The organism is Microcoleus sp. AT8-A3 (assembly GCF_036705675.1).
Taxonomy (GTDB): Bacteria; Cyanobacteriota; Cyanobacteriia; order Cyanobacteriales; family Microcoleaceae; genus Microcoleus.
Genome location: NZ_JAUBVD010000007.1, coordinates 21106 through 78776, shown reverse-complemented (window position 1 = coordinate 78776; position 57671 = coordinate 21106). Strand labels below are relative to the sequence as shown.

General features: G+C 46.2%; 28 protein-coding genes (1 of these 28 running past the window's edge). 17 read left to right on the top strand and 11 right to left on the bottom strand.

The features are described from left to right. Both QUB51_RS06155 and QUB51_RS06150 read right to left on the bottom strand, forming a co-directional pair. On the bottom strand, window positions 1-115 hold the 5' portion of the coding sequence (locus tag QUB51_RS06155) for an SH3 domain-containing protein (RefSeq protein WP_333052998.1). 845 nt of this gene lie to the left of the window's left edge; only the first 115 of its 960 coding nucleotides appear in the window; its start codon is at window positions 113-115; the stop codon falls past the left edge of the window. Window positions 116-291: 176 nt separating this feature from the next. Next, complete coding sequence (locus tag QUB51_RS06150) at window positions 292-546, bottom strand: hypothetical protein (protein ID WP_333052997.1); 255 nt, start codon at window positions 544-546, stop codon at window positions 292-294. 322 nt (window positions 547-868) lie between these two features. Here QUB51_RS06150 and QUB51_RS06145 point away from each other — a divergent pair, with 322 nt between their 5' ends. Continuing rightward, window positions 869-1750: a glycerol acyltransferase gene (locus tag QUB51_RS06145; RefSeq protein WP_333260122.1), complete on the top strand. Its 882-nt coding sequence runs from the start codon at window positions 869-871 to the stop codon at window positions 1748-1750. Here QUB51_RS06145 and QUB51_RS06140 read toward each other — a convergent pair. Next, window positions 1727-1945, bottom strand: coding sequence for a hypothetical protein (locus tag QUB51_RS06140; RefSeq protein ID WP_333260119.1), 219 nt, complete (start codon window positions 1943-1945; stop codon window positions 1727-1729). The genes QUB51_RS06145 and QUB51_RS06140 overlap by 24 nt on opposite strands. Window positions 1946-2321: 376 nt before the next feature. On the opposite strand from QUB51_RS06140, the gene QUB51_RS06135 reads away from it, so the two are divergent. Further along, window positions 2322-7616, top strand: a complete 5295-nt coding sequence (locus QUB51_RS06135) for a DUF4347 domain-containing protein (RefSeq protein ID WP_333260117.1) — start codon at window positions 2322-2324, stop codon at window positions 7614-7616. Between the two features lie 277 nt (window positions 7617-7893). On the opposite strand, the gene QUB51_RS06130 is transcribed toward QUB51_RS06135, so the two are convergent. After that, entirely contained in the window at window positions 7894-9270 is a 1377-nt protein-coding gene (locus tag QUB51_RS06130) for a 2-polyprenyl-6-methoxyphenol hydroxylase-like oxidoreductase (protein ID WP_333052993.1), read from the bottom strand. Between the two features lie 317 nt (window positions 9271-9587). Between QUB51_RS06130 and QUB51_RS06125 the strand changes: the two genes are divergently transcribed. From QUB51_RS06125 to QUB51_RS06110, 4 genes are all read left to right on the top strand, one after another. Further along, the gene (locus tag QUB51_RS06125; RefSeq protein ID WP_333260113.1) at window positions 9588-12689 is read left to right on the top strand and encodes an MFS transporter; all 3102 of its coding nucleotides are present in this window, start codon (window positions 9588-9590) and stop codon (window positions 12687-12689) included. A gap of 915 nt (window positions 12690-13604) precedes the next feature. Continuing rightward, a complete protein-coding gene (iscB, locus tag QUB51_RS06120) occupies window positions 13605-14882 on the top strand; it encodes an RNA-guided endonuclease IscB (protein ID WP_333052989.1) in 1278 nt (425 codons plus the stop codon). Window positions 14883-15159: 277 nt separating this feature from the next. Beyond that, the gene (locus tag QUB51_RS06115; protein WP_333260110.1) at window positions 15160-19950 is read left to right on the top strand and encodes a response regulator; all 4791 of its coding nucleotides are present in this window, start codon (window positions 15160-15162) and stop codon (window positions 19948-19950) included. A gap of 41 nt (window positions 19951-19991) precedes the next feature. After that, window positions 19992-20210 (top strand): hypothetical protein, encoded by a 219-nt coding sequence (locus tag QUB51_RS06110; RefSeq protein WP_333052985.1) that lies wholly within the window; start codon window positions 19992-19994, stop codon window positions 20208-20210. Window positions 20211-20392: 182 nt separating this feature from the next. Here the strand turns inward: QUB51_RS06110 and QUB51_RS06105 are convergent, their stop codons facing one another. Both QUB51_RS06105 and QUB51_RS06100 read right to left on the bottom strand, forming a co-directional pair. Beyond that, window positions 20393-21004, bottom strand: coding sequence for a Uma2 family endonuclease (locus QUB51_RS06105; protein ID WP_333232049.1), 612 nt, complete (start codon window positions 21002-21004; stop codon window positions 20393-20395). A 416-nt stretch (window positions 21005-21420) separates the two neighbouring features. Continuing rightward, window positions 21421-23082 carry a glycosyltransferase family 39 protein gene (locus tag QUB51_RS06100; RefSeq protein WP_333052981.1) on the bottom strand — a complete coding sequence of 554 codons (1662 nt, stop codon included), beginning with the start codon at window positions 23080-23082 and terminating at the stop codon, window positions 21421-21423. 74 nt (window positions 23083-23156) lie between these two features. Between QUB51_RS06100 and QUB51_RS06095 the strand changes: the two genes are divergently transcribed. From QUB51_RS06095 to QUB51_RS06080, 4 genes are all read left to right on the top strand, one after another. Then, window positions 23157-24644: a hypothetical protein gene (locus tag QUB51_RS06095; protein ID WP_333260107.1), complete on the top strand. Its 1488-nt coding sequence runs from the start codon at window positions 23157-23159 to the stop codon at window positions 24642-24644. Window positions 24645-25130: 486 nt separating this feature from the next. Continuing rightward, window positions 25131-25538: a hypothetical protein gene (locus QUB51_RS06090; protein ID WP_333260104.1), complete on the top strand. Its 408-nt coding sequence runs from the start codon at window positions 25131-25133 to the stop codon at window positions 25536-25538. A gap of 698 nt (window positions 25539-26236) precedes the next feature. After that, the gene (locus QUB51_RS06085) at window positions 26237-29707 is read left to right on the top strand and encodes a DUF4347 domain-containing protein (protein WP_333260101.1); all 3471 of its coding nucleotides are present in this window, start codon (window positions 26237-26239) and stop codon (window positions 29705-29707) included. 873 nt (window positions 29708-30580) lie between these two features. Then, the gene (locus QUB51_RS06080) at window positions 30581-33946 is read left to right on the top strand and encodes a DUF4347 domain-containing protein (RefSeq protein ID WP_333260098.1); all 3366 of its coding nucleotides are present in this window, start codon (window positions 30581-30583) and stop codon (window positions 33944-33946) included. Between the two features lie 249 nt (window positions 33947-34195). On the opposite strand, the gene QUB51_RS06075 is transcribed toward QUB51_RS06080, so the two are convergent. From QUB51_RS06075 to QUB51_RS06065, 3 genes are all read right to left on the bottom strand, one after another. Next, complete coding sequence (locus QUB51_RS06075; RefSeq protein ID WP_333232059.1) at window positions 34196-37948, bottom strand: WD40 domain-containing protein; 3753 nt, start codon at window positions 37946-37948, stop codon at window positions 34196-34198. Window positions 37949-37975: 27 nt separating this feature from the next. Next, a complete protein-coding gene (locus tag QUB51_RS06070) occupies window positions 37976-41602 on the bottom strand; it encodes an AAA-like domain-containing protein (protein WP_333260096.1) in 3627 nt (1208 codons plus the stop codon). Window positions 41603-41831: 229 nt separating this feature from the next. Continuing rightward, a complete protein-coding gene (locus QUB51_RS06065; RefSeq protein WP_333233980.1) occupies window positions 41832-43154 on the bottom strand; it encodes an AAA-like domain-containing protein in 1323 nt (440 codons plus the stop codon). A gap of 969 nt (window positions 43155-44123) precedes the next feature. On the opposite strand from QUB51_RS06065, the gene QUB51_RS06060 reads away from it, so the two are divergent. The 3 genes from QUB51_RS06060 (at window position 44124) to QUB51_RS06050 (ending at window position 50875) form a co-directional block, all read left to right on the top strand. Beyond that, window positions 44124-45692: an ATP-binding protein gene (locus QUB51_RS06060; protein WP_333052968.1), complete on the top strand. Its 1569-nt coding sequence runs from the start codon at window positions 44124-44126 to the stop codon at window positions 45690-45692. Window positions 45693-45782: 90 nt separating this feature from the next. Then, the gene (locus tag QUB51_RS06055; RefSeq protein WP_333052967.1) at window positions 45783-49463 is read left to right on the top strand and encodes a GAF domain-containing protein; all 3681 of its coding nucleotides are present in this window, start codon (window positions 45783-45785) and stop codon (window positions 49461-49463) included. Between the two features lie 194 nt (window positions 49464-49657). Beyond that, the gene (locus QUB51_RS06050; protein WP_333303833.1) at window positions 49658-50875 is read left to right on the top strand and encodes an adenylate/guanylate cyclase domain-containing protein; all 1218 of its coding nucleotides are present in this window, start codon (window positions 49658-49660) and stop codon (window positions 50873-50875) included. 49 nt (window positions 50876-50924) lie between these two features. On the opposite strand, the gene QUB51_RS06045 is transcribed toward QUB51_RS06050, so the two are convergent. Beyond that, window positions 50925-52205, bottom strand: a complete 1281-nt coding sequence (locus QUB51_RS06045) for a recombinase family protein (RefSeq protein WP_333260094.1) — start codon at window positions 52203-52205, stop codon at window positions 50925-50927. Between the two features lie 3 nt (window positions 52206-52208). Continuing rightward, the gene (locus tag QUB51_RS06040) at window positions 52209-52568 is read right to left on the bottom strand and encodes a VOC family protein (RefSeq protein ID WP_333052964.1); all 360 of its coding nucleotides are present in this window, start codon (window positions 52566-52568) and stop codon (window positions 52209-52211) included. A 165-nt stretch (window positions 52569-52733) separates the two neighbouring features. On the opposite strand from QUB51_RS06040, the gene QUB51_RS06035 reads away from it, so the two are divergent. The 4 genes from QUB51_RS06035 (at window position 52734) to QUB51_RS06020 (ending at window position 57480) form a co-directional block, all read left to right on the top strand. Further along, window positions 52734-54875 carry a SpoIIE family protein phosphatase gene (locus QUB51_RS06035; protein WP_333260091.1) on the top strand — a complete coding sequence of 714 codons (2142 nt, stop codon included), beginning with the start codon at window positions 52734-52736 and terminating at the stop codon, window positions 54873-54875. Window positions 54876-55184: 309 nt separating this feature from the next. Next, window positions 55185-56420, top strand: coding sequence for an adenylate/guanylate cyclase domain-containing protein (locus tag QUB51_RS06030; RefSeq protein WP_333052961.1), 1236 nt, complete (start codon window positions 55185-55187; stop codon window positions 56418-56420). Between the two features lie 31 nt (window positions 56421-56451). Continuing rightward, window positions 56452-57060 carry a DUF6272 family protein gene (locus QUB51_RS06025; protein ID WP_333052959.1) on the top strand — a complete coding sequence of 203 codons (609 nt, stop codon included), beginning with the start codon at window positions 56452-56454 and terminating at the stop codon, window positions 57058-57060. A gap of 66 nt (window positions 57061-57126) precedes the next feature. After that, the gene (locus QUB51_RS06020) at window positions 57127-57480 is read left to right on the top strand and encodes a slr1659 superfamily regulator (protein WP_333211039.1); all 354 of its coding nucleotides are present in this window, start codon (window positions 57127-57129) and stop codon (window positions 57478-57480) included. Window positions 57481-57671 lie beyond the last annotated feature (191 nt).

The following is a 57671-nucleotide window of genomic DNA, read 5'->3' as shown; positions in this document are numbered from 1 at the left end:
CAGTGGATGTTGATGGGGCGGCAACAACGATCGCATTTGCCTGCAAACTTCCGGTTGCGATCGCGATCGCGCCCAGCAATGCAGCGGGTTTATTCCAGCAATTCAAGTTTTTCATCCGTTCAAATCCTCACTTAACCACAATCATTATCTTAATTGCAGGTCAATATAGCAAAAAAATCGATTTGTCTTCCACAAAAAAGCTTTATGTAACTTTTTTTTACCGCAAGTCAAGTTTAATTTATATAATTTAATGTTTGGTGAGTTGAGCGAAGACACATAAAGCTGCTACGCCTATAAATTGCTCATTATGCCACAGTGGGGGAGGGGGAGAAGGTGGAAGTGTCCGAGTCTGGGAATGGCAGAGGGGAAAAGTAAACAGCGCCAATCGCTAGCATTGACCCGATGGCGGGCATCAACTTGATAAAATCTTCCAAAACGGAAACTTATCGGCTTGAGGCACAGTTGTGTTTTTGTGGCTAAAGCCGCCCCGCCATCAGCGACAGTTGCTGTAGCTGTTTCCAAACGGTTTTGTTCCTGTGGAGACAACCAGCACAAAACCTCCGAACAAAAGCAGCCCGCTCAAATCAGAAACCAAATTTTTGCGCCAATTCTGATTTAATTATATTGCTATAGCAACCGCGCTCGATGTTTATGATGTTTTCACTTGCTAAAACTAATGCGGTAGATTCCTTCGGAATGGGATCATATTAATGATAATAGGAAAAATCTTTTTTTCGCAGGGCGATCGGGATGATCGCACGCACCAGGAGAGGAAAATCCAAACTAATATCCTTCCTTCTTCCTTATTTCCCAAATAACTAAAGCCTTCTGTCTTCCAGATTTAAAGCTTTCTTCCTTCTGCTATATAATGACCAAAGCGTTAAATATTTCTCCAGTGACAAAAACTACTAACAAAAAAGACGGAAAATCCTCTAACTATCCCTTTGACGGTCTATCTTTAGACGATCGCAATCCCGAATTCATTCAGCTTTTGTTGCCAATCTGGGAATGGCTGTACCGCTACTATTTTCGCGTACAAAGCGACGGCTGGCACCACGTCCCGGCGAGCGGAAAAATGCTCGTTGTCGGTTCTCACAACGGGGGACTCGCTGCTCCAGATATGTTTATGTTCCTATACGAATGGTTCCGCAGGTACGGTACGGAACGCTTGGCCTACGGATTGATGCACCCCACGGTTTGGCAAGTTTCTCCTGATGTTGCTAGCATGGCGGTTCAGTGTGGAGCCCTCAAGGCGCATCCGAAAATGGCGATCGCAGCTTTACGCAAAAATGCCCCAGTTCTCGTCTATCCGGGCGGCGCCCAAGATGTTTTTCGTCCCCACCACTTGCGCGATCGAATCTACTTTGCGGGACGCAAGGGATTTATCAAATTAGCATTGCGAGAAGAAGTGCCAATTTTACCAATTATATCGCACGGTGCTCACGATACTTTGATAGTTTTGGCAGATTTGTACGAACAAGCAAAGCAATTGCATGAATTGGGAATGCCGTGGCTATTTGGCATCGATCCGGTGGTATTGCCGGTGTATTTGGGATTGCCTTGGGGATTGAGTATTGGGCCTTTGCCAAACCTACCTTTACCTGTGCAAATTCGGACTCGCGTGTGCGAACCGATTGTATTTGAGAGGTATGGTTCGGAGGCGGCGCGCGATCGCGATTATGTTGATGCTTGTTTCGATCGAGTTACCGCCCAAATGCAAGAACAATTAGATTGTTTGGCTGGCAATTGAGAATTGCACAAGTTCGATCGACCAAAAAACATTCTTACAGCCCAGAATCCCCGTAGAAAACTCCCCAACGCTTGGGTTGCGAGTGCAGCCAGAACTGATTTTGGTCAAAATTTCTGTGAGCATATTTTTTTGCCCAAAGCAATGACCGAGGTTATCATTATTTGCCGAGTTCGATCGGATCTCAATAACAGGCATCTTGCCTGTTCCACAGAGCGTGAATTTTCTTGTGGGATGGGCCGGAGATTCCGCCGGTGAAAGGCTTATTGACAACGATCGCAATCACCTCCACCTTATGCAATATATTTTAGCTATTGACATCTATCTTTAGATAGAATTACAATCTAACCGGACTCTTACGCAATTGGCACATTAAGATGCACGTAGTTGCGCTTCAGCAGTGGCAAGTAGGGCTGAAGCGCAACTACGTACCCAAGAATTAAATCCCCGTACAAAAACTATCAGGGAATCCACCATGAACAACCAAATAATTTTCGTAGACTCCTCTGTACAAGATTATCAAAGCCTCATTCACAACACCGATGCCGCTCAAATTTTCATTTAAAATGAAAATTTGAGCGGCATCGAACAAATTACTAACGCCTTAGCAAATCAAAAAGATATTGAATCTATACACATCCTTTCTCACGGCAACCAAGGCAGTTTAAAACTTGGTGCAGACGTACTCAATGAGAATGATATAGAAGCTTTCAACACTCAGCTAAAACAGTGGGGAAATGCTCTGACAGAGAACGGAGATATCCTACTTTATGGATGCGATGTAGCCACAGGAAAGATCGGCAAGAATTTTGTCAAACGATTGAGTGAAATAACAGGCGCAGATATTGCAGCTTCTGACAACTTGACGGGTTCTGCTGCTAAAGGCGGCGACTGGAAATTAGAAACAGCAACGGGAAATATAGAAGCCGTAGTGCCGTTTAATGGGGAGGCGATGAAAGCTTATGACGGTGTGTTGCTCAATTATAATGTCACGGTGGCAACCGATAATGGAACAGGGGGGACAGCAAATACCCTGAGTTGGGCTATTTTGCAGGCGAATAATTCGGTGGGGGTAGATGACACTATTACCCTCACCACCAATGTTAGGATGACGGGGACTCCGAATCAGCTAATTAACAGTAATATCGGGTTTATTGGTGGCGGTTTCACCGTCAGTGGCGATGTCAATAACAACGGTATTAATGACACTGGTGATGTTCGACCTTTCTTTATCCGGTCTGGAACCGTCAGTTTCTCCAACATGAGCATTACCGGAGGAAGGACACAAGGCGGAAATGGCAGCGGGATTGATAGCGGCGGTGGTGGCGGCGCGGCTGGCATGGGTGGCGCGTTATTTATCTATAACGGCAGTGTGACAATTGATAATGTGACTTTTACCAGTAACCAGGCGATCGGCGGGAATAGCGCCAATAATAATAGATTCTTAGCCGGCGGTGGCGGTCTTGGCGGTAACAGCGGTATTGGGGCGATAGGCGCTTTTGGCGGCAACGGCGGCGGCGGGTTTGGCGGCAACGGCAATAGTAACTTTACCGGCTCCTTCAACGGTGGAAATGGCGGTTCTGGCGGGGCTTTTGGCGGGAGCGGGGGAGCTGGCGGTAATGGCACGGTTGGCGGTAATGGCACTGGTGGCGGCGGTGGTGGCGGCGGTTTTAACACTACCAACGGAGGCAACGGTGCATTCGGTGGCGGCGGCGGTTCTGCTGGCGACCAAGCCTTTTTGAATGGTGGTTGGGGTGGCTTTGGTGGCGGTGGCGGTGCTGCTGCTAACTTCGGTGGCAGAGGTGGCTTTGGCGGTGGCGGCGGTGTGAGTATTAACACTAACAACCCAGGCGCAGGTGGCTTTGGCGGTGGCGCAGGTGGCGGGACTACAGACTATTCCGCCTTCCTGCCTGGTGGTGGCGGTGCCGGATTGGGTGGCGCGATTTTTGTCAGGGAAGGCAGTTTAACACTACAAAACACAACCTTCAACAACAACACCACGACAGGCGGCACGGGAGCGAATAATGGCCAAGCCCTGGCAGGCGCGATTTTTGTGCTGGATGCAGCAGCCCAAACCGCACAAACCACCCAAGGCAACACTCAGGGAATGCCAACAACTCCTCCCACTGTCAGTGTTGTTGGTTATCTCCGCACCACGGGCAATACTGCTGCTAATAACGCAAACACCACCCCAAATAACAACGATATCTACGGCAGCATCAACACTGCACCCGTCCCTAACAATACCCCTGTTACCCTCAATTCTGTCCTAGAAGAGGCACCCGCGCCGGTGGGTGCTGTCGGTACCCCAATTTCCAGCCTTGTGGCGATAGGTACAAACATCACCGATCCCGACACTGGGGCATTGACGGGCATCGCCCTCACTGCCACCGACACGACTAACGGCAGTTGGTTTTACACCACAGATGGCGGAATAACCTGGAACGCCTTGGGCGCAGTAACCAATACCAACGCCCGCTTACTGGCAGCAGATGCCAACACCCGTATCTACTTTCAACCAACAACCGCCAACTACAACGGCACTATCACCAACGCCCTCACCTTCCGTGCTTGGGATCAAGTCGTCGGTACTAATGGTGCCACCGCCAATACCAGCATCAACGTTGGTATCAGCACAGCTACCAACACCGCAGCCATCACCGTTACCCCCGTCAACGACATTCCCAGCTTCACCGCCACCAACCCCACCGTTAATGAAGATGCTGGGGCGCAAATAGTAACGGGTTGGGCAACCTTCAGCCCCGGCCCCGCCAACGAATCCACTCAAACCGCCACTTACACTGTTAGTAGCATCAGCAACTCTGCCTTATTTGCCACACCACCAGCAATAGATGCAAACGGCAACCTCACTTACACTCCCGCCGCCGATGCTTTCGGCACCTCCACCTTTGATGTAAAAGTACAAGATAGCGGCGGCACAGCTAACAGCGGTGTTGATACTTCCGCAGTACAAAACTTTACGATTACCGTTAACTCAGTCAATGACAAACCCAGCTTCAGTAACTTAGGCAACCAAACCCTAACAGCTTGGACAAATACGGCTCAAACTATTAGCAACTGGGCAAATACTATCAGCTTTGGTCCCGCTGATGAAGCTACTCAAACAGTTAGCAACTACACCATTACTAACAACGACAACACCTTATTTACTACTCAACCAAGTCTAGCAACCAATGGCACACTGACCTACACTCCCAGTGGCAAACCCGGCACAGCCACCGTTAGCGTGCAACTGCAAGATAGCGGTGGTACAGCAAATGGCGGTATTGACACTTCCAGCCCAGCCACATCATTTAATATCACCATTCCCGTACCGAAAGTTAACCTCACTGCCAGCACAACTACTGCCAGTGAAGCCGGGACAACAGCTATTACCTTTACCGCCACTGCTGAAGGTAATGTAGCCGGTGATCAAACACTTAATTTAGCATTAACAGGTACTGCTAGCCCTGCTGACTTTACTGGTGCTATTCCTACTCAAATCACCCTACTCGATGGCAGTAAGACGGGGCAAGTAACCATTACAGTTAATGATGATTTGATTGCTGAAGGTGCGGAAACAGCTACTTTAACAATTAGCAGCCCGTCATCCGGGATAGCATTAGGAACTACCACCAACCAAAGTGTGACGATTACTGACAATGATACTGCTAACATTACCATTACACCAACTACAGGATTAACCACAACCGAGGCTGGCGGGAAAGCTACATTTACAGTTCAACTTAATAGTCAACCCACGGCAGATGTGACTGTAGGTTTAACCAGCGATAACACCGCCGAAGGAACAGTTTCCCCAACTTCAGTCACTTTCACGAATGCTAATTGGAATGTTGCACAAACAGTCACCGCAACGGGAGTTGATGACAATCTAGTAGATGGGAATAAAACCTATAACATTGTCACCGCCGCCGCTACCAGTACGGACTCTAATTACAACGGATTTAATCCAGCCGATGTCGCGGTGACTAATACCGATAACGACGTAACTCCCTTACCAGAAATTCAAGTTTTAGACGGAACAACAGATATAGTAGATGGTACTGCAAGCGCGATCGACTTTGGCAGCGTCATAGTTGGCACCACTCTCAACAAAACCTTTACCGTCAAAAATCTCGGTACAGCAGTTTTAAACCTCAGCAACCTTACCCTACCAACTGGATTTAGCATTGTCGGAACCTTACCTGCAACTGTCGCCGCTGGCGGTACAACTAACCTGCAAGTTCAAGTAGATACCACAGCAGCAGGAAATAAATCAGGTACGCTGCAATTTGTCAATGATGATAGCGATGAAAATCCCTTTGATTTCCCGATTTCAGCATCAGTCACTGCTACACCATTACCAGAAATTCAAGTTTTAGACGGAACAACAGATATAGTTGATGGTACTACAAGTGCGATCGACTTTGGCAGCGTCATAGTTGGCACCACTCTCAACAAAACCTTTACCGTCAAAAATCTCGGTACAGCAGTTTTAAACCTCAGCAACCTTACCCTACCAACTGGATTTAGCATTGTCGGAACCTTACCTGCAACTGTCGCCGCTGGCGGTACAACTAACCTGCAAGTTCAAGTAGATACCACAGCAGCAGGAAATAAATCAGGTACGCTGCAATTTGTCAATGATGATAGCGATGAAAATCCCTTTGATTTCCCCATAGCGGCTACAGTAACAACCGCACCAACTCCAACTCTAACTCCAACGCCGACACCGGAACCCGTACCCACGCCGACACCGGAACCCGTACCCACGCCGACACCGGAACCCGTACCCACACCAACACCGGAACCCGTACCCACACCAACACCGGAACCCGTAACCACACCAACACCGGAACCCGTACCCACACCAACACCGGAACCCGTACCCACACCAACACCGGAACCCGTACCCACACCAACACCGGAACCCGTACCCACACCAACACCTGTTAACATTCCCGATACAGAGTGCATTTGCGATCAAATTGAGTATCCCAATCTCAACAAACCCAACGAACAAATTGATAATATTATCAATGGTCTTCCCGGTCTTCTAATTGGCACTCCCAGAAACGACGCATATTTTGGCAGCAACAGTCCCAATATCTTTGATGCTTTAACTGGCAACGACAACCTATTTGGTGGCGAATTTAACGATATCTTCAACGGCAATGAAGACAATGACTTCATTGATGGCAACAAGGGAGACGACCTCTTATTTGGTGGCAAAGGAAACGACATCCTTATTGGTGGTTTTGGTGAAGATATTATCTTTGGGAATGAGGGCAACGATTCAATTAACGGCAAAGAAGATGATGACTTAATCTTTGGCAATCGAGGTAATGATTTTCTCGACGGTGGCAAAGGAAACGATATCCTATTCGGCGGAAAAGCTCAGGATTTAATTCTAGGCAGCGAAGGCAATGATACTCTCTTCGGACAACTCGAAGACGATACTTTGTGCGGCGGTGCAGGAGATGACTTCCTAAGCGGCAACGAGAATAAGGACTTAATTGACGGCTGCGAAGGAAACGATACAATTGACGGCGGTGAAGATAATGATACCTTACTCGGCTGCGTTGGCGATGATTTCTTGTCGGGAGATTTAGGGAATGACAGCCTCATCGGAGGTTTGGGCAACGACACTTTTGTCTTAGGAGTCGATCGCGGATTCGATATTATCTCTGATTTTGTCAAAGGTCAGGATTTCATCGGATTGTCGGGAGGCCTGAGTTTTAACCAGTTAGAAATAAGTCTGAACAATAACAGCGCGCTGATTAAATTAAAGGGAAGTGGAGAAGTAATTGCTTCGTTAACTGGAGTCAATGCCAGCTTAATTGGTGTTGACGATTTCCGAATTGTCTGATATCCTGTCTGCTAAAATAACCGTTACAAGGCAAGTAGTGAGGACTTCATTCCTCACTACAAACCAATTCGATCGTGCAGGTTGTAGCGGACATACTATCAGCCGTTTTGGCGCACTCCGACTCCTCGAAACCGGGTTTTTTACGCCCGTGTGCGGCCTGCGATGCGTCTGTTCGTAAAAAAACCCGGTTTCTTGGCCCCCATGCGTCCAGGACTAGAGAATTGGAAAAAATAAGCTGATTCCGTGTAAACTCTTTCTATTAATTCTGCGCTTTGCCTTATGCCTTCTGCCGAACGGTGACTAATTGCCCGATCGCCTTCAGCGCAATACTGGGAGAAAAAAGTACAGCCGGCGACTCAATCATGTGCACAACTTCCACAAATGCTTGACAAACTTTAGCATCTCCGACGAGCACTTTTAACACCAAATCCATGTAATCAATTGTCAGCCTCGTAGCGAGGTTTAGTTTTGCACCTGTACTTCCCCGATAGCGAGAGTCCTGACTGATGGCAAATGTCCAAGGAATTGTATGTAATTTTGCTAATTTTTTTTGAAATTGTCGAGAGAAACCTTTTAAATTGCCCTGCAGATAGCGCTGCCGCTGCTTTTGGAGGCATTCATCTAACATCTGAGCATCCAGTGCAGCAACCGTTATTCCGTGTCCGTATATCGGGTTAAAAGCGCAAACTGCATGACCGATAATTATTAAGTTTTCAGGATAACGACGGAGGCGCTCGTAGTGGCGCCAACGATTTTCTGTACCTCGATAGCTATAAACTGGTGTGATGGCTTCTGCGTCTTTAATCGCATGATAAATTGTCGGGGTTGGCAAAGTGCGGGCAAATTCTAGAAAGCCTGCTTCGTCTGTGGGGGGATAATCGCGATCGCCCCCGTCGAGAGTCACCAGCCAGCGATTGCCTTCGATCGGAAAAATTGCACCGCCACGAGTGCGAACTGGCGGGGCTAGTGACACAAATACTGGCGCTGTTTCTGACAATTTACCGCTGCATTTATAGATGCGGGTGGCATAGCCGACAAAAGCATTGATAACGGTTTCTTGCGGAGGTTCATAGCCCAAACTTTTCAACCATTTAGGTGTTTTGGAAACTTTGCCACCAGCATCGACTACTAAATCTGCATACAAATTCTCTGTATGGATGTTACTAGGGTTGTGACGATCGCGAAAACGCACCGACACGCCAGCAACCTCCGCACGCGAGGCATTAGCCAGCAACCCCGTTACTGTGCCTCCTTGGAGGAAATGCACGTTCGTATTTTCAGCCAAGCGGCGGCGAATTTGCCAATCAAGTAAATCCCGACTGAACAAAATTAAATCATTTAGATCCGGGCTAAAGTGCGGGGCCCAACCCGCCGGACTAAACCACCCGATCGACCTCGGATCTAAACTACGAGCACCAGCAGCTACCAGTTCGTTTTCCAAGCCGGGAAAAAACTCTTCTAGGATGATTCTCCCGCGATTTAAAAGGATGTGAAGGTGACGAGATTGAGGAATCCCAGGGCGAGGTGCGGGTTTTTCTGGAAAAAAATCTCGTTCAACAATACTTACTCTGTCGAAGTGTTTTGCTAATACTCTAGAGGCAAACAGTCCTGCTAAACTGCCGCCAATAATAATTGCATGACTTTCTCGCTGCACTATCGAATTCCTTCAAAGCTAATTTGCTATGGCATGGGTAGATGAATTGTGAACAATTTGTCTGGGCTCCTGTACCAACTCTTAATATCGATCGACCACAGATTCTCCTGTGCGATTATTTTAATCAGACTTACATACCACAAATTGCCCTAAAGTGACAGCCGGCCGCAGACATATTTCTACACTTCCAACTGTAGGGGGATGCTTTAGCTCGACAATAAGGCGATGCTTGCCATTGGGGGCATGAGTCTAAAACTATACATTAGTTAACTTGCGCCAATGAGCGCGCGCACCCACTCCTTAACGAGGAATATACTATGTATCAAAATTTGCCAATAAATCCACAACTGTATAACATCGGGTTCTGGCTGGCCCAAGTGCCAGTAGACCAGACTACAACAACAAACAGAGTAGAAGACGCAGCACTCCTCTATTCCGGGCCACAATTTTTTATCGCCTTGATAGCTGGAGTGGTACTCGCCTGCGCTTTCCAACTCTTGCTAACAAATTTATCAGTAGCAGCCGGCCTTTCGTACATTGGACAATCCCACGACGACGACCACCACTCGGATAGCGGCAGCCCCCCAGTCCGCCATATCGGCAGAAAAGTAGGCACTTGGACGCTGATTACCGTCACCATCGCCCTATTCTTTGCTTGCTTGCTTGCAGTAAAGCTCAGCTTGATTAGCAGTCCCGGTTTAGGTGCGATCGTCGGTTTAGTCGTGTGGGCTACCTATTTCTCAATGCTTGTTTGGGTGAGCTCCACCACCGTCGGTTCCTTGATCGGTTCCGTCGTCAACAGCGCCACAGCAGGCTTTCAAGCCATTGTCGGCACCGCAGCCTCGGCTATCGGCGCCAAAGCAGCCAGCAACCAAGTAGTCGCCACAGCCAAAGCAGCAGCAGCAGCAGTGGGCCATGAACTCGGTAGCGCGATCGACCCCACAAGCTTGCGCGAAAACGTCGAAGACTACATCCAAAGCCTCAAACCGCCAGAATTAGACATCAAAGGGATGCGTAGCGAGTTTGAAAAATTGCTCAACGATCCGCAACTAAAAACTATTGCAGCCGAAAATTTGCCAAATCTCGATCGGCAAACCCTCGTAGATTTAGTAAGTTCGCGATCGGACTTATCAAAACGCGACGTAAACCGGATTGTAGACCAACTTCAAGATGCTTGGAAACAAGTAGGAAAACAAGGGCAGCCATCAGACGGCATCGCCCAATTAGTAGACTATCTCAAATCTGCCAAATCTGGAGATCTGGTCTCAGATAAATTGGCAAGTCGGGTAGAAAAAGCCCTCAGCAATCTGGGCGGTCAAAATTCTGGACAAAGCCCGACCATGATGTCCCAAGCAACGACAATGGCAGTCAATGCTTTAATGGGAATAGTATTGGGTCGCACAGATATTTCTGACTTGGATCTTGAAAAAGTAGTCGGTCAGCTCAAAGAAGCTAAAGACAAAGTTACCCAGCAAACTGATAAAATTACCGCTCAAGTCAAAGGCGAACCCGTAACTTACAGCCCAATTCGTGCCGACGTAGAAAACTACCTACTCAACACTTATTCGTGGCAGATGAACCCCCAAGCCATCGAGCGCGAATTTCGGGACGTGCTCTACGATCCTACCGCCGACCCCGGAACAGTGCGCCGCGAATTAGAAAAACTAAAACAGTCTAATTTTGCCGAAATCTTGGCTAGTCGAGGCGTTTTTACCCAAGACAAAATTAAAGAAATTTCCCAGGAATTAGAAGCAATTAGACAGCGCGTTTTACAAACCGTGATCTTTGCCGAGGAGCAAGAAAAAGCTCGCGATTTGCAGTGGCGGTTGGAAACTTATTTGAAGTTGACGCCGAAAGAGGAACTGACAGCAGCAGGTATCGGGAGCGATTTCAAAAAAATCTTAGAGGATTCCGACGCGAGTTACGAACAGTTGCGCGATCGACTTTCTCCTTACACCCGCGACAGTTTTGTGCAAATTCTCCGAGGTCGCGAAAATTTCGGATTCCAGGAAGTAGAACAGATTGTTCAAGAGTTAGAAAGGACGCGAGATGTAGTTTTAGCAGATGCTAAAGGTCTGCAAGAAGCAGCGCAAGCCCGACTAGATAACCAGTGGCAAAGAGTACAAGAATACTTGAAGTCTACGGGCAAAGAAGAACTCAATCCCGAAGGCATCAAGCGCGATTTGAAAACGCTGCTGGACAACCCGGAAGCGGGAATGTGGGCGCTCAGAGCTAGAGCTTCTAAGTTCGATCGCCAAACTTTGGTAAAATTGCTATCTCAGCGGAAAGACCTCAGCGAAGACCAAGTAAATCAGCTTCTCGAAAGCGCCGAAGAAAATTGGCACAGCGCGGTACATACGCCGCAAAAGTTGGCAGAAAAAGCTAAGGATCAGTACGACCAAACCACCACCGCCCTTGCAGATTACCTTCGCAATACTGGCAAATCAGAACTCAATCCTGAAGGGATTCAGCGGGATTTGACAAAACTGCTGGAAAATCCAAAAGAAGGAGCTTTGGCGCTGCGTGGCCGCCTGTCTCAAGTCGATCGCGATACTTTGGTAAAACTGCTTTCTCAGAGACAAGATTTGAGCGAGGAACAAGTCAATCAAATTATCGACCAAGTGCAGGAAACCCTTGGCTCGATTGTGAAAGCGCCCCGCCGTTTGGCAAAACGGGTGCAAAGCCAAGTGCACGATTTTCAGAGTGTTTTAGAAGATTATTTGCGTAATACGGGCAAGGATGAATTAAATCCCGAATCCATCAAGCGCGACTTGCAACTGCTGCTGCATGACCCGAAAGTCGGTGCATACAGTTTGGGCGAGCGCTTGTCGCACATCGATCGAGCTACAATTGTTTCTCTGCTGTCTCAGCGGCCGGATATTTCTGAAGCAGAAGCCAATCGCATTGTCGATGGAATTTTGTCGGTGCGCGATGAGTTCGCACTGCAAATTCAGAAAATACAGGAGGGTATTCAGTCGGTAATTGACGGGGTTCTCGGAAAAATTCGGGATTACCTCAATTCGCTCGATCGCCCTGAACTAAATTACGAAGGCATTACGCGGGACGTGCGGAAGTTATTTGACGATCCGCAAGCCGGATTTGATGCTTTGCGCGATCGGCTGGGTCATTTCAACCGCGATACTTTAGTAGCACTAATGAGTTCTCGCGAGGACATTTCCGAAGCAGATGCCAACCGCTTGATCGACCAAATTGAAAGAAGCCGCAACACCGTCTTGCAAAGAGCAGAACGCTTGCAGCAAGAGGCGCAGCTTCGCCTCGAAAGCATCAAACTGCAAGCTGAAAAACAAGCCGAAGAAACCCGGAAAGCAGCAGAAGTTGCCTCTTGGTGGCTGTTTTTCACCGCTCTTTCCTCGGCTGCAGCTGCAGCAGGCGCCGGTGCTTTAGCCGTCATCCGATAAAAAAGACTCAAGTTGCGATCGGATTGCATATAGTGCCTGATGTGAGTTTCTACTGACATCAGGCACTAATGTTAGTAAAGGATTTGATCGGGGATTGGGAACGAGTTTGTATTAATTTGTTAGTACGGTTGAATAATGTTATGGTAAACCAGTTCATACCCGTTTTTTGAGGCTGGTGCCAACGGTGAATCTATACATTTTAATTAGCAGTTTTGATGAATTTAAAATAGAAAAGTGAAAAGCCGATTTTATTGATTGTCGTATATTTTATTTGCAGATGTAATAAATAAAAAGTAGCCGGATCTTCATTGCCTCTGCTATCACAATTTTTGAACGGGGTTCAGGCTTGCAGGCTGGATTTGCTTTGAGGCAGATTCTACAACTGTTGCAAGGATTACTGAAGAATGACAAAAATCAAAACATTTATTGGAGTGAAAACCTTTTGGCAAAGCAAACTTCGCGGGCCAGTTCCCTCTCTCCTCAATATTTTTTAGGTACAATAATAGAGAGGGTTCTCCACCCAGCACGCCTGTTCTCCCAACCGCCCGCCGCCCTGGCTGCGTTAGTATCAAACAAACGCGAACTGTTTTGAGTTCGATCGGCGGTTAATTTTGAAGATGCCGATCGTCAGGTTTTGACTTGTAGGTCATAGGTTGTAAGGAACCCCATAGCTAAAGCTAGGGGCTTTCAGGAAGTCCGGCTCGATCGCCAGCGGTTCAAGAAGAAAGCCCGAACCTTACCAGAGACAGGATTAGACCTACGTTTTTTGAGTCACGATACCGGAGAATGCGACGCTAGTTTTCCGATCTATCGCCAAAAGTTAAACAGGCTTAACGGGGTTAAACCAGTGCTTTTGGCATAACAAGCTCAATAAACATTCAAGGGAGCGAACTTTACCCAGCAATGGAGGACTTTATGTCTAATTTTGTTTTTGTAATTGATGCCCAAAAAAGACCGCTAACACCAATTCATCCCGGTTTTGCAAGGAGGCTTCTGAAGCAGAAACAAGCGGCTATTTACCGTAAGTTTCCGTTCACTTTGATTCTTGAAGAGTCCCGACCCGATTTAATCAGACCCCATTTAAAGATTAAAATCGATCCTGGTTCTAGGGTAACTGGTTTTGCCATATTGAACGGCGCACAAGTCATTTGGGCAGCAGAATTGACTCACAGAGGTCAGGCAATCAAAGATGCTCTGCTCTCACGCCGTCAACTGCGGAGGGGACGACGAAATCGACATACTCGTTATCGTCAACCAAGGTTCTTGAATCGCACAGGTCCTAGAGGTTGGTTGGCACCCAGTCTTGAACACCGAGTTTTGACTACACTCACTTGGGTGAACAAACTCATCAAACTTGCGCCTATCGGGTCAATAGCTCAAGAACTTGTGCGATTTGATTTACAACAACTTGAAAACCCTGAAATCTCAGGTATTGAATATCAGCAAGGCACACTTTTGGGCTACGAGGTTCGCGAATATATTCTTGATGCGTGGGACAGAAAATGCGCTTATTGTGGTAGTGAAAATATACCTTTACAAGTCGAACATATTCACCCTAAAGCTAAAGGCGGCACGAATCGTATCTCAAATCTATGTCTGGCTTGCGATTCTTGCAATAAAAAGAAAGATACTCAAAAAATTGAGCAATTCCTGGCCAAAAAACCTGATGTTCTTAAAAGAATTCAAGCACAAAGAAAACGACCCTTAAAAGATGCTGCTGCCGTCAACTCGACACGTTGGGCGTTGTTCAATCAGCTCAACAAAACTGAACTTCCGGTAACTACGGGTTCTGGCGGTCAAACGAAGTTCAATCGAACTCGTTTGCAACTACCTAAATGTCACTGGTTAGATGCTGCAAGTGTCGGCAAAGTCGAAGAATTAAAGGTGCTGACTTCTCAACCACTGCTAATCAAGGCGACGGGACATGGCAGCAGACAGATGTGTGGCACGGATAAGTTTGGCTTTCCAATTCGCCATAAATCAAGAAAGCAAATCCATTTCGGTTTTCAAACTGGTGATATTATCAGCGCGACAGTCACCGCAGGAAAGAAAGTCGGCTCCTATGTGGGACGAGCTCTGTGCCGTGCATCCGGCTCGTTTGATATCGCCACCACGATGGGAAGAGTGGCAGGGATTAGCCATAAATATTGCAAACCCATTCACAAAAAAGATGGTTATTCGTATGGATTTTGAAGAGAGGCGACTGAAGTCGCAGCCGCTTTCCTCCCCATGTCTAAAGCCAGGGGCTTCTCGCTCGTTTTTTGGTGAATAATATGGAACTAAAGCTCTGAAAATACTACACTGGCTGTGGGGGGCAACATACCGGATACCTTGGGAATACCAAGGGCTTTGCTTTCGTCAGCCCAGAAAAGTCCAAACACGCAGGCCCTGCGATCGCCAATGTTAAACAACCTACGTCTCAAACCTCTCCTGGCTAGTTGCCTATTAGCACCGTGAGGAGGGCGACGCCATGCAACTCCGAAAAAAAACACTATTAATCATCGGTGCAGCGCTGATCAGCCTGATTCTGGTTCTCTATGCCACTGCATCAACTATTTTGCTGCATGATTTTCACAACCTGGAGGCACAGTACGTCCGCCAGGATGTCGCACGGGCTTTGGACGCATTAGATGATGACTTGTCGAATTTAGACACCAGCGCCCAAGATTACGCCGATTGGGACGATACTTACTCTTTCGTCGAAACACGGAACGAAAATTTTGTCAAGTCAAATTTCGTCGATTCGACATTTATTTACTTGAGACTAAACTTATTGGTGCTGCTTGACTCCAACGGTAAGACAATCTTCAGCAAAGGTTTCGACCTTAAATCCCAAACCGAAATCCCGATTCCCGAAAGCTTCAAACAGCACTTGACCGAGGCACTAATAGACTCATCGACAGTCGAGGGCGATCGCCCCGTCGCCAAAACAGGCGTCCTCACCCTGCCAGAAGCCAGACTGCTGATTGCCGCCAAGCCCATCTTGAACAGCAACTCCCAAGGCCCGTCGCGGGGGACGCTGATCTTGGGACGCTACCTAGACAGCAGCGAAATCGGTTTGCTTTCAGAACTGACTCACCTGTCAGTGGATTTTAGATTGCCGAGTTTAGATTTTAAAGTGGGAGCCGCGAACTACTCCGGGCACAGCGCCAAGGCGATGGCTCGATCGAGGCAGGAGTTGGAAAATGTCAAACTCAAAATTTCCAACCTCAAATCAGCAGAAATTTTAGTCGAGCCACTCAGCGACACCTTAGTCGCAGGATACGCCCTGATTCGCGACATCCACGGCAACCTAGCGCTGCTGCTGCGAGTAGAGACAGATCGCATCATCTACGGCCAAGGTCAGGCTACCTTGGAGCTGTTTACCTTATCAATACTGGCAGTAGGTTTAATATTTAGCGCCATCACCCTGCTGTTGCTAGAAAAATTAGTTTTGGCGAGATTGGCTTCCTTGAGCACCAGCGTCAGCAACATCGCAGCCAACGGCGACCCAAGCTTGCGCGTTGATATTGCCGGAGAAGATGAACTCGCAAGCTTGGCCGACGCCATCAACCGAATGCTAGAAGCATTGGGCAATTCTCAAGTCGAACGTAATGAAAGCGAAGACCGCTATCGGTTGATGGCCGAAAACTCAACCGACATGATCACCAGACACGACCCCAAAGGCGTGTTTGTTTACGTCTCGCCCGCCAGCAGGGCTTTGCTGGGATACGAACCTTCGGAACTCATCGGCCGCGTCCCCAAGGATTATTTTCACCCCGACGATTTAGAAACCATTGCCAAAGCCCACTGGAAAGTCCTGGCCCTCCCAGTTACTTACACCGTCAGCTACCGCATCCGCCGCAAAGACGGCAAATACATTTGGTTTGAAACCACCGGCCGCACGATCAGCGATCCCCAAACCGGCGAAGTCCAAGAAATTATCGGCATTTCCCGCGACATCAGCGTGCGGAAGCAAACAGAACAAGAACTGCGAGAAAGCGAAGCTGCCATCAAAGCTTTGTACCAAGTGACTTCTGCTCCCCGTACAGACCCGCTCAACCACCTCTCTACCTTTGATTTGCGCCTCCAAGAACTGCTGGCAATGGGATGTCGGCATTTAGGCCTGTCGGTGGGAATTTTGTCCTGCATTCAAGGCGACAACTATCAAATAATGGCTGTTGAGTGTCCCGACGGGTCGATCGTCAAAGACCAAATCTACGATCTGGAAAAAACTTTCTGCGTCGCTACGTCAATGGCAAAAGAACCGATCTACTTTGAGTCGGTGAGATTTTCGGGTTTTTCCTTTAACACGCACGATCGAGCCTTCCCCATTGAAGCTTACATGGGCATTCCCGTCACGGTGGGAGGCAAAGTTTACGGCACTCTGTGCTTCTTTTCTCCGACTCCTGTGACAGAACCGTTTCGAGCTGTAGACAGAGAGTTGATGAAACTGATGGCTCAGTGGGTGGGAAGCGAACTCGAACGCCAGCAAACCGACGTAGATTTGGCAAAAGCTCGCGATCAAGCACTGGCGGCTACTAGAGCCAAAAGCGAATTTTTAGCCACCATGAGCCACGAAATTCGCACTCCGATGAATGGAGTCATCGGCATGACTGGTTTGCTGCTGGATACCCCCTTAACTCGCGAACAGCGCGATTTTGTAGAAACTATCCGCAGCAGCGGCGATGCCTTGCTGACGCTGATCAACGATATTCTAGATTTCTCGAAAATTGAGTCGGGCAAATTGGACTTGGAGGAACATCCGTTTGACCTCCGCACTTGCATTGAGGAATCTCTAGACTTGGTAGCTGCTAAGGCGGCAGAAAAAAAACTGGAAGTGGGTTACTTGATCGATCGTACAGTACCGGTAACGGCGATTGGCGATAGCACCCGCTTGAGGCAAATTTTAATCAACTTGCTCAGTAATGCGGTTAAATTTACCGACGCTGGAGAAGTGGTGCTTTCGGTGACTGCCAAAAAGATTTCAGTGCCGGCGGCTAAGGCTAAAGAACCGCCATTAATGGCTGGCGAACCGGTAGTAATTAACCCAGCATACGAAATACATTTTGCGGTCAAAGATACCGGTATCGGCATTCCGAGCGATCGCATGGATCGGCTATTTAAATCTTTCAGCCAGGTTGATTCTTCAACGAGCCGGCAGTACGGCGGTACCGGATTGGGTTTGGCAATTAGCAAGCGTTTGGCCGAAATGATGGGCGGCAGGATGTGGGTGGAAAGTATGGGTAGTGTGGCGGGCAATCCTCCGGCCCATTTTAGATCGTCGGCAGTTATTGATTTGGGATGGGCAGAATCTTGCGAAATTGCCGAAAAATATGGCTATGCCAAATCTGTACTCAGCAACCAGCCGATCGCCCAAAATACGAAATCCGTTGGCTCTACTTTTTATTTTAGTACGATCGTTTCTGGCTGCAAGAATTCCTTACCACTTAACTTGAGCAATTCTCAACCTGAATTAGCTGGGAAGCGAGTCTTAATTGTCGATGACAATGCTACCAACCGCAGAATTTTGACTCTCCAAGCTCAGTCTTGGGGAATGGTGGCTAGGGCTTCAGCTTCGGCTCGTTTGGCTTTAGATTGGCTGGCTGCTAAAGAAATGTTTGACTTGGCAGTTTTGGATATGCAAATGCCGGAAATGGACGGGTTGGCTTTAGCGGCGCAAATTCGCCGGTATCCTGATTGCGAAAAGTTGCCGTTAGTGATGCTAACTTCGATCGGCAGGCAAGAAATTAATTCCCCTTCTATGGAGATGGATTTTGCTGCTTTTTTAAATAAACCCATCAAACAATCTCAGCTTTACAATGTTTTAATCAATATTTTTGGAGAACAGACACCGGAATTTAAAGGGCAGCGCACTAGCGGGCCTTTCTTGCAAACCATACCCGTGCTGGCCGAGAACTTACCGCTGCGGATTCTGTTGGCTGACGATCATTTGGTGAATCAGAAGGTGGCTTTGCAAATTTTACAGCGGATGGGGTATCGCGCGGATGTGGCGGGAAACGGTATCGAAGTGCTCGAAGCTTTGCGCCGCCAGCCTTATGATGTGGTGCTGATGGATGTGCAAATGCCGGAAATGGACGGACTGGAAACTACCCGCCGCATCCGCGAGCAATTTTCAGCAGATTTAACTTTAGAAAATCTCACGGGAGAATCAGAACTTTCCGCAACTGATGAGCAATCTAATAATCGAAAATCGAAAATCGAAAATCCCCCATTGACTGACGAGGAATCTAACAATCGAGAATCGCAAATCGAAAATCAAAAATCGACTGATGAATCTAACAATCGAGAATCGCAAATAGAAAATAGAAAATCGACTGATGAATCTAACAATCGAGAATCGCAAATAGAAAATCAAAAATCGACTAAGGAATCTAACAATCGAGAATCGCAAATAGAAAATAGAAAATCGACTAAGGAATCTAACAATCGAGAATCGCAAATAGAAAATAGAAAATCGACTGATGAATCTAACAATCGAAAATCGCAAATAGAAAATAGAAAATCGACTGATGAATCTAACAATCGAAAATCGAAAATCGAAAATCGAAAATCGACAAGGCCTTGGATTGTGGCGATGACGGCAAATGCGATGCAGGGCGATCGCGAAGAGTGTATGGCTGCGGGGATGGACGACTATTTGAGCAAGCCGATCGCCATCGATCAGTTGGTGCGAGCTTTGATGGCGTGTAAATCTCGATCGAACTCCGCATTCGATCGTCTGCAGCCGATCGTTTGTTTGGATGCCCCGGCGGAACAGATCGAAGGAACGAGTGAATTAGAAGTGCGATCGAATGTGGCTGTTGCGGGAAATCCACAACAGACAATTCCCAATTCGCCGGCAGTCGTCGAGTGGGGTGCATCAAATCTCGATCGGGCTTTGTCAGAGGGGCACGAGTCCCTGAGTGCCAAGATTATAGAGGGATTGCGAGAAGTGGAAGCTTTAGACGAGGCGATCGAGATTTACCTCGAAACAGCTCCCGAACTGCTGCGAGGCATCTCTATGGCTCTGTGCAACGCCGATCCGCTGGCTTTGCGGCGATCGGCTCACTCTTTAAAGTCGATTAGCGGTACTCTCGGTGCTTTTCGCTTGTTTGAGCTGTGCGAGGAACTCGAAATCATGGGCCGCATGGGAACAAATGCTAACCAGTCTTTACCCGATCCGGCCTGCGCGCTTTTAGAAGAGGTTGAAGCGGAGTATCAAAGAGTCGAAACGGCGTTGAAAATAGAAAGACTCTACAGCGATACAATCACAGAATAATTAACAAGTGATAACTAACTCTTTGAAGCGAAACAGATATCATGGATAACAATCTAGTTGCTAAGACAGTATTTTTTTCAGTATTAGTACCTGGTGCTTTGTACATTGCTTACGCCGCGAAAGTAGCCCTCAATCTCAACCTTGATATATTCGGTGCAGGTCACACCCCTGCTAAATTAGAAGAAATATCCGGTGGAATCATTAAGTGTAAGTGGTTCCCTAATTCCCACCACTGCCCCGGAAATAATCGTGTTAAATAATCACGGACGCATCAAAACCCAATAAACCAGGCTTTTCGGCGGGGGTGCATCTCAATTTTGTAAAAGCGAACCATTCCGGCAGATAATTTATTAGCGATTACCATAGATTTACTGCCGGAATGCTTCGCCCCTACGAATATATTTGCAAAAATGAAATGCACCCTGGCGGGCTTTGAGCCTGATTAAACTTCTCCAATTTCAGGTGCAATTTCTGGATCTACTTCTTCAAAATTCACTTTATTATAGATATCTGCCACAGCAATTTCAAAGGATAGTGAAGCAAGCGCGATCGTCTCATCCAATTCATTGTACTCAGCAAACGACCATCGCTTATCATCCGTCTTAGAAAAATGTTCGATATATCTCCGATTTTGGTCGAGCAATAAGTATTCTTCAAGAGTGGGAATTGTGCGGTATCCCTCAAACTTTTTGCTGCGATCGTATCCTTTAGTTGAAGCTGACAAAACCTCAATAATTACTCTGGAATTGGTAATCGTATCGGTGCGGTTATTATAATACTCCGGCTTCCCACATACTACCATCACATCGGGATAAGTATAGATGCGCTTCTTGGGTATCCACAAGCGGACATCGCTCATGAAAACTCGATAGTCTAGTTTTTTGAATGCAAAATTTAGTTCGGTACTGAAGTTGAGCGCTATTTGATTGTGATTTGTAGAGCCACCGGCCATAGGAAATATTTCACCGTCAATGTATTCGCTTTTGTAGTCCGCAGCTTCTTCTAGTGCTAGATATTCCTCGATCGAGTAGTATCGTTGTTCAGTAAGTTGCATAGTTCTATTAGAGAGCATTTAACTGAGGCTTTTGTTTAGTGTAACATTTTTGGGTAAGCTTTTTAAGGTTGAGTTTGTGTAGGGGTTTTTGAGATTGTTGGTTTGTGGTATGAATTGTTGGTAAACTCGTCCGCACACAGCCGATCGCCTAGATTGATCTGATATGCGATTGCATCCCAAAAATAGACCTCTTGCAAAAATGCTTTTCATCAATTGATGGGACGGGCTCTGGGGCTCATCCCACAAGAAAAAATAACTCTTGTGGGATGGGCCCCAGAGCCCGTCCTAATTATTTTTGCAAGAGGTCTAATGTAGATTTGGATTTGCCGCCCAAGTGGGGGCGGGTTTTCGAGATTTTTGGTCTGAGGCGATTATGGTTGGTGAACCCGCCCCTACGGTAATTTGGGGAAACACGCTTACTTTCGAGTTACCACAACCCAATCGTCCGCTGTTTTGACAACCTCAGCATTCTGCAAACCTAAATGTTTTAAAACAGGTTTTTCTAACAGAAAATAAGGTTGAGGAAGAGTTTGCCATTTCTGTTTGAGCGTAGGTGCGTCGGCAACAATAACTTGGCGTTGACTGTAAAAATTCAGCGATGGACGGCCCAAGCGGTGAGAAGTAAACACTTGTTGACCCGCCGGAGTTCCTGTGCGGACAATTTCGGCGATCGGCTTAACCGGATAATCCTCCGCCAATTCCCAAACCCAGTTATCTGAAGCCACCAATACCAACAGCGTCAGGTAAGTTCCCCAAATTAAAACTAATATAAACTGTCGGTCTTTGCGGTGCAGCAACACGGCCGCCATTGTCATTGTCAAAGCTACAAACATCAGCATTAACTGCAAATCTCGCTCTGGAGGCGCAATTTGTCCCCCGATCCATACCCAGCCACTGAAGTACACGCAACCGACGACAGCAACTATAGCCAGCACTGCCAAAATCGCGGGATGAGGCAGCAAAGAAATAGCATCAAAACGTTCTTCTGCTTCCTCTTTGACGGGTTCTGGCGGCAGCCACAGTTGCTCCCAAACTTCAGCGAGATAACTGCCAACAGCAAGAGCAAAAGCTGGATAAATTGGCAAAACATACCACGGCAATTTAGTAGTCATCACAGAAATAGCCAGCAGATATACTCCTGTCCAAACCAATACTAATTTTGGCCCGGCAAAATTGCGATTTTCCCAACTCAGGCGCAGCCCTTGTAGCCAAAATAACTGCCACGGCCAAGCTAATTTTAAAATTTCTAAAAGATAATACCAAGGCGGGCCTCTGTGACTGCTTACAGGTTCCGAAATGCGCCGGAAAGATTCGTTAATTAAATTAGTGTGGATGAAATATTGGCCGTAGTGCAGCCATTGGGCAAAATACCAAGCAGCTACTGGCAATGTTCCGATCGCCAATCCGCCCCAAAGATACCCAGAAGTGAGGAGTCGCGGGGTATCCCAAACCAAAAAAATACAGCCAACAGCACCCAGCAGCAGCCCCAACATGACGCCCTTAGTCAGGCAAATGAGTCCGAACCCAATCCCCGCGCCCAAAGCGTAGCGCAAGTCGCGGCGCGATCGTAGCAAACACCACATCGCCCCCAGCAAAAAACACAAAACTGCTCCATCCAACATCGCCAAACGTCCATGCCGCACCACCGGTAACAGCGTCAGATACACGAGGGCAGAAAAAATGGCGATCGAGCGTCTAGGAAACAACTCCCTGCCAATGGCGTAAAGCAAGGGCACTGAAGCCGCCGTCAGCATCGCCGGTACCAACCTCGCCGTCAATTCGCTGACACCGCCGACGGCAAAACAGAGCCCGATTAGCCAGTGTACCAGCGGCGGTTTGTTGAAATAAGGCATAGAGTCGATCGTCGGATACAGCCAATTTAAGTTGCCGCGCCAAATTTCGCGACTTACCTGCGCTGCAATGCCTTCATCCCAATCCCGCAAAGCCACGCCGCCCAGATTCAGCCCGAAAATCAGCACTGCAGCCAACAGAAAAGCCAGCATCCACACTTTGTCTGTAAAGCTGTCATTCCAGCGATTTTTCGGTTTGCGGCCAAGGAATGGAAAGATTTCTGACATAAGTTAAGAGAGTTTTGAGCGTCCCAAACTGAGGGTAAACTTAGACAGCAGTTATTTGCGACTAGGAAAATACCATGAACTTGCCTGTAATTATAGATATTATCATTGGCTTAGTATTTATCTACCTGACTTTAAGCTTGCTAGCTTCGGAAATTCAGGAACTGATTGCTACTGTTTGGCAGTGGCGGGCGGAACATTTAAAGAAGTCGATCGAAGTGCTGATTTCTGGCGGCAGCGAAGGTGCGAAAGATCCCCTGCAATTTAAGCGAGTCGGACAGTTAGCACATGCGATTTACGCCAATCCAATTATCAAAGATTTGAATCAGGGAGCGAAAGGGCTGTTATCAGAGGGATTCCGCTCTGTTACGCACCGCATGGGGGATTTGTACCACGGAGTTACGGGTACTAAAAATGTATTCGGCAATAAATCCAGTGGGCCTTCTTATATTCCAGCCGAGTGTTTTTCGGCTAGCCTTTTGGAGACTTTAAAGGTTTCTAGTTTGCTCAGCTCTATCTCTAAAACCAGATTGGAAAGATTTAAAGATTTACAGTTGGCACAAATTCAACATATTGGAGCGAATCTGAGTTTACAGGATACTATTAAACCGATTATTGAGCAAGAATTTAGGTGGCTGACTGCGGAGTTCAATCGAGTTGTTGAAGATTATCAAAACAATTTAGCAAGTTTGAACAACAGCTTAGATCGAATGTCGGAAAAGCTAGAATTTTATATTAAGGATTCTCAGGTTTATCTACCAGAAACTGAGCAAGGAGGGAGAGAATTTCAGAGGCAGATGGCATTTGTGAAGGCTCGTTTTGACAGCAAAATTGAGCGGGTGGCGCTGCTGGGGCAACTGCAACCGAGTTTCAGCAATCTGTTAAATACTGTTAAAAAAAGTCAAGATACGGTAGTAGAAATTATGGATTTAAAAGAGGAGAGTCCGATTTATCAACAAATTCAAGAAACCTTGGACAGTATGCCAGAATCTTTGAAACGCAGCCTTTATATTTTAGCGCAGCGCGCTGAAAAAGGCGGCGGAGATACTCAAGAGCAGTTGCAGCGGTTTCAGAAAGAAATTGAAATTTGGTTTGACCAATCGATGGAGCGTGCTTCTGGTGTTTACAAGCGGAATGCTAGAGGGGTGGCGATTTTGCTCGGAACTGCGATCGCTGTCGCTGCTAATGCTGATACCATTCATATTATTAATCGGTTGTCGAAGGATTCGATGTTGCGATCGACTGTTAATGTGTACGCTGAGCAGTTGGTGGAAAAAAATGCTAGGACTAAATTAGATAATTTACCAAGTCTGAGAAAAGTTCAAAAGGATGTAGATATAGCTTTGGATGAGGTAGCTCTGCCTTTTGGATGGAGCGAACAGAACAGCTTGGAACGAGATAAGCAGGGGAATTTATTGTGGCCGGCTTTGATTGCAAGATTGTTTGGTTGGATATTGAGCGGCGTAGCTATTTCTATGGGGGCTGCTTTTTGGTTTGAGGCGCTCAACAAGATTATTAATATTCGCAATGCAGGGAAAAAACCGCCATCTTCCACAGAATCTTGAGGGGTGCTGTTGCGAGGCCAATCTACTAAGTGTCATACCCTTTTAAATTTTAGATTTTAGATGGCCGAATGACTGAAGACTATCGAGCTTTGAAGCACGGGCTTATATCATATCCGGTCGTGGGACCGCGATTGTAGGGGCGGGTTCACGAACAATACCTGCCAATAATTGACAATCTCAAAAACCCGCCCCGACCAGGATATTATGGTTAATTGCTCGGAGATGATATTACAGTTGGATTCTTTTGTGAAAGTGGGATCGCGGATAGGATACCGGATCGATCGGTAATTTGGCGTTTGCCGGAACTAAGGGAAAACACGCAGAATATAAATTCCGTGCGATCGCGGATGGCAGTGCAGCAGAAATAGGGCAAACTGATAGATAGGTTACATAAGAATGGGCGAAATAAACAAGGTCGCTGGCAGTTTCAGAAGCTCTGACTCCAAGGCTGTATCTACCGCTAAACTCACTTTTGGAGGACGGAATATGTTGACTTCTTTAAGGGAAACGACTCCCGCCTCGGAAGACGCAAATCCCCCATCCAAAAGCTTTGTAGTCAAGGAGTCCAGCATCAATGAAGGTGGATATTTTGTTGCCAGAATATTGGCTGGGGAATCTTACTGCATCGAGAAATTTACCTGGAAACTTCAAAAATCTGCCTCTATCCTTAGAGAGATTGACAAAGTTGGCTCGACTTATGACGGTCGCTCGAACCAACTGCAATTAGGCTTTGTTATCCTCAGTTCAGATTACCTCGAACCATACAAAAGTCAATTGCCAAAATCGCATAATTCTCTGACTCAAAACAGCGGACTTGGTTCGTGTTATGCCGATCGAGATAGTGATACATTCAGCAACGGCGGTGGGCGCGATAAGCCAATTGATTTACCGTGAGGGGTTCCACTTAATCTTAGATTGTTTTGACTGTTAGTAAATGCGACCAAACGTCCTGGGAATCAGTATTTAGGTGTACCGCAAACCTAGCAAAGTCAAAGCATATAGAATTGTTCAAAATCTACATAATTCAGTTTTCCATTGGATGAAATACAGCTAGGGAAACTCTAGTGCATTGTGCCTCTACGTAAAATCTCACACTCAAATAAAAACTACTAAATATAAGAGGAGTTATTCGGGGGTGAATTACCTCCACTATTTCCGCATCCCTCAACTCAGCCTACTATTAGCAAAATAAGGTCAATCGATTTTAGATTTTAGATTTTAGATTTTAGATTGACTTGCGCGAGATAAATGCTCTTTCTTGAGGATTTTCGATTTTCGATTTTGGATTGATTCCACGGATAAATTCGGGGGCTTGATACCACCTTTGAAATTCGTGGTCAAAAAAAATTGGATAATAGAACCTAGATTTATTTCAATATTCCCGATTAATATTGCGATCTATTCCCATAGATAGAGGCTCAGATTTCCATTTTAGTTAAAAGTAAAAATGCAAATGCCGAGCAAAATAAATCAACAAAAATATTTTAAAAAAGGCATCATCTATCAATTGGGTGTTAAGATATAATGAAATAAGCCTGATGAGATTACTGCGGGGTGTATCTACTAATAATGCCCTTAATGGAGTCTCCAATATGAGTTCTACATTCGCTCAAGTTAACTCACAATCTGCTTTTGAAGAACGGCCAGTGCGCTCCTTAGTCTTCATTGACGCCGGCGTGAAAGATTACGAGTCAATTACAGCAGGAGTGCTGCCCGGACAGCAGGTAGTAATACTCGATCGCACCAAAAACGGCATCGAACAAATCACATCCGAGATGGAAAAATACGCCTCTACTAAGGGGGCGATAGACTCGGTTCACATTATTTCTCATGGCAGTTCAGGCAGCCTACAATTAGGCAATACCGCTCTGGGTTCAGATAACATAGAGCAATACAAAAGCCAGTTGGACTCGTGGCAAACTTCACTAGCCCCAGAAGCAGACATCATGCTGTACGGCTGCGATGTAGCAGGCGGTACAGGTGTTAATTTCGTCGATCGATTCAGTCAATTAACCGGAGCTGACGTTGCGGCCTCTACCAACATAACTGGCAGCAACGGCGACTGGAATTTAGAATTTGCTAAGGGTCAGATTGAATCTCCCTTAGCCTTGGGGCCAGAGGCTATGGCAAGTTACCAAGGTGATTTAGCTACGATCGTAGTAGCCAACAATAGCGATAGCGGGCCGGGTTCATTAAGGGCTGCGATCGCCACCGCTGTTGCCGGCGATATCATTACCTTCGCTCCAGGTTTAGCCAACCAAACCATTACCCTCACCAGCGGTCAACTCGATATTCCCGTTGGCAAAAACATCACCATTGACGGCGCCGCCGCACCCGGTTTAACCATCAGTGGCAACAACGCATCCCGCGCCTTTTTTGTCAATGCCAACGTTGCGACTGCTACGAATTTTACAGTCAAAAACCTCGCTATTATCAACGGTAAAACGGTGGATAATGGTGGGGCGATCGGTACACAAGACGAAGTAACGATGACCGTAGAAAACGTTCAGTTTACCAACAACGTGGCTGATAAAGGCGGCGGTGCAATCTTCAGCGGCTGGAACAACACCCTGACCGTTACCGACAGTAAATTCACCGGAAATAAAGCCACTGCAACCAACGATGAACGTGGCGCTGGCGGTATTGCTTTTGCAAGTAATAAAAACCTCACCGTTGTTAACAGCGACTTCACCAACAACTTAGGAATTAATGGTGGGGCAATTAACAGCCTAAACGGCAAGTTAACAGTTGAAAACTCGCGATTCATCGGCAACGATACCACCTCCGGCCAGTTCGCCCCAAACGATCCCAACGGCAATTCTTTTTTAAGGGGTTTCGGCGGGGCAATTTACACAGACCGCGCCAGTTCTACTGACGAGCCTTCCGGCACAATTAAAATCAGCAAAAGCGTATTCCAAGACAACAAAGGGCGAGGCGAAGGCGGAGCAGCTTATCTGTTTACCGGCACCCAAGATAGCGTAAGTATTGCAGACAGCACCTTCCAAAATAACGAAATTCTGGCGCTACCCAACGGTGGAAATGATGGAAACGGTGGTGGGGTAACGATTTTGAGCGACAGCACCAACCAGGGATTGACCATTGCCAACACCACCTTTGCGGGCAACAAAGCCAATAATCAAGGTGGCGGGCTGTGGATGCGAAATGTCCCTACTACGATTACTAACAGTACGTTTTCTGGCAACTCCACGGCCTTTGCTGCTGGTGATTTCAACAAACTCGGCGGTGCAATGACTCTTGGTGCACCCACAACCATTCTCAACACGACGATCGCCGATAATTCTGCAGGCTGGGTTGGTGGAGGTATCTTCGCCAATGCCAATAATGTCACCCTCAAAAACACTATTCTTTCCAACAATACAGCGGCTAACGGAGGAAACCCTTGGGGCATTCAGCAACACGTCACCGCCCAATATAGCGATCGAGGAGGGAATTTTCAGTGGCCGGCCAAAAACCCCAATGACGGAAGCGATGTCAATGCGACGGCAAGTGTGACGATCGCAGACCCCTTACTTGGCCCTTTGCAAAACATCAACGGCGCTTTAGTCAGGCCGCTGCTGACAGGAAGTCCGGCAATTGATAAAGGGATTGCCACCGACGCACCCGCTACAGATCAGCGAGGCCTGACTCGCCCTCAAGATGGCGACAGCATTCCAGGTGCGATCGTGGACAGCGGCTCTTTTGAATTGGGAGGTAGTGTCGTCCCAGTGCCCACACCGACTCCGGCGCCAACTCCCACACCGGAACCGACTCCAACTCCCACACCGACTCCGGCGCCAACTCCCACACCGGAACCGACTCCAACTCCCACACCGACTCCGGCGCCAACTCCGACGCCCGCGCCGACTCCGACTGAGACTCCGACACCCACACCGACTCCGGCGCCCACACCGACTCCGGCGCCTACTCCGACGCCCGAACCGACTCCAACTCCCACACCGGAACCGACTCCGACTCCCACACCGGAACCGGCACCAACTCCCACACCGGAACCGGCACCAACTCCCACACCTGTGCCGACTCCGCCGCCGACACCAACTCCCGCACCGACACCAACTCCGGCCTCGGATGGTTCCCTGCTCGATAGCCTCAACGCCCCGCAACTCGACTCTGCCACCATCACCCCCAACCCCGTCCAACAAACAATCAACGGCGGTAACGATGCCGATTTCATCATGGGCGGTGGCATCAACGAGTCGATTAACGGACAAGTCGGCAACGATATTCTTTACGGTATGGGCGGCAATGACAACATTGACGGCGGTGCAGATAACGACTCAATCTTCGGCAATGGAGGCAGCGATTTCATCTCTGGCGACGCTGGCAACGATACCATCTACGCTGGCAAAGATAATGACACTGTGGTTGGTGGTGAGGGCGACGACTTGTTGAGGGGAGATTTAGGCAATGATACAGTTGCCGGGGGCTTTGGCAACGACAGCATTTTCGGCGGTAAAGATGACGATATCTTACTCGGTGAAGATGGAGACGACTACATTTTAGGCAACTTGGGAAATGACACACTTAATGCTGGAAATGGCAACGATATTGCCTTTGGCAATGAAGGTGCAGACCTGATTTTTGGCTTATTGGGAAATGACACGCTTTACGGCGGCAAAGAAAACGACAGTCTCAATGGCGGTGAGGGCAACGACTTGCTGTTGGGCGGCAATGAAAACGATGTGCTGTTCGGCGACATCGGTAACGATACCCTGTACGGCGGCAAAGCTAATGATATTCTCAGCGGCGGTGCTGGGGAGGATTTCCTCAGCGGCGATGTTGGGGACGATACATTGACTGGTGGTTCGGGAAATGATGTGTTTTTCCTCAATCAAAGTTTGGGTAGCGACATCATTACTGATTTCCGCAAGGGAGAGGATTTAATTGGGTTGAGTTCTGGTTTGAGTTTTAATCAACTCAGTATTACTTCCAGCAACAATCAAACTTTGATTACTGTGACGGACACCAATCAATTGTTGGCGAAGCTTAACAATATTACCCCCGGTATTCTCACCGCTAGCGATTTCACTCAGGTAACAATCTAACTGGCTGGGGTAGGGTGCGCCATCAGCAGCCCGCCCCTACGCAGGGCTGTTTCATTCTCTTGTAGGGGCAGCCCCCCGTGGCTGCCCCAATCTCTGAAACATGAGCAAATCGTGGATGGGGAGGGTAGGCACGGGGAGTAGGGGTAGCACTACAAGAGTCAAAATCATCGTTTTCTTGAGAATGAAACAGCCCTGCGCCCCTACGGGGGCTACGCCAACGAAGAGGAGCGATCGATCTGATTCTTTTCAAGTGCGATCGGTAATAAATCTTGTTTATTGCCGATCGCCCACACCTAGAATGAGACACACCCGTCTATTGCAATCCTGAGCTGGCTAACCATAAGTAGCGGCCGAATAAAGCCTGCTTTCTCAACCAATAATTTTTAGATTTGTGGGAACTTTTTTACAGATAGGAAAAAAGTTAAATTAATCAAAATTTTAGGGAATTTTCCTGGTTTTATCTAATGTGAATGTATCAGGTACTAGCTAGAGCAATTCTCAGGAACTCAGAACCACATAAAATATTTTCTGAGTTTTACCTGACTAATGCTTCCCAATGGTTTGATGCACTACGTATCTGGCTAATGGTGTGCATAGCAAATCTACCTATAGAGGTTCCAGTGCCGGACTATTTACATTACATCCTCTGCATTTAATTGCTAAAAAAAACCGCAATTTTTACACAGCAAAAGCTGATTAGGTAGAAAAGTATCGGGTTTCACTTAAGGATAAGATTCAAGTTTTTCCCTGAATTTTAATATCCCCGATGGATTACCGAGGTTTTAATTCTGCCTACTGCCTTCTGCATCTCTAGCCTTCTGCTTTCAAGGTGAATCTACCAGCAAATAGTAAACATTCTCATGGGTATGCCAAATGAGTTCAACTTTTGCCACCAACATGGATTCACAATCTGTTCTCCACAATGCTGGTTCTAAATCTATTGTCTTCATTGATTCCGACTTAGATGACTATCAAACTCTTGCCGGTGGCGTGCTTCCCGGTGCAGAGATTATCATTTTAGATAAAAATGGTAACGGAGTCGAGCAAATTACTGCGAAACTGCAAACAATTTCGGCTGCGGGGGAAACTGTAGACCAAGTTCACATTATTTCTCACGGCAATTCTGGTAGCTTGCAGCTAGGTTCTGCAACGCTGAATTCGGATAATTTATCACAATATGAAAGCCAGTTGCAAGGGTGGCGAAATGCGCTAAGCGAGAAAGCAGATATTGTGCTTTACGGTTGCGATGTTGCTGCGGGTTCGGGAAGCGATTTTGTCGATCGCCTGGGCGAGTTAACCGGGGCTGATATTGCTGCATCTAGCGATCGCACTGGCCACGGTGGTAACTGGAATTTGGAGTTTGCCAAGGGTGACATTGAAGCACCGCTAGCCTTGACTCCAGAGGCAATGGCGGATTATCAAGGGACTTTAGCAACTATTACCGTTACCAACAATAATGATAGCGGGCCGGGTTCATTGAGAGATGCGATCGCCTCCGCAGCAGCCGGCGATACCATTCAATTTGCCTCCACTCTTGCGGGCCAAACAATTACCCTAACGAATGGTCAACTTGTTATCAACAAAAACTTGACAATTGACGCCGTTGGTGCAGCCAATTTAACCATCAGTGGCAACAATGCTTCGCGGGTCATTCTCACAGAAGGTGCAACAAATGTTACTCTAAAAAACCTGATTATTGCCAACGGCCGAGTTTCTGGTACTGACCCAAATAATCAGACAACTAGCGCCGGTGGTGGCATTCAAACAGGAGGTAGCAGCACTTTAACTTTAGAAAATTGCCAAGTCAATAATAATGTGGCGGGTTTTGGTGGCGGCATTTACACGGGTTTTCGCAGCACGACGACTGTCATTAACAGCAAGTTTAGCGACAATGATGGTTCACTAGCTAACAATACCGAACGTGGTGGCGGCGCGATCGCCACTAAAAGCGGCGGTGTTTTGACTATCAGAGATAGCGAATTTACCAACAACAAAGGCAGCTACGGCGGTGCTGTTAATAACCTGTTGGGCAGCATGACGATCGAAAACTCTAAATTCATAGGGAACCGCACAGATAAAGGCGTTGGCGGGGCAGTTTACGTCGATGGCGCTAATGCTTCGGGACCGAATGCAACCCCCGGCCCAGTTGCCGGAACTATTGCTATCCGCAACAGCCTTTTTGATGGCAATATCGGAGCGAGAGAAGGAGGCGCAGCCTTTTTGTTTGGTTATTTGCAAGATAAAGTGGTCTTGGAAAATAGCACTTTTATTAACAATAAAGCTGTCAAGGATCTAGCCGGAGTTGGAGGTTCGGGAGGCGCAATTCGTCACGGAAATACCGAACTTACGGTAACAAATTCCACTTTTGCTAATAACCAAGCTGAAGATAATGGGGGCGGTTTGTGGTCAGGAGAGAATGGAAATATCAGCATTGTCAACAGTACATTTTCCGGCAACAGCGCGGATAAGCAGGGCGGAGGAATGCTTGTCGCTAACAGAGATTCCTTTTCGACTAACATCGTCAATTCGACTTTTGCTCAAAATACCGCTGAATTTTCGGGAGGTATTGCTACTTTCAACGACCCTGTGAAATCGCCAATTACTGTCAAGAATTCTATTTTTGATAGGAATACGGCAAGTAATCCTTTTAAAACGAGGCAGCACACTGGACGGCAGCTAATCGATGGGGGAAACAATATTCAATTTCCCGCTAAACTGACCGTGGGAGATCCTAATGATAGTAATGTTACGGCAAATGTGACGATCGCCGACCCCTTACTGGGCCCTTTGGAAAATATTAACGGCGCTTTCGTGCGACCACTGCTAACAGGAAGTCCGGCAATTGATACTGGTACTGGTGTGGGCGCGCCAGCGACAGATCAGCGCGGTGTGAGTCGCCCGGCTGATGGTGATAATAACGGAAGTGCGATCGTTGATATTGGCGCTTATGAATTGAACCCTACAGTCACGCCGACTCCAACTCCGACGCCCACTCCAACTGAGACTCCGACTCCGACACCGGAACCGACTCCCACGCCCACACCGGAACCGACTCCCACACCGGAACCGACTCCGACTCCGACACCGGAACCGACTCCGACTCCGACACCGGAACCGACTCCCACTCCGACACCGGAACCGACTCCCACGCCCACACCGGAACCGACTCCCACTCCGACACCGGAACCGACTCCCACGCCCACACCGGAACCGACTCCCACGCCCACACCGGAACCGACTCCCACGCCCACTCCAACTCCAGCTTCGGATGATTGCCTACTCGATAGCCTCAACGCCCCGCAACTAGATCCTGCTACCATCACCCCCAACCCCGTCCAACAAACAATCAACGGCGGCGACACTACCGATTTCATCATGGGCGGTGTCATCAACGATTCAATTAACGGACAAGTCGGCAACGATACTCTCTACGGCATGGGCGGCAATGACAACATTGACGGCGGCGCAGATAACGACTCAATCTTCGGCAATGAAGGCAGCGATTTCATCTCTGGCAGCGCTGGCAACGATACCATCTACGCTGGCAAAGATAATGACACTGTGGTTGGTGGTGAGGGCGAGGACTTGTTGAGGGGAGATTTAGGCAATGATACAGTTGCCGGCGGCCTTGGCAACGACAGCATTTTCGGCGGTAAAGATGACGATATCTTGCTGGGTGAAGATGGCGACGACTACATTTTAGGCAACTTAGGAAATGACACAATTAATGCCGGAAACGACAACGATATTGCCTTTGGCAATGAAGGTGCAGACCTGATTTTTGGCGACATCGGTAACGATACCCTGTACGGCGGCAAAGAAAACGACAGTCTCGATGGCGGTGAGGGCAACGACTTGGTGTTGGGCGGCAATGAAAACGATGTGATCTGTGGCGACATCGGTAACGATAGCCTGTACGGAGGCAAAGGTAATGATATTCTCAGCGGTGGCAGCGGTGCCGATTTCCTTTCCGGGGATGTTGGGGACGATACATTGACGGGAGGTTCGGGAAATGATGTGTTTTTCCTCAATCAAAGTTTGGGTAGCGACATCATTAATGATTTCCGCAAGGGAGAGGATTTAATTGGGTTGAATTCTGAATTGAGTTTTAATCAACTCAGTATTACTTCCAGCAACAATCAAACTTTGATTACTGTGACGGACACCAATCAATTGTTGGCGAAGCTTAACAATATTACCCCCGGTATTCTCACCGCTAGCGATTTCATTACTCTGTAGTTCTTATAGCAATCCTAAATCCTTTGTGAATTTCTTACTCCATCCCATTAGGAATGAGAATTAAATAACTTCCACAAGATTGTGGGATGGGCGTCCCGCCCATCCAAAAAGGACGGGCGGGACGCCCATCCCACAATAACAATTAAAATTGTAAGTTATTTAATTCGCGAGCCTTAGCAAGGGGAGGGTTGGGGTGAGGTAAAACATTTACGAATCATTTAGGATTGCTATAATAAAGCGGACTTGAGATTATTTCCTTCCAATACCCTCGCACAAACGTCTATCTTCCTCCTTCACATCAGCATTTGTTCGCAAATAATCCCGCACGCGATCGCAACCATCAGCCAACAAATCCACTTTCATAACTCGATCCACATCCCACAAAATCAGCGTATTATCCTCACTCACAGAAGCCACAAATGACCCATCCCCACTATACGCTACCCCCCGAATCGCCGCAGAGTTACCTCTTAGCGTTGTTAATTCCGTACCGTCAAGCTTCCACAATTTCAGCGTATTGTCTACACCACCAGAAGCAATAATATTACCATCCGGGCTAAACGCGACCCCCCATACCGCAGCCAGATGGCCTTCCAGAGTTCTTAGTAACTTACCATCCACAGTCCAAAGCTTAATCGTATTGTCCCCACTGCCAGAAGCCAGAAATTTACCGTCAGGGCTAAACGCCACTCTCCACACCGCAGCAGTATGACCTTGAAAAGTTCGTAGGGGCAGTGCCCCCGTGCCTGCCCCATCAAGCTTCCACAATTTCACAGTACCATCCCCCCCTGCCGAGGCAATTAGCTGACCGTCAGGGCTAAATACGACCTGCCAAATAGGAGCATGATGTCCTGTCATAGTATGCAATAAAGTACCATCGGGCCGCCAAAGCTTGATAGTATTATCTTGACTTCCAGAAGCAATAATTTGACCGTTTGGACTGAAAGCTAATGTAAAAACCGTAGCGTTATGACCTACCAAAGTTGCGATCGCTTTTCCATTTCGAGTCCAGATATTCACCTTATTATCATTTCGGCCAGAAGCAATTAACTTGCCATCGCCACTCAGGGCAACAGCATAAATCGCAGCGTTTTCTACAGTGAAAGTCCTCAACAATTTGCCTTGCCGACTCCACAGCTTAGTCGTGCCATCCTCGCTGCCCGTAGCAATTGTAGAACTATCCGAACTGACATCTAAAGCCCAAATCCCCGCTTTATGTGCAGTAATCATCGTCCGCAATGGGTTTTGACTCTGCCACAGCCGCACCGTATTTTCTGCACCCGCCGAAGCAATAAAACTGCCATCCGGGCTCCAAGCTATCCCCCAAATCGAGGCACTGTGACCTCTAAATGTCATTAATTCTGTGCCATCAACATTCCATAGTTTTATAGTTTTCTCTCGACTTGCAGAAGCAACAGTCTGACCGTCAGGACTAAAAACAACTCCAGATACTACAGCAGAATGACCTTCAAGCGTTCGTAGGGGCAGTGTCCCCGTGCCTGCCCCCTTCACTGTCCAGAGTTTCACCGTTTTATCTGCACTTGCCGTAGCAATCATTTGACCATCTCGACTAAATGCCATTGCTGCTATCACAGAAGTATGGCCTCGGAGAGTTCGTAGGGGCAGTGCCCCCGTGCCTGCCCCGCCTTTGTTCCAGAGTTTCACCGTTTTGTCTCCACTTGCCGTAACAATAGTCTGACCATCTGGACTGAAAGCCACTGAGGATACCCCAGCAGTATGACCCTGGAGAGTTCGTAGGGGCAGTGCCCCCGTGCCTGCCCCGTTTTTGTTCCAGAGTTTCACCGTTTTGTCCATGCTGGCAGAAGCAATTGTTTGACCATCGGGACTAAACGCCACTGTCCAGATACCAGCAGTATGACCCTGAAAAGTTCCTAGGGGCAGTGCCCCCGTGCCTGCCCTATCCAGTTTCCAAAGTTTTACAGTCCCATCATCACTTCCAGAAGCAAGAAACTGACCGTCCGGGCTAAATTTGACCGATCGAACGATCGCCTGATGACCTTTGAGTGTTGCTATTTCCGTTCCGTCCCGCCGCCACAGTTTAATAGTTTTATCCACACTTGTTGAAGCCATAAACTTACTGTCCCGACTAATATCAATTCCAATAACAGCAGCTTTATGTCCCGACAAACGGTTGTATTCATCCGCTTCATAAACCGCTTGACGCAATACATTCATAACTTTATTATCAATATTTTTATCGGTCTTGCCTAAGTTTTGTAGTCGGCGCTTAGCTTTAATTGCTTCTATTAGCGCATCCAATCGACTATTAGAGGCAAACAGTCCCTCCGAGGAAGAAACCAGCGCTTCAATTTCACTACGCCGAGCTTCGCGCTCACTAATAACGGCTCGGCGATACTGAAAATAACTTGTTACTCCTAAAGCACAGGCAAGTAGCAGTGCCATACTCACCGAAAATAGTAAGGCCCTCTGTCGTTTCCCTGCTTTTTTTTCTTGAATTAATCGCATTTGTTCCTCTGCCAGTCGCGCTTCCACTTCTTTGGTGCGTTCTGCTTCTAGAGCTTGTTGAACTTCTCGCCTATCTAATTCAGCACTAGCAGCTAAGAACTGATAGTCTAGGTTACTCAAGCTTTTTTCCTGCGCCCAGATTTGACCATCTTTTAAAGCTTGTCCCCGCAAAAGTCGGGAAAAATCTGTTTGTTGTGAAGCAACCCAAGCATCGAAGGTTTGCGAGTAGGGGCGAAGTTGCCCTAATTGCTTCTCTACCCATTCCAGATTAAAAACTTCAGCATAAACCCTGTTTCTCACCTGTAAATAACCATTGTTTTTGACAACTAATCCCGATAATAATAGTTCAATTTGTTCTGGTGAGTCATCAGTTGATACGCCTCCCACTTTTTTGCTATCAGGTAGAAATATTTCATTTCCTTGTAGGGGCAATTGTCCTGTAGTTGCCCTATAAAGATTTGGGTCAGGCACGGGGGTACTTCCCAGAGAGTCCTCTTCAAAGTCCGAGAATGAAACAGAACCGCTGGTTAAGGGGGGGTTAGATTGTAAAATTTGCTGGTAGATGCCGAGTAATCTGCCCGCGCGTTGCTCGTTGCGAATAATCCGCTCTTTTATTGTTTTTAAATGTTCCGGCTCATCCTGAGATTCCCATTTATTAATTATATTTTCTCGCACTAAACGATCTACCCAAAACTCTTCTGTTCCTGGGGGAATTGTTACTACTTTTTGCGGTATTGTTTGAGTTGCCATGTAGGCTAAATAGCACAGTTTCTGCGTCAGAAATGGCTGCCCAGAAGTCCAAGCCAAAATCTGTTTGAGAATAACTTGATAATTATTGACTACATTTGCCAATCCCGCCGCTAATGGCTGGGCTTCTTCTAGTTCAAAACCTCGTAAATTTATCGCTCGACCAATATTAAAAGGAGTTCGTTTTTTATCGACAATTAAATCCCTAGGTGTTGCTACTCCAAAAATTGCAAAAGTAATACGATTATATTCTGGATTAATTGAGCGTTGATTATAGCAAAAGCGAATTAGGGCGAAAAAATCATCTACCGGGAACTCTAGACTGAGAACACTGTCAATTTCATCAATAAATATAATGATTTTGTTTTCAGGAAACTTGGCCAACAAAATATCTTCAATAAAATGACTCAATCTTTGCAAAAATGATACATCTTCTTCATCACGCCACCAGGTTTTTAAGTTAACTTGCCCTAAAAGATTGAAGCCGCGCCACAGTTCCCCAATCATACCTTTATACCACTGTAAAGGAGTGATATTTTCACTGCCGATGCGGGTCATGTCGATCGTGCTGCATTGAAATCCTTCAGCTTGCAGTCGGTGCAGAGTGCGGACTAATAGGGAAGATTTGCCCATTTGCCGCGAATTGAGAATGTAGCAAAATTCGCCTGCTTTTAAGGCTTCATAGAGTTCGGAATCTGCTTGTCTTACTACGTAGGTAGGTGCATTATTAGCAAGGCTGCCGCCGATTTGGTATTGGTAATTATTCATGATTTTGAGTTCATGGTTTATGAGACTTTAACGATCGCCCACGGCATCGCACAAATGTCTGTCCTCCTCCTTGACTTCAGCATTAGTTAGCAAATAATCCCCCACACGATCGCACGCATAACCCAGTTCATCGAGTTTGAGAATACGCTCTAGATCCCATAAAATCACAGTGCGATCGTCCCCGGCGGAGGCAATTTGTTTACCATCGGGACTAAACGCCACCCCCCAAACGTTCCCTTCATGTCCCGTTAGCGTCGTGATTTCTGTCCCGTCGGTTTTCCAAAGTTTGAGTGCGCCAGTTGAGCCTCCCCCCACCAGCATTTGACCGTCTGGACTGAAATCAACCGCCATCATGCCTCTACTATTTCCCTTGAGGGTTTTGAGCAACGTGCCATCACTCGTCCAGAGTTTAATCGTGTCATCCCTGCTAGCAGTTGCCAAAGTGCGACCGTCTGGACTGATGGCAACTTCCCAAACAGGGCTGCGATGACCCTTTAGGGTCTTGGAAAACCTACCGTCAAGACTCCACAACCGAGCAGTGCTGTCGCTACTGGCTGAAAGCAGCCTCTGTCCGTCAGGGGTAAAATCCACATCGTAAACCCTAGCCCGATGCCCTGTGAAAGTTCGTAGGGGCGGTGCCCCCGTGCCCGCCCTGCCGTCCTTGTTCCACAGTTTCACAGTTTTATCGTTGCTAGCAGAAGCCAGTAGCCCATCTGGACTGACGGAGATATCCCAAACTCCAGCTTCATGACCTGTTATGGTTTTCAGTAGCGTCCCGTCGAACTGCCAGAATTTAATTGTTTTATCTTCACTAGCGGTAGCAAGGAAAGGTGTATTAGCAGGATTGGCAAAGCTAGCACCAGAGAGGAAAGCAACCGAGTGAACGGCAGTATCGTTTCCGGCAAAAGACTTCAGCAACGTGCCGTCTCGCGCCCACAGTTTGAAACTGCCATCGGAAGAGGCGGAAGCTAGCATCTGACCTTCGGGGGAGAAATCCACATCCCAAATCGTGCCGCCATGTCCGTAAAGGACTTTCGAGAAGGGGTTTGTCGGATTCCAGAGTCGAACGGTATTGTCGTCGCTAGCAGAGACAACTATTTGACTGTTGGGAATAAAAGCAAGCCCGCGAATTCCAGATTGATGGCCTTTAAGGACTTTCAACAGCGTCCCGTCCGGCTTCCAGAGGTTGATGGTTTGGTCGGCGCTGGCGGAAGCAATCACATCGCCTGCTGTACTGACAGCGACTTCAAACACTTCCGAACTGTGACCGCTAAGAGTAAGTAGGGGCAGTGCCCCCGTGGCTGCCCCTGGCAGTGCCCCCGTGGCTGCCCCTGGCAGTGCCCCCGTGGCTGCCCCTCCGTCGGGTTGCCAGAGTTTGACAGTGTTGTCAGCGCTGGCAGAGACAATGGTGGGGCGTTTTGTGCCGCTATTGTCTGCAAGTAAAGCAAACTCAACGTCCCAAACTGCGGCGCTGTGACCTTCCAGAGTTCTCACCAGTTCGCCCTCTAGAGTCCAAACCTTGACCGTATTATCTGTGCTGCTAGAGGCTAGCAGCTTTCCATCCGGGCTAAAGGCAACACCCCAAACGGCACCTTGATGTCCGCTTAGGGTTTTGAGCAGTTTGCCATCAATGCTCCACAGGCGAATGGTGCTGTCTTCACTCGCGGAGGCGATGCGCTCACCGTCTGGACTCACGGCGATCGCCCAGATCGCAGCCTTGTGTCCCTGAAAGGTTTTGAGCAGTTTGCCTTCCCGACTCCACAGATAAATGTTGCCGTCCACGCTGGATGTTACCAGGCGCTGGCTGTCGGGACTAAAACGAAGGGCGTACACGCTGCTGATTGTGTGTTGGAGAGTGTACAGCAAGGTGCCATCCCGTTGCCACACCTTGGCTGTTTGGTCGCCGCCTCCGGTGGCGATGAGTTGACCGTCTGGGCTGACATCAACTGCCAGAACCGGGCTGGAATGCCCCAACAGGCGATTGAATTCTGCCGTTCCATAGATGGCTTGTTGCAGCACTTGTTGAACTTGAGATGGCAACTGGGGGCTGGAATTAGCTAGGTTGTCGATCCTGCGTCTGGCTTTGATGGCGCTCACGAGGGCATCTAATCGCTGTTGGGATGCGAATTGCCCGGAGGATGAGGAGGTGAGGGCTTGAATTTCGCTGGTGACGGCGCGATGGTATTGCCAGAGGGCGAAAATGCTGGAGGCGATCGCAACAATTAATACCCCGCTCAACGCCCCAATAAACTTTCGCTGCCGCTTCGCTGTCTCTCGCTCTAAAACTAACCGCTTGCGTTCTTCTGTGAGTCTGGCTTCAACTTCTCTGAGCCTCGCTGCTTCCAGTGCTTGCTGCACTTCCAGCCTGTCTAATTCAACAGAAGCTGCTAAAAAGTGATAATCCAAATCGCTCAAACTTTTTCCCTGGGCCCAGTAGGAAGCGTCTTTTAGCGATTGTCCGCGCAACAGTCGCGATTCATCGGTTTGTTTTGAAGCGATCCAAGCGTTGAAAGCTTGGGAATAAGGACGTAGTTGCTCTAACTGTTTTTCTACCCATTGTAGGTGAAAAACTGCTTGATAAATCGGGTTGCTTACCTTTAAAAAACCTTGGTGTTTTACTACCAAACCTGATAGCAGCAGTTCGATCTGCTCTCGACTGTCATCCGCTTCAACTTCACCAAATTGTAAGAGGTTTTGATAAATACCTAAACTACGTGCAGTGAGTTGTTCGTTGCCAATAATGCGATCGCGGATTGTCTTTAAATGCTCAGGTTCATCTTGCGATTCCCATTTATTGATGATGTTTTCTCTCACCAATGAGTCCACAAAAAATCCCTCGGTTCCCGGTGGTATTTTTAAATCACCCGTGTGGGCTTCCCGCGCCCTTTTTACTACTAATTCACATATTTTTTGCGTTAAAAATGGCTGTCCTCCAGTCCAAGCTAAGATTTGTTTGAGAACTGCTTGCGGATTTGCTATGACATTTTCTAACCCTTTCGCTAATGGTTGCGCTTCTTCTAAGCTAAATCCTGACAAATCGATTGCTTGTCCGATATTAAAAGGTGTCCGATTTTTATCGGCGATTAAATCGCTGGGTGTAGCTACTCCGAAAATTACGAAGGTAATTCGGTTGTATTCTGGATTAATGGCTCGTTGGTTGTAACAATAACGAATCAAGGCGAAAAAGTCATCAACGGGAAAATCTAAGCTTAAAATACTATCAATCTCATCAACAAATATAAAAATTCGCTCCTTCGGGAATTTTTCTAATAAAATATCTTCAATAAATTGACTCAATCTTTGGAGGAGAGAAACTTCTTCTTGTTCTTTCCACCAGGTTTTTAAATTGACTTTTCCTACAAGATGGAAACTGCGCCACAAATCCCCAACAATTCCTTTATACCACTGTAAAGGAGTAATGTTTTCGCTACCGATGCGAGTCATGTCGATCGTGCTGCATTGAAATCCTTCGGCTTGCAGTCGGTGTAGGGTACGGACTAAAAGAGAAGATTTGCCCATTTGCCGGGAGTTAAGCACGTAACAAAATTCGCCAGCTTTTAAGGCTTCATAAAGTTCGGAATCTGCTTGCCGCACTACGTATGTAGGCGCATCACTCGCGAGACTGCCACCAATTTGGTATGTTACCTGGGTCATGGGGTTTATGGGTAGGTTTAAAGCTGAGTATGTAGGGAATTTATTTAGAGGTGAGGATGTGGTGATGGAGCTTCATTATAATATAAATAATGCCCAATTTTGGTTAATTACCCTTTTTTTTAGTCCGCGTAGGCGGACTTTATTTGTATAGCAGCAATTTCCAATCGCCAGGAAAAGTGGAGTTTTCAAGGCGGATATTGGATTACGAAAAGAAACTGTAAAGCCGACTCTAAATAAAGTTGTACGAACCAAAATAGAGGCGGTACAACTCGCAGCTTAGCGTACAGCGGTTGTTATCGATATGAATCAGCCCCATACTAAATAATTTAGAAGCCACTATCGGATCTAATTCCACTCCGTGTTCCGATTTTACCACTTGTTTCAGTGCAACCATAAGTTCGGGATACTCTTGGAATGTGGCCCAAAAACTCCGCAAGTAATCTTTATAAATTCCCGCTATTGTGGGAGCTTCTTGTAGTAGCCGATCTAGCGTTACACTGTTTTGACAGAGGTGGTAAAGAGCTAGCCGCACTAGATAAGGATGTCCCCCCACCATTGCCATCAGTCGATCGGCATTGGAGCCATCTGTCCAATCCACTCCGTGACGCTGGGCTAAAGCAAGTATCTGCTCTTCTGTAAAATAGGGCAATTGCAGCGGTAAACCGATATTAAAAGGCGATTCAGTGAGCTTTAAAGGAATATAAATTTCTGTGGAGTGAAGAACGATTAACCGCAGTTTTCCCAAGGTTTCAATCCGCTTTGCTTCTTCATGCCAGCTTCGCAGCAGCGGCAAAAATTCTCTGGCAATTTTTGGATACTCAAAAATTATATTTACTTCATTTAAAGCTAACACAAGAGGGTTACTGATTTCTGCTAATATATATTGTTGCAAATAGATGGTGCAGCTTACTTTGCTACCCATGTCTTCATCCCAATAATCATCTAATAGGGGTGGTAATTCTAGGTGACGGCTGATGTTGGCACAAAACCAGCGTAAAAATTTATCGATATTGACTAAAACAGCTTCCTCGGCTTGCTGAAAATCTAAACTTACAGTTCGATAGTCAAGAGAAGTCGCGCGCTCTAAAATCCGTAGCAGAAGGGAACTTTTTCCCATCTTCCTGGGAGCTTTAATCCGCAGCACACTTCCTGGTTTGGTAATCTCTCGATAGGCGAGTTCTTCAATTAGCGGGTGAGGGATATAAAATGGCGAACCGAGGGGCACGGGAGAGCCGGGAAATTCTAAAGGTGTTGCGAGGGATTGGCTGCGGGTGAATTCTTCAATTAATTCTCGTTCCTCTGCGGTTAGGGAACGTGATTCTAAACAAGAGCGAAAATTTGATTTGCTAATAGATGTCTGCAAGATTTGAGAGAGAGATTTCCACAAGGATGAGGCTATGTTTCTCAGGTAATGCTCTCCGTAATGAGAGGCAGATGCAATACTTGTATAAGTTTTTCCTTCCCAAACTTGGCGAAGTATGATTTCTTGTACGGGATATAAATCTTTTTGTAATCGCACACGAGTTAGCTGTAGTACCTCATCTATCGTCATAACTGGCAATAACCATATAAGTGTATCGTTGATATTATCACTTATGATTGAGTGTAAAGCTCAGAGCGATCGCCTATTGGATTCCCACACGCTCCTGTCGCGATATTTTTGAGGGGGTAATTGGTCAAATCGGTTAAATATCCCCGAAGAGTATCACTGTCAATAATCAAGAATTCCCTCGCGGGGTAGTGGCGGGTGTATTTGGGAGCATCTCAATGAAAGCAGGCCTCCGCTAGAAATTGGAGTTTTGAGGCAGGAGGCAGGAGGCAGGAGGCAGGAGGGAAGAGGGAAGAGGAAGAAGGAAGGAGCCAGAAGAAGTGTTTTTACAAATATGAGATGCTCCCGGTGTATTTAACCTGTCTGCACTCTTCAAGGGTAAAAGAGTGAACCAACCTCTACAGGTTTTTGAGAATGGTTCTCTTCGTTAAGTTGAATCCGTGACATCCGTTAAATCTGGTGATTTCCCCGTTGCCTGACTCAGGGCTGTTTCATTCTCTTGTAGGGGGAGCCACTCTTTGCTGCCCCCATGTCCCAAACGCCTGTGCAGTCGTCTGTGGCGGGGTAGGCACGGGGAGTAGGGGTAGCACTACAAGAGTCAAAATTCATGTTTTTGGTGAGAATGAAACAGCCCTGCGTTGCCTGACCGATCGCTGAGTGCTATAACCCAATTTTAATGGGCGCTGGCGCTCTTACTGGAAAGGAATCTGCGCTCAGTTTTTCTCGATCGTTGCCCAAAATGTCATCCCGGTGTCACAGTTGATAGTGAAGGCAGAATTAAAAATGTGACAGTTGACTTTGCTAAAGCTGAGTCTATTGATGTTAATTTAATTAACAGTAGTTTCAGATCGCTGCATTTACCGATCGCAAGTGTTAAGTCCCAAAGTCTAATTCTTATTTTTGTACCCCCATTTTTTAAGTTTTTCCAGTAATCACCTCTGAAAAATATTAGCAAATAACCGAGTTGATTTAATGCAAATGGTTCATAAAATGTTCCCAAATTATTTTATTCCTCACGGTCATTGCTACTTGTGGAAGCCTGGATTAGTGGGGCTACACGTTTTGTCCGATGGTTTGATAGCCGTCGCTTATTTTTTGATACCGATTACGCTGATTTATATTGTCAAAAAACGGCAAGACGTACCTTTTGACTGGGTTTTCATGCTGTTCGGCTCTTTTATTATCTGCTGCGGGATTACTCATATTATGGAAATATGGACGCTGTGGCATCCTAATTATTGGTTCTCGGGTTTTCTTAAAGGGATTACGGCGCTGATTTCGCTATGTACCGCAGCCGTGCTGGTGGAACTAATCCCAAAAATCTTGGCTATTCCCAGTCCCGATCAATTGGCGGCGGCAAATTTGGCTTTACAAAATGAGATTGGCGATCGCAAACAAGCTCAGGAAGCACTCTCGGAATTAATGCTAGAATTGGAAAAACGGGTTATCGAGAGGACGATCGCTTTAGAAGTTGCTAATGAACGTTTGCAACAGGAAAATCGCGATCGCTCTTTGGCGGAAAATTCATTGCGGCACTCGGAAGCTAAACTGCGAGAGCAGACTCAGCAATTAGAGAACGCTCTGCAACAACTTAAAGGCGCTCAAGCTCAACTCGTACAAACTGAAAAAATGTCCTCTTTGGGGCAAATGGTAGCTGGGGTTGCTCACGAAATAAATAACCCTGTGAACTTCATTTATGGCAATCTGATTCCGGCTGAGGAATACATTAAAGATATTGTGGCATTGATTAAGGCTTATCAAGTTTATTACCCCACTCCGGCGCCGGAAATTGCAGATAAGATTCACACTATAGAACTCGATTTTATTTTAAAAGACTTGCAAAAACTTTTTGGTTCGATCAAAATTGGAGCAGAGCGAATTAAGGAGATTGTTAAGTCTTTACGAACTTTCTCGCGGTTAGACGAAGCCGACATGAAAAAAGTAAATATCCATGAAGGTCTCGATAGCACTTTAATGATTTTGCAGCACCGCTTGAAAGAACAACCAAACCGGCCGCCTATCCAAGTGATTAAAGAGTATGGAGATTTGCCAGAATTGGAATGCTACGCTGGGCAGCTTAACCAAGTATTTATGAATATTTGCTCTAATGCTATTGATGCTTTAGAACAGATTGTACAGCAGGGATATTTGACCCACGGCTATTGGGAAAATAATTTCTCTGACAACTTACAAAACACCCATTGCCCACTACTAAAAATTCGCATCCGCACCCTTTTAGTTGATGGCAAGTGGGTGCAGATTCACATTGCTGATAATGGCAGTGGCATAGATTATGATGCGATCGCTAAAATTTACGATCCATTTTATACAACGAAACCTATTGGTGCTGGTACCGGGCTGGGTTTGGCGATTTCTTATCAGATTATTAAAGCCCATGAAGGTTATTTGCGCTGCACTTCCGAGGTGGGGAGAGGTACGGAGTTTATCATTGAAATTCCGTTGCGATCGCAATTTGGCGAGCGCCACCGACTGCCAAAGCAAGCTGTTATGAACAAGGTGGGTTTAGGCGTTAATAAATAATGCTGAAGCCAGCTACCATTTTCGGTGACTTTTATTTTTTGCTTAACTTAGGCATCATCAAATCCCTATTATCTGCCAATAACAAGTATTATGTGGGAAGCACTCAAAAACATATTTTCCCCGACTCAGTATATGCCTCACGGTCATTGCTATCTTTGGCAAACGCCTTTAGTGTGGCTGCACGTAACTGGGGACTTTTTAATCGCGATCGCCTACTATTCAATTCCGGCGATGCTGATTTATTTTATTTTCAAGCGGCGCGATGTTCCTTTTTTAGGAATATTTGGTTTATTTGGTGCATTTATTATTCTGTGCGGCACGGGTCACTTGCTCGACATTTGGACGTTGTGGCATTCCGCTTATTGGCTGTCGGGGATTGAAAAAGCAATTACTGCACTGGTTTCCTGCTTCACTGCCGCCTCAATGGTAACACTATTGCCCCAGTTTTTGTCTTTAAAAACCCCCCAAGAATTAGAGGCAATAAATCGCAAGTTGCAAAGTGAGATTGCTGTGCGTGAAGAGGCAGAATTAGCGTTGCGCTACGCTTATGATGACTTAGAAATTAAAGTTCAAGAACGCACTGCAGAGTTGAGAGAAATTAACGGTTATTTAGAAGCAGAAATTAAAGAAAAAATTGTCGCTGAATCTGCTTTACGCGAACGAGAAACTAGGTTAACCGAACAACAAACAGGCTTGCTAGAATTAGCCAAAAATTCTAGTATCTACGAGGGAAATATCAGCGAGGCGTTGAGAGAGATTACGCAAATGGCAACTCGTACCCTGAATGTCGATCGGGCAAGTATTTGGTTTTATCAGGAAGATAAATCCGCAATGTGCTGTGCGGATCTTTACGAACTGACGCCCGATCGACACAGCGCCGGTGCAGAACTGAAAGTTGCTGAGTATCCTAGCTATTTCCAAGCTTTGAATACAGAACAGGTACTCGCAGCGGTTGATGCCCAAACCGATCCGCGAACCCTAGAATTTAGCGAATCTTATTTGAGGCCATTAAACATCTCGTCGATGCTAGATGTTCCTATTACCCATAAAGGGCAAATTGCGGGTGTAATTTGTTTAGAACATCTGGGAACGACCAGGAATTGGACGCTGGACGAACAAAGCTTCGCTAGCTATGTGGCGCAGATCGCAGCTTTAGCAATGGAAGCTCGCGATCGCAAGCAAGCCGAGTTAAACTTGCGTTCTGTCACCGAACGTTTGCAATATTTGCTGGCGACTACCCCGGCGGTGATTTTTAGCTGCAAATTAGGGGGAAATTATGACGTAACGTTTGTCAGCGATAATATTGTTTCAATGATTGGTTACGAAGCCAGAGAATTTCTTGATGGTTCCCTTGATTGGCATAGCCTGGTTCATCCAGACGATCGAGAGATTGTTGATACTTCATTCGCTCAGATATTGGAAAAAGAATCGATTTCCTACGAATACCGCGAACGGCACAAAGACGGTGGTTATCGCTGGATATACGATGAGGTTAAGTTAGTCAAAGATGCTGCTGGTCTACCTGTGGAGTGCGTGGGTTATGGAGTAGATATTACTGCTCGCAAACAGGCGGAACTAGCCTTGCAGCAGCAAGTAAAAAGGGAGCGGCTAGTTAATTCCATTCAAGAGCGGATTCGCTCCTCTCTTAACCTAGAAGAAGTAATGACAATGGCTGTGGAAGAAATTCGCCATTTTTTGTCAACTGATAGAACAGTTATTTACCGCTTTAATCCAGATTGGAGTGGATTTATAGCCGTCGAATCGGTATCCGTCGGTACGATGCCGATTTTGGGAATTGACATTAATGACCCTTGTTTTCGAGAACACTACGTCTCTGTTTACGAGCAGGGACACCTGCGCGCGATCGACAATATTTATACAGCAGGTATTTCAGAGTGCCACATTAATTTACTGAGCGAGTTGGAAATTAAAGCTAACCTCGTGGTTCCCATTTTGCAAGGTAAAAAACTATGGGGGCTACTCATTGCTCATCACTGCCACAGTCAAAGGCATTGGAGCTCTTCTGAGATAGAATCTCTCAAGCAAATTTCCGTGCAGCTAGCAATTGCCATCCAGCAATCCACCCTTTTTGAACAAGCCAAAACAGAAATTGCCGATCGCAAATTAGCAGAAACAGCATTACAAAAAGCTGTTGTAGCTGCTGATACAGCTAACCGCGCCAAGAGCGAATTCCTTTCTTCTATGAGCCACGAACTGCGGACTCCCCTGAATGCCATTCTCGGATTTAGTCAGGTGATGGTGCGCGATTCATCTCTCAACAATCAACACCAACAGCACCTAGAAATTATTAATCGCGCCGGCGAACACTTGCTTTCGCTAATTAATGACATTTTGGAAATGTCCAAAATTGAAGCGGGCCGAAGTCAGCTTAATGAAAGCAGTTTTAATTTAATGCGCTTGCTGAAAACCTTAGAAGAAATGTTTCGATTAAAAGCTAAATCTAAGAAATTGCAGCTAAATTTGGAAGTGGGTGACGGTGTACCGCACTTTGTTAGTGGAGATGAAGGTAAACTGCGGCAAATTTTGATTAATCTTGTAGGAAATGCGATCAAGTTTACAGAGATGGGTAGCGTTACTTTGCGAGTTAAAAAGAAGGTAGAAGAAAGTTTGGGCGCTGAAAACGCAGAGTTTTCGGACACACAAACAAAACTTGCCGACGCGGCTTCTGAACATTCCGAAAGCTTAGCGGTTGAAACCACAGCTATACAAAGAAAACCCGGATGGTGCACTGGTTTTAATCACTCCGAAAGCTTGGCAGACTTTAATTGTGTAGATGCTAATTACCTTCACCCGGAATTGTTACGCCTTCAGTTTGAAATTGAAGATACTGGCCTTGGCATTTACCCTGAAGAGATAAATAAGTTATTTGAACCCTTTGAGCAAACAAAAACAGGTCAAAATTCTCAACAGGGGACTGGATTAGGTTTACCAATTAGCCGCAAATTTGTACAAATGATGGGAGGAGATATTACTGTCATCAGTACACCTGAGTTGGGAAGTAAGTTTGTATTTGATATTCAAATCAGCCTTGCCCCTCTCAGCGAGATTAAAATCCTTAAACCGCAGAAAAAAGTAATTGCTTTAGCACCGAATCAACCAGAATACCGGATTTTGGTTGTTGACGATCGCGCGGATAATTGCCTAGTCATAGAGAGATTATTGTCACCACTAGGCATCCTCGTGCGATCGGCTAGAGATGGTCAAGAAGCTATTGCTGTATGGGAGGATTGGCAACCGCACCTGATCTGGATGGATATGCAGATGCCTGTCATGGATGGCTATGAAGCCACAAGACAAATTAAAGCTCATCCTCTTGGAAAACAAACTGCAATAGTTGCTCTTACTGCTAGCGCTTTTGAAGAAGAACGACAAACTATTTTAGGAGCAGGCTGCGATGATTTCATGCGTAAACCTTTCGAGGCAAAGATATTATTTGCAAAAATGGAAGAACTTTTAGGATTGCGTTACATTTACGAGGAATCTGTTGATGCACCACTAGACAATGACAGCGAAATTAGCGGAGTGACTAGCAATCAATCCGTCGAGTTACAACTCAGTCAAATGCCTCTTGAGTGGGTAGAACAGATATCTCATGCCGCTCATGAATGCTGCGATGAGAAAATTGTCAAGTTGATTGAGGAAATGCCTAGCCAGTTGGCTTTTTCCGCACAATATTTAACTACTTTGGTGCAGGATTTCCTATTTGACGATATTATAGAGATAGCACAATCAGCAGTTGCATCGAGGTAAAAATACCTCTTTTCAATCAATGTAATTGGAGGAAAAATTTATATTTTAAAAAATCTAAGTTTAAGCCCATATAGCGTCTCGTTGCTATCTTATTTTATGCGAGACAATATCCTTTTATATGGTTTCGTTTTTGTTGAGGTAAAATTCTTAAGTGTTAATATCTTTTATTTTGAAAAACTACCGTGAGCGAGTGCATGGACAGCTATCAATATCCTACAATTCAAGCCAACATTTTAGTAGTTGATGATAAGCCCGATAATGTGCGGCTTTTATCTACAATATTGACCGAACAAGGGTATCAGGTTCGTAAAGCGCTGAACGGGCAAAGGGCGATCGCTACAGTGCAAGAGTTTCCGCCGACTCTAATTTTGCTGGACGTGATGATGCCAGAAATGAATGGATATGAGGTATGTGCAAAGTTGAAAGCTTCACCAAAAACCAGTTCCATTCCCGTGATTTTCTTAAGCGCCTTAGATGACGTTTTAGATAAGGTGAAAGCTTTTGATGTGGGAGCCGTTGACTATATTACTAAACCTTTTCAAGGTAAAGAAGTATTGGCACGAGTGGCGAATCAGTTAACAATTCAAAGTCAACAACAGTTACTTCAAGAGCAAACGAAGCAATTCCAAGAACTTGTCGAACGTTTGCAAAACGAAATTAAAGAGCGGCAGGGGGTGGAGCTAGCTTTACGGCTTGCTCAAACAAAGTCGGATCATTTATTGCTGAATATTTTACCAGCAGCGATTGTTGAAAATTTGAAAAAGGGCGAGGGTTCTCCGGCCCAGAGGTTTGATTCAGCAACAGTTCTTTTTGCCGATATTGTCGATTTTACGTCTATTGCTGCTAGAATGTTACCTCTAGAATTGGTAAATGTACTAAACCAGATTTTTTCAAGGTTTGACCAACTAACTGAAAAACACGGTTTGGAAAAAATTAAAACAATTGGAGATGCTTATATGGTAGCGGGGGGGTTGCCGGTGCCGAGGGCAGATCATGTAGAAGTGATCGCGAATATGGCCTTGGATATGCAGGAAGCGATCGCTGATTTTCAAACTGACAGAGGCGAACCATTTCAAATTCGGATTGGCATTCATACAGGGCCAGTAGTTGCGGGCGTAATTGGCACTAAAAAATTTAGCTATGACTTGTGGGGAGATACTGTTAATGTTGCTTCTCGGATGGAATGTCAAGGATTACCGGGATATATTCAAGTTACTACAGCTATTTACGAACTGTTAAAAGATCGGTATTTATTTGAGGAAAGAGGTGCGATCGCGGTTAAAGGAAAAGGAGAGATGATCGCCTATTGGTTAAAAGCTAAAAAAAATAATTCAGCGGTTGAAAGCGATGCTTGTCTAACGCAGTCCACTCCTACGGAACTAAGAGAGTACCCACATACCCCACTTCTTTAAGAAGTCGGGTATCTAACCTAGGAGCTATGGATGAACGTCGAGCTAATCCTTAAAAAATGAAAACAATTTGCAGTTGCCAATTTGTATTTTCCCGGACGATTTCAATGCGATCGATAAATTCTCGAAAGTAAAACCTGCGTTCTGATTCTGATAAATCGAGCCAAAATTGCGACAGGGAAACTGTTTGGGCAATTTCTCGCAAATTTACTGGGGGTAGTTGCGCTAATTTGCTTTGCAGTTCGGCAATTTCGGTGCGGATTTTGTAGGCTCTAAACTCTGCCGTTTCCGTGTCTAATATGCCGCTTTCAATCAGGGCCCAAAGTTGCTCTATGATTTCTTGTTTCGATGCGATCGCCCTGACAATTCCTGCTTTCATTCCATTCATATTCGGCATTTGCAACCCAGCAACAGCATCGGGTAAATCCCGACAAATACCGGCGATGGTTAATTGCAATACTTCATCGTAGGAAAGGCCACTACATTTAGGCTGTTTTGGACAGTTAATCGGTCGCAAATAAAGGTATTCTTTTTCTTTGCGGTAGGAGGTGACTTTGGCAACTGTCATGGGCGATTTGCATTCGGCACAAATTGCTAAACCTGCGAGGGAACGTGGGGCGCTAGCGCTGCGAGGAGAAAGGCAGCGGTTGCGGCGCAGCAACCTGTCTATTTGGGCGGCTTCTTCTCTGGAAATAATCGGGACGTGGGTGTTAGAAATTACTTGGCCGTTTTGATATTCTAAATCGCCTCGGTAGGCGGGATTTGTCAGCCAGCGGCGGCCGGTACTTACAGAAATTTTTTTGTTGTATTTCTTGGCTAAATACCGCACGGAACCTCGCAATGAACCGTAAATTAAAAAGTGTTCAAAAAAGTCTTTGACGGTGGGGGCGGTGGTTTTATCGATCGTATAACAATCTTTGCCGCGCCGGTAGCCGTAGGGAGCCTTACCCGGTGGCATCCGGGATTTGATGCGGTTGCGCGCGTGTCCTTTGCGAATACTCCGGCTGTGTTGGCTGCGCTGGATTTCTGCGAGGATTTGCAGCAAGTTTTTGCGGTTTCTTGGTTCTGTTTCTTCTTGGACAATGATTTCGACGCCGAGGTTTTCGAGTTGGGCGAGGTGCGAACACACTTGCTGCAATGTGTCGCCTAGTTCTTCAAACCGCTGAATTAATAAGTATTTGACTGGTTCTGTTTGGCAGTCTTTGAGGAGTTGCTGCAGTTGTTGTCGCCCTCCTAAGTCTTGATAGGTGCGATCGACTTCTTGGCCCCAATTTTCCGGTGCGGGTGCTGATTCCAGTAGCGGTTCGGTGTAAGAATAAGCGATGATTTTCATCTGTTACTCGCTGAGTTCGATGATGTTGCCGTCGGGATCTTGGGTAAATAATGCCGATCGACCTGACGCGCTCATTTGGAACGGGCAATTGTGAGCGATTAACTGTTGTTTTGCTGCCTCTAAGTCGGCCACAGAAAATGCTAGATGTCGGTTGCGTCCCCATTTGGCATGGTCTACGGCATCTGGGATAATTGTTGCACCTAAAATTAGGTGGAGCTGGAAGTCGCCGATTTGATACCAAATTCCAGGAAATTTTAAGTCGCGATCGATTTTTTGCAGTTTTAGTACGGTGCTGTAAAAGTGTTGGGATTGTTCCAGGTTGGAGATGAGGATGGCGCTGTGGAGGGATTGAGTAATTTGCATTTTTGTTGGGATTTATGGTTTTTTTTTTACCGCTGATGCAGGCTGATGAACGCAGATTTTTTGCGGTTGGTTGAGTTTTTGATATGATAACATTGTCCGTCGCTCTTAATATATCCATTATCAAGTCTTGTAACAAAAAACTGCCCGCTGGGAGTGTTTTTAACAATGGTTTCTCAAAAAAGTGCGATCGTCTCCAGAGCGGGCAAAATCCGTCTCCGCAATGTCTTGGTAGTTCCCTTTGTTCTCCAAATTTTGGCCGCTGTTGGCTGCGTTGGCTATCTCTCTTACAGAAACGGAGAGCAGATAGTCAACAATATTGTTAGTCAGTTGCGCCACGAAGTGAGTGCGAGAGTTTACGAACGTGTTCAAACCTATCTGGAAGCTCCGCCACTGGTGAATCAGATCAATCAGGATGCTGTACCTTTGGGGGTGTTGAACTTTGACGATTTGGAGCAAGCTAGACCATATTTTTGGAAACAAGTTCTGCAATTTAAGTCGATCGGTCACGCGGGAATTGCCAACGAAAAAGGTCAGTACCTGCGTGTGGGTTGGGTAAATCGCCTGGTTGGACTTGAACAACCTCAGCTTGCCCAGCAACTGATTCCGGGGGGCGGCGACTTGATATATTACAACCTTGACGCTGATGGAAACCCGACAACAATCGACAAAAACACGCCCAATTATGATGTTCGCACCCGCCCTTTTTACAGAGTAGCTGTTGAGAAGAAACAGGCAGCTTGGAGTGAAGTTTATATTAATTTTGGCTACGGTACGCTGCAAATTAATGCGAGTCTACCCTATTATGATGCCGAAGGGAAACTAATTGGCGTGCTGACTTGCCAGATGGGACTCGATCAAATTCGCCAATTGTTGCAAACATTAAGGGTGGGTAATTCCGGCCAAGTATTTATCATTGAACCCCAAGGTCAGTTAATAGCTACTTCGGTTAAAGAAGAGCCTCTTTCTGTGGGAACAGGCAAAGATACAAAGCGGATCAAAGCACAGGAAAGCAACAACCCCCTGATGCGTCAAAGTGTGCTTTATCTGCTCGATCGCTTCAAGCGTTTGGAAGACATCGATCAAACTGTTCAACTTGACTTTTATCTTAACGGTGAGCGGCAATTTATCCAAGTTTCTCCGCTAACTGACAAGTACGGTCTCAATTGGCTGAGTGTAGTAGTAGTTCCTGAAGCGGACTTTATGGCGCAAATTTATGCTAACACTCGCCAGACCATTTGGCTGTGTATTGTGGCTCTCATTGTCTCTGTTGCAATGGGTATTTTCACCGCTAGCTGGATTGCTCGCCCCCTGAATCAAATTGCTCGATCTTCAGAATATCTAGCAGGTGGTGCTCTTAACCAGAACGTTGCTTCCAGTCGGATTTTGGAAATTGAAACCTTAAGAAATTCCTTTAACAGTATGGCGAGACAACTGCAAGAATCCTTGGAAACGCTAGAAGATAAAGTCAAAGAACGTACCTCTGAACTCGCTACAGCCACCAAACAAATTGCTACTCTCAACCAGCGTCTGAAAGCGGAAAACCTCCGCATGAGTTCCGAACTCGATATGCTCAAACAAATGCAGCAGTTGATTCTGCCAAAACCTGCTGAACTCACAGCTATTGAAGATTTAGATATTGCCGGATTTATGGAACCAGCCTCGGAAGTAGGTGGTGATTACTACGACGTACTTTGTACTAACGGGGTTGTCACAATTTGTATTGGTGATGTCACCGGACACGGATTAGAAAGCGGCATTTTGATGGTGATGACTCAAGCTGCTGTCCGCACTCTTCAGGAAATGCAAGAATCCAACCCGGTGCGTTTTTTAGATACCCTCAATCGCACTATTTATAAAAATGTCCAGCGCATGAACTCCGACAAAAATATGACACTAGCTTTGCTCAACTATGCCGATCGCACAATTAGTATCAGCGGTCAACACGAGGAAACTCTTGTGGTCAGGAAAGGTGGTAAAATCCAGCGAATAGACACCATTAATTTAGGATTTCCGCTCGCCTTAGATGAGGATATTTCCCATTGGATTAGCCATGTTTTAGTAGACTTAGAGCCGGGGGACGGGGTGGTGCTTTACACTGACGGCATTCCCGAAGCTAGAAATATGCACAAAAAATTCTATGGTATTGAAAGACTCTGTGAAGTGGTTTCTCAAAACTGGCATTTGAGCGCCGAACAAATCAAGGAAGCCACCATCGCTGATTTGAGAAATTTTATTGGAAAACAAAAGGTTTTTGATGACATTACTTTGCTAGTATTGAAGCAACAGGGAAATATTGTGCATAATTGATTATTGACCGAAAGCATCCAGGATACAAGCCCCCGGATTCATTCCTTCGCAGACTCATAACCCAGAAATAAAAGACCTGTATCCCATGAAACTTGCCCCCCGAATTTATCCGTGGGGTCAATCTAAAATCTAAAATCTAAAATCTAAAATCGATTGACTGTCGTCAACCAGGTTTCTACGAGAAAGCTTGGATTTAGTCGCCAAGCATGGAACCAGCAACCGGATTTATCGCTTTGCCCGTGTAAGTTATAATAATTTACAGCGAGGAAGTCAAACAACTTTGCGCTTCCAGATTCGGAAGTATAAATTATGAAACCACAAATAAATTTAGCACCATCTAAATCTCCAGAAGAACTCCATACCCAGCTACAGGAGTTGAGCGAAAAACTTGAGGAAGTAGAGGATGAAAAAAATAGCTATGAAACCTTAGTAGAAATTATCACACAACACTCCACGGATCTGGAAAACCAGATCCATCATAAAAACCGAGAGATGCAGACTTACATTGAGCAGGTAAAAAAGGTTATAGATGCAGCTATTGCTGTAAAAAATAATAGCTTTGAACCCCAGATATTGTCAGATGTGGCAGCGCGCAGTGATGCACTGGGAGAACTAGCACAGGTATTTTCGCATATGGTGCAAACGGTGAAAGCGCGGGAACAAGAATTAGAGAAACTTTTGCAGGCTTACGGACGTTTTGTTCCCGCTGAATTTCTCCAATTTCTCGGCAAGCAGAGCATTGTTGATTTCCAGCTTGGAGATCACGTGAGCAAAGAGATGGCAATTATGTTTTCCGATATGCGTTCGTTTACCACGATGGCGGAGCAAATGACTCCTCAAGAAAATTTTGATTTCATCAATAACTATTTACAGCAAGTTAGTCCGGAAATTCGTAAGCACAATGGTTTTATTGTCAAGTATATTGGAGATGGAGTCATGGCAGTTTTTCCTGATGGCGTGGATGATGCTATTCAGGCAGGAATTGTGAAATTGGAGCAGTTGCATAAATACAATCAAAGCCGTAAAATAAATGGGGATATACCGCTGAAGATTGGCATTGGTATCCATGTGGGTGATACGATGGTTGGGATTATTGGAGATGCGAATCGGATGCAAGCAGATGCGCTCTCAGATCATGTCAATCTCACCGCTCGTCTGGAAGGTTTGACTAAGTATTATGGCGTATCTTTATTAATTTCTGGAGATGTGGTACAACGTTTGAGTCAACCAGAAAAGTATCATATCCGTTTTTTGGATCGGGCTATTGTCAAAGGTAGACAAGAAGCCATTACAGTTTGTGAGGTGTTAGATGTTGAAGTAGAACCAGTGCGATCGCTCAAAATTCAAACCTTGCCTATATTTGAGGAGGGACTCCAAGAATATTGTCAGGGAAATTTTGCTAAGGCCATTGTTTGTTTTGAACAGATAGTAGCACTAAATCCAGATGACAAGCCCAGTCAACTTTACCTAAAACGCATCCAATCGCTGTTAGAAAAGAGTATTCCGGCTAACTGGAATGGCGTGTGGAAATTCACCAAAAAGTGACCTTAATACCTCAATTAGAGCTAGAAAAATCATGACATCTGGAAGCTTAAAAACAATGACCCAAATCTTTGGAGAATTCATTGAAGAATTTCCTCCTGAACACGATTCCCTAGAACTGACATTTACTCCCAGTTCTCGCCCGATTAAACAGCGCTGGCGCAACAACAGGCTTTCAGCTCATTTTGTAGCCGATTATTTGTCTAGCTTTCTACCTGTGGATGAGGAGGATGCTAGCAGCGAGAAACGGATAAAAGAAAGCAAGGGAGCTGTGAGCTACGTAGCCAACGAACTGTTAGAAAATGCGATTAAATTTAATAACGATGATACTCATTACAAGGTCAAATTTGGCATACACTTTATTGGTGAAACAGAGGTGACGGCGGTAATTTTTGCCAGTAATAGTGTCACTTCAGAAGGGGCGAGTAAGTTGAAGGAGTTTATTGAAGAAATTATGGCTTCCGATCCCAATGAACTTTATTTGCAGCAGCTTGAAAAAAATGCAGAATCTGAAAGTGATACATCGGGATTGGGATTGCTGACGATGATTAATGACTATTCAGCTAAGATAGGTTGGAAATTCGAGCCCAGGCCAGATAGTGATACCATCATTGTTACGACTGTGGTTCAAATTAGGGTCTAGTTTCTAGCATTTCAATATTTACTCTCTTGTGCGATCGCACTATTTTAGTCAGGAAAAAAAATCACAATGGGCATTCAAGAAATTCAAGGTGAAGATTACAGCATTCAGTACGATCCAGAATCAGTCACAGTCACTTTCCAAGGCGAACTGAGCCTGAGCGGCCCAGCAGAGTATGCGCCAATAGTCGAATTGTTAGATGAGGTCGCCCATCCCGAACCGCCTACTATTACCTTGAACCTAAAACAATTGGAATTTGTTAACAGTTCTGGTATCAGTATGCTGTCTAAATTTGTTATTAGCGTCCGGAAAAAGAAAACGATTCAACTTTTGGTATTGGGTTCAAATGATATTCCTTGGCAACAGAAATCTCTCAGAAATTTAGAAAAGCTGTTGCCAACTTTGAAGCTAGAATTAGCGTAGGATATGTGTAAATTTTAATTACAGTTAACACAGGCGGGACGCCCGTGCCACAGTTAACACAGGCGGGACGCCCGTGCCACACACAGTTAACACAGGCGGGACGCCTATACCACACACAGTTAACACAGGCGGGACGCCCGTGCCACAGTTAACACAGGCGGGACGCCCGTGCCACAGTTAACACAGGCGGG

Excerpts from the sequence above, each read along its gene's own strand:
- QUB51_RS06145 (WP_333260122.1), top strand. The coding sequence starts at position 869 with ATGACCAAAGCGTTAAATATTTCTCCAGTGACAAAAACTACTAACAAA.
- QUB51_RS06140 (WP_333260119.1), bottom strand. The coding sequence starts at position 1,945 with ATGCCTGTTATTGAGATCCGATCGAACTCGGCAAATAATGATAACCTC.
- QUB51_RS06125 (WP_333260113.1), top strand. The coding sequence starts at position 9,588 with ATGTATCAAAATTTGCCAATAAATCCACAACTGTATAACATCGGGTTC.
- iscB (WP_333052989.1), top strand. The coding sequence starts at position 13,605 with ATGTCTAATTTTGTTTTTGTAATTGATGCCCAAAAAAGACCGCTAACA.
- QUB51_RS06115 (WP_333260110.1), top strand. The coding sequence starts at position 15,160 with ATGCAACTCCGAAAAAAAACACTATTAATCATCGGTGCAGCGCTGATC.
- QUB51_RS06110 (WP_333052985.1), top strand. The coding sequence starts at position 19,992 with ATGGATAACAATCTAGTTGCTAAGACAGTATTTTTTTCAGTATTAGTA.
- QUB51_RS06105 (WP_333232049.1), bottom strand. The coding sequence starts at position 21,004 with ATGCAACTTACTGAACAACGATACTACTCGATCGAGGAATATCTAGCA.
- QUB51_RS06100 (WP_333052981.1), bottom strand. The coding sequence starts at position 23,082 with ATGTCAGAAATCTTTCCATTCCTTGGCCGCAAACCGAAAAATCGCTGG.
- QUB51_RS06095 (WP_333260107.1), top strand. The coding sequence starts at position 23,157 with ATGAACTTGCCTGTAATTATAGATATTATCATTGGCTTAGTATTTATC.
- QUB51_RS06090 (WP_333260104.1), top strand. The coding sequence starts at position 25,131 with ATGTTGACTTCTTTAAGGGAAACGACTCCCGCCTCGGAAGACGCAAAT.
- QUB51_RS06085 (WP_333260101.1), top strand. The coding sequence starts at position 26,237 with ATGAGTTCTACATTCGCTCAAGTTAACTCACAATCTGCTTTTGAAGAA.
- QUB51_RS06080 (WP_333260098.1), top strand. The coding sequence starts at position 30,581 with ATGAGTTCAACTTTTGCCACCAACATGGATTCACAATCTGTTCTCCAC.
- QUB51_RS06075 (WP_333232059.1), bottom strand. The coding sequence starts at position 37,948 with ATGAATAATTACCAATACCAAATCGGCGGCAGCCTTGCTAATAATGCA.
- QUB51_RS06070 (WP_333260096.1), bottom strand. The coding sequence starts at position 41,602 with ATGACCCAGGTAACATACCAAATTGGTGGCAGTCTCGCGAGTGATGCG.
- QUB51_RS06065 (WP_333233980.1), bottom strand. The coding sequence starts at position 43,154 with ATGACGATAGATGAGGTACTACAGCTAACTCGTGTGCGATTACAAAAA.
- QUB51_RS06060 (WP_333052968.1), top strand. The coding sequence starts at position 44,124 with ATGCAAATGGTTCATAAAATGTTCCCAAATTATTTTATTCCTCACGGT.
- QUB51_RS06055 (WP_333052967.1), top strand. The coding sequence starts at position 45,783 with ATGTGGGAAGCACTCAAAAACATATTTTCCCCGACTCAGTATATGCCT.
- QUB51_RS06050 (WP_333303833.1), top strand. The coding sequence starts at position 49,658 with ATGGACAGCTATCAATATCCTACAATTCAAGCCAACATTTTAGTAGTT.
- QUB51_RS06045 (WP_333260094.1), bottom strand. The coding sequence starts at position 52,205 with ATGAAAATCATCGCTTATTCTTACACCGAACCGCTACTGGAATCAGCA.
- QUB51_RS06040 (WP_333052964.1), bottom strand. The coding sequence starts at position 52,568 with ATGCAAATTACTCAATCCCTCCACAGCGCCATCCTCATCTCCAACCTG.
- QUB51_RS06035 (WP_333260091.1), top strand. The coding sequence starts at position 52,734 with ATGGTTTCTCAAAAAAGTGCGATCGTCTCCAGAGCGGGCAAAATCCGT.
- QUB51_RS06030 (WP_333052961.1), top strand. The coding sequence starts at position 55,185 with ATGAAACCACAAATAAATTTAGCACCATCTAAATCTCCAGAAGAACTC.
- QUB51_RS06025 (WP_333052959.1), top strand. The coding sequence starts at position 56,452 with ATGACATCTGGAAGCTTAAAAACAATGACCCAAATCTTTGGAGAATTC.
- QUB51_RS06020 (WP_333211039.1), top strand. The coding sequence starts at position 57,127 with ATGGGCATTCAAGAAATTCAAGGTGAAGATTACAGCATTCAGTACGAT.